The organism is Chitinophaga sp. 01L420 (genome assembly GCF_056399985.1).
The window spans coordinates 1-57,671 of the sequence record NZ_JBFTSK010000042.1; the positions used below are offsets into that span (position 1 = coordinate 1).

The following is a 57,671-nucleotide window of genomic DNA, read 5'->3' on the forward strand; positions in this document are numbered from 1 at the left end:
TATATACGCCGTTTACGTTTACCGGACGGGTGTGCTTGATACCCAAACTATCTACTACATCATCATCTACAATCTTATGCTGCGTTTCCTGCAGATTGAAAAAAGCGAACAGGTTTTTATTCCTGAAAGGATCTACCGACATAAAACTCAGCTGTGCGAGATGTGAAAACTCCTGTTTCAGATAGGGGTTACCTTCCCGGATATTGAGCGGATCCGTGATATCGGGAACGGGTTGCAATTGTGACATGGTAGGCTGGTTGGTAATCGCCGTATAGTTGATACTGAGGTTGCGGTAACGGGTAAAATTATATTGAAACCGCAGCGATGGTAGCAGGTTGTTGAACGTTTTTCGGGCAAGGGAATCTTTCGTGCCTGCCATAATCTTTCCCTCCAGGGCGGCCTGCTGCCAGTTGAGGCCTGCCGCTAAACTGAATTTTTGTTGCTTGGTACGTATCCGGAACCCTGCATTCGTATAGCCGTACGTGTTTTCGAAATCATTGGTAAGGTCAGTGTTCAGGTGATCGAACTGGCCCGTACTATGATTGTAATCATAGGTGACTTTATCTGCTGTGCTGTGGGTATTGCTTCTACCCAGACTGAATTCAAGCAGCGAGCGTTTAAATAACGGTTCCGTATACACGGCACGCACATTATAACTCTTCATGTCGCCTTTGATGGTATTGTGTTGAAAGATGGAATCAAATTCTGGTTTACGATTATAAAAGTGATTCACGGAAAGCAGGCTGCCATTGCTTTCTGTATTATTGAAGCTGGTTTGCAGTCCGAGCGAAAATGTTCTCCCTTTGCGTTGAAATCTTTTCCGGTACAATATATCACTGCTAACATTGCTGCCTTTGCCGGAAGATTGGTTGTTACTGAAGCCTTCATTCGCCAGCTGTTGATCTTCGGTAAGTGTTTTATAGTTGCTTTGACTGCTGTTGCGATTTTCCTGGTAGCCGGCAGAAGCTGTTATTTTAAGTGATTGCGAAGAATCTATCTGGATATCGGCACTCACATTAGCCCGATGTGTATTGTTCACATTATTGCTGTTGGTATGTTGCTGGTAGAAGTAGGAGGAGTCGGGCAGGAAATACTGTCGYTGTACATCACTTTCCTGTTGAGGGTTATAGTGGTTGTAGAAGTAGTTACTGGTAAAATCGATCTTTTTGCCAATGATGTTATTGTAGTTTAATCCACCACCACCTACGGTTTTAATGCCACTGCTGTTACCGCCGCCCATCACAGCGGAAACAGGATCGTCGRCATTGACAGTGAAGCTGGCATTGCCGCTTTGTTGCATGCGGTTTAGTTCCCCGTTAAAACTCATCATGTCCATAAAAGAGAAACCTTCTGCATTGGTGTTGTTTGCCATACCTATGGCAGATAGTTGCCGGGTGCCTTTAAAAGAGTTGAGATTGAATTTTCCATCATAGCGGTCGTTGGTACCACCGCCGGCTGTAGCTTTTCCAAACCAGCCTTTCTTTTTGTCCTGTTTTAGTTTCAGGTTGATGGTCTTTTCACTGTTGCCATCATCAAAACCGGTTAACTGTGCGGCATCACTCATTTTGTCATATACCTGTACTTTGTCTACCGCGTCTGCAGGCAGATTTTTGGTAGCAATCTTCGGGTCGGTACCAAAAAACTCTTTGCCATCCACCAGGATGCGTTTTACTTTCTGTCCCTGTGCTTTTACAGTCCCATCTTTGCCCACCTGTATCCCCGGCATTTTTTTGAGGAGTTGCTCCACGTTTGCATTAGGGATCGTTTTAAAAGAACCGGCGTTATACTGCACTGTATCACCAATGAGTGTAACGGGCGGAGATTCGGCATTCACCACTACTTCATCCAGTGTTCTGTTGAGGTCATGCAGGATGATGGTGGGAAGACGAATGTCTGACTCGCTGGCACTAATGCTAACAGCGCGGCTCACCGGGTGATATTTTACATGCGTCACCAGCAGGCGGTATTCCCCGGCGGCGATGCCCGTCAGCTCAAAGTTTCCTTTGTTGTTGGTCATGGTGAAGGTCACCAGGGAGGAGTCCTTTTTTTTCAACAATGTAATCGTGGCGGATGCCACGGGCTGTTGGGCAATGGTGTCCATGAGTGTTCCTTTGATGGACCCCGTTTTTTGTGCTTGCGCAACAAATGCAAAGCAGCAGGCAATCAGCAGTAAGTAATTTTGTTTCATAGTCAGCGTTTACTTCGTAAGTGATAACGAAAGTAGCTGCACTGCCGCCAAAAGGAGGTTAACAAGGGTTGCTTTAATGTTAAGGAAGGTTAAAGAAAAAGGGCAGTGCCGGGATTTATCCGGCACTGCCCTTTATTATTGAAAGATAGGACTCCACTACTTATCCAGTATGCCTTTGGAAAGGCTTTCCCTGTTATGATCGGCAGGCGCCACTTTTTCAGCTCTTTTTTCTGAGATGAAATCAGCATCATGTGCTACGCGGCCTTTGCCTTGCGGAATAAATACGCCTCCGCCATTGCTGTCGTCGATGTTAATAATGCCAATCTTAAAGTTCCTGAGCCCATTCGCTTCTTTCGTGGCCGTCATGATAATGGCTGCGATGGCAGAGTGACTGCCGGATACGGATTTTACTTTGCCATATACCGTAAAATTATTGCCACTGCCGGAAATGGCGGTAGTGATACTGGTATCTGAATCTGTGAGGAAATGTTCTCCAATCAGTTTTATACTGAAATCCTTATTGTTTTGTCCGGATAAACGGACTACACCATCGTGGAATCTGTAGCCACGGGGTTCATCCACGTCCAGGTTGCTGGTATCGAGAATATATGGCTGGATATCGTAGGTGCCTTCTACATTAGGCGGAGTTACCCCTTCATTGATATTAAACCCTAATACTTTCAACGTGTCGAGATACTTTTTAGGAATGATATCTTCAATTCTTTTATTCAGTATATCTTGATCAGTTGGGGCTTTGGTGGCGTCGTCCTTGCTACAGGAGTAAAGAAGTGTGGAGAGCGCAATCGAAAAAAGTAATGTATATTTCATGTTTTAAAGATGATGGTTTCCGAAATGAATAATAGGTGTGTTAACTTGTTACAAAATTATTAAAACCTTAACTTGTGGAAATACCCGGAAACTGGTATTTTCATTTCACGGGAAGTGGGTAGCTGCGGGTAGGAACCATATTTTCAGCACCTTTTGAATGTTTAAACCCAGACAATATGACCATACCGTTTGTTGAAATCATTGAATCTGTGCCCCCCGATCCGGACCTGCTGATGTGGAAGTTTCCAGATGAGGACAAAGAAATAAAAAATGGGGCAGTGCTAACGGTAAGGGAAAGCCAATCGGCGCTTTTCCTGAATGAAGGCCGCGTAGCAGATGTTTTTACTGCCGGGAAATATACGTTGGACACTGCGAATATTCCCATACTCACCCGTCTGAAAGGTTGGAAATATGGCTTTCAGAGTCCATACAAAGCAGATATTTATTTCTTCAATACGCATCAGTTTGTCAACCTTAAATGGGGAACACCTGCGCCGGTACTGATGCGTGACAGCAGCTTCGGACAGGTGCGTATCCGTGCTTTTGGTGCTTATAACATTCGTATTGTAGACGTAGTCAAATTTTTCCGGGAGTATGCCGGGACTTTCCCGCAACTTGRTATCCGGGAGCTGGAATGGCAGCTACGTGATTTCATCGCCCCTAAATTTGCGGAAGCATTGGCCCGCGCTAATATCTCTGTGGTAGATGTGGCAGGTAACCTTACTGCATTGAATGAAAAAATACAACCACTCATTCAACCTTACTTTTCTGATTTTGGACTGGAAGTAACCCGCTTTACTATCAGCAATGCTACGTTACCGGAAGAGGTGCTCAGGCATTTCGATAAAGTGAGTGGCATGAATATGGTTACGGATATGAATAAGTTCACACAGTTTAGCCTGGCGAATGCGATGGATAAAGATAACACCGCCATCGGAAACGCAGCACAGCAGGCAATGGCGATGGGCATCCTCCTGAACCAGGTGCAGTCAGTGCCGCCGCCTACGGAGCCTGGCCTGCCACCCGAAGATGTAACTACCCGGCTTCAGCAACTAAAGCATCTTTTTGAAGCAGGCCTGATTAACCAGGCAGAATACACCGCTAAAAAAGAAGCATTGCTGAAATTATTATAACACATTACCCATGAGTGAAGAAGAGAAAAAACGAACACTGACCTATCTGGAAAAACTGAAGCAAACTGCCTTACAGCAAAAAAATTATGGTGGGGAGGTAAAGAAAGAAGATGCCAGTATGGATGCGCGCGATTGCCCTAATTGTGGCGCGGGCAGAGCGTTCCGGCACGGACTTACTTCCTGTGCCTATTGTGGTTTTGTATTCATGGAGGTAAAACTCACCGATGGTATTCACATCAAAAAAGAGAATAATTCCTAGTTCATGTTTGGTTTTTTTGAGAAGAAATATGATAACCCGGCACTGATTGCCCATGTGAATGAAACGCAGACAAGATGGTTTGCTTTTCTTGATAAACTGGAAGCACGGATAGCAGAAATGTGTAGTGCAGCGATACCAGAGTTGAAGGCTGTTTTTGAGCAAGACACTGATCCTTATAAAAGAGCACATGGTCATATGCTCTTAGGCTTGCAGGGACAGCTATCGCAGATGCGTACTAAAGTTAACCAGGTAAGAGCCGAACAAATCGTTGGTACCATTGATGCAGGTGAGGCGGCTATTCCGTCTATCACTTCTAATGCCGGCCGTCAATACCACGACCTGTTGCATACCTTCAGGATGGCCTGTCTGAACAGGCATTATATTTTTGAAGAGAAACTAAATGCCGCTTTCTTTCGGTTAAAGGAAGCAGCAGGAGAGCAGGACCTGGAAGCGGCGTACCAGGAACAACTGGCGGCTTTTGAAAAGATAAAAGATGATTTCAACTGTCAGCAATGTGGCGGCAATATCAGCATTCCTCAAATGTTTTTTATTGCTACCTATGTCAGTTGCCCGTTTTGTCAAACCCAGAATACTTTTATGCCGTCTACCGAAGCGCAGATGGTATTGCATAACGCACGTGGTCTGGCAGAGCAGCGAACCGCTGATCTTCGTAAAGCAGCCGAAGGACAGCCTAAAAATCCGGAGTTACAGCGACAGTATTTACGCGCCATGTTTGATGAGTGGAATAAAATAGTACCGGATATGGCTGCAGAGAATGAAAAATTTTATGAACGTCTGTTGAAAGACATCGCTATTGGTCATTACTAAACATCAACTATATGTCAGAAAATCCATTATTAGCACCCATTCACGGTATTAGCTTAGAAGATTACAGCGCTGCCTGCGCAAAAATGGGAAGTGGCCTGAGTGAGCAGGACATCGCCAGTGCTTTGGGGGTGGAGTTACCCGTATGGCAGGAAGCTAACCTGCTTTGGCCTGAACGTATGAAGCAGGACGAAACCTTTCATATTGTAACCCTGTTTGGTCAATATTTTGGTCAGGCTGATCAGCATCCGAAGTTCAGCAACGTAAAGCCTAACCTTTCTCCCGCAGCCGCAGGGAATACAGAAAAGATTAAAACTGATAAAGACTTTTATGATGAGCTGGAAGTAGCACGGCAGGTTGCCTACGACTATGGCTTAGACGGTGCACAGTGGATCGTGGACCAGTACGGCATTTCCCTGGGCGACTTTCAGATTGCCGCCAGTAACTGGAACGAACAACTTCATCGTGAAATAGCGGCAGATTTTGATGGCTACAATAGAAAGCAGGCTGCTTACAGAGCGAAGTATGAAAAACTTTTTTCTGAAGCACAGGGCGGAAATGTAGCAGACGATATCGAGTTCTAAAAAAACAGCTTACTGTAAAAGGGGCCGTCTCATCAGTGAGGCGGCCCCTTTTTGCGAAGTACTAGATAATTTTACTGAATATCAACGTATCTACCGTACGCCATTGAATGCTGTCCTGGCTCATTTCAAAAGCCATCTTAAATGTAGCAGGAGATAATTTTTCGTAGATAAAATGTTGATAGGCTTTTCTGCCAGCCTGGTTCACCTCTGTATTAGTTAGCACCAATCTGTCTTTTCGTGTATAGTCGCCATGAAATTGCCGGTGTCCCTGGAAGCTATCAAATATAAAAGCAAGCAAAGAACCATCTTTTTCTGTACCCCATAAAGAAAGTGCCTTATATCGATTGGGTGGGATATCCTTATGTTCATATTGCAGCCAGCTGCTATCGAGCGACATGGTAAAGGTAGCTGTAGCAGCTATTGGCTTGCCGTTGGAAAAAGTGCCCTTTCCTTCCCATTTCCCTGCAAAGTATTGAATTAAGTCTGTTGGTAGTCTGGAAGATGATTGTTGTGCGGCGCTAGGGAAAGCTATACCCAAACAAAAGGAAAATAGGATTGATACCTGCTTCATTTTAATTTTCAGTTCTAAAGATGATAGGCATGAATGTACTTAATTTATTTTTGAGACATCATCATTGTATGTGTATACTATTTTGCGGCGAACTTCGCGTCCAGTTCCTGGATGGCATTATTAATCACCGTCAGTTTCTCTTTCACCTGCCGGGTATGGGGATAGTACTGCAACAGTTCTTTCAGCAGCTGATAGCCTTCTTCCAGTTTGTCCGACTGTAAAGCGCTGGCTGCCCGCTGAAATAACTGCACGGCAGATTCCTGATCGGGGTCTTTCTTCGGAAAATATTTGTATTCAAATGTTTCCCAGAAATCATTACTCCATGGCCAGTTTTGCTGCACCACTGCACTATTCATCGCCTTCAGCACATTAGGGAACTGCTTGCCGTTAAACGCCGGCTCCAGTTGTTTTAACACCTGGCATATGCCGAGATAGATATGAGCTGCAGCATCCGCGAGCATGACTGGTACCGGTTTGCCGTTCAACAATTGTACATAGTCATTCCACTTCTTCCAGAAAACAAACAGCATCCGATCACCCAGCGCATTGTTGGCAGATAGTTGTCTGTAGCCATTATACAGCCATGTGAGGAATTGCTCAAAGCGCTCCTCGTCTTTATACAGATACTTAGCCCAGATACCGTTCGAATTCCGGAACAGGTGTTCCAGCACAAGGTAAGGCAGGGTGGCTGCAGGTTCCAGGCTGCTGTCGGGTAGTTCGTTGAATACTTTTGCAGGAAGGTCGCCGGGTTCTATTGCAAAGATGAGCGCTGCCACCGGCCACTGGGTATATGGACAAATCCATCCGCTGTATTCCCATTCGTTGAGTGTGGTATAACGTTTTTTGGAATTGATTTCCGGTGCATTAAACTGCATGTATCGCTGGTAGTGCGCTTGCGTAAAAATGCTGACCAGCCTTTGACGGTATTCCAGGTCAATGAATCCGACCTGCTCCAGGTATTTTCTCACCTGGTAAACGCCGTCTTTGTCCTGCGATACTAAAATATAGTCAAGACTCAGCGTTACCAGCTCCGGTGTGACCAGTTTACCCTGTTGCATGATGCTGAGGAGCTGTTGCAACAGTCCGTCCGATTTAGGTGTACGCAGCAGCATTTTATACAGCTCTACTACTTCATTCTTTTTGATGGTTCTGTTATTCCATGCTTCGGTAAGTAGTCGCTGGGCTTCCATGTAGGTTTGCATACCGTTTCTTTTCAGCATCGTTTGCTGAAAAGCGGGGAGGAATGCGCCTGTTTGATCGGCTTTGTCTGCGCCTTTCAGCAGCCAGTTCGCTTTGGTGAGAGAAACGAAATAAGGCAGTTCTGCCCGTATCTCCGCATGTTGGTCTGCCAGTTTACCTAACAGCTGCACCCATTCATCCAGCGGTTGCTGCGGATACCAGGCAATATGCCGGTACAAAGCACGGAGCAGAGAAGGGGCTAGCTGACTGAAATCTGTTTCCAGCGTTTTTAGTAAACGATAGATGCGATCCAGCTCATAAATATCTTTTGCCTGTTCGAGGAGTAAGCCCATACTTTTTTTAAGGTCCGGATCATCACTATAGGCGAACGTCTGCAACCGGTTAATCACTTGTTGTTTCAGGGTGGGCGGGTACCAGGCGCCTTCCATGATGCCGGCAAACAGCTGCAGTAATGATGGTCTGTTTTCGTTTGTGATGGTGATTTCACAAACGGCGGTGGCCAGTTTTATTTTCAGGGCATGATCTGTTTCCGCTACAGCCAGCGTTACCAGCAGGGCTTCTGTTTGTGGCGACTTGCGTCCTGTTTGCAGGATGACATCCAGCAGGGAGCTGCGTAAGCCCGTAAGTGGCTCTGACTGTATAGCTTTTGCCAGTGCAGGTTCCAGCTGTTCCTGTTGTTTCGGGAACTGAAGTATCAGCAGTGGCAGTACCGCTTCGCGGACGTAAGGGTTTTTATCCTGGAGTCCACTGATAATCAGGTGCGGCAGATCATGTTGTTGTAAAAGTGTCAACAACCGGATCTTCAAACCGGCTGATGTTGTTTGTGCAAACAGTTGATTAAAATCTTCCTGCAGGTGGGGATTGGCTACCAGTCGGCCGGTGACCAGTGTCAGCAACTCCGGCTGATCAGGCATCCGCTGCAGTGCCGCAAACATATCCGCAAAGAGCGAAGGATCTACGGTTCTCATGGCTGATAGCAACTGAATGATGGCATTCCGCACATACAAAGATGTTTCGCCGGATAGCTTTGCGGTCAGATGGGCCAGTATTGGCGCCGGCAGCAAAGGCATACCAGCAAGGAACTGTATGGCTGATTGCCGGATATGTTCCTGCTCTAATGGGTCCAGGAATAATAAGGCCAGTTCTGCTGCATGTGGAGACGGAAACTGTTGCACCAGGGCCAGCAGGGACTCCCGGCATTCCGGTGGCGCCACTGGAATATATGAGGCGACTTTAGTAATGGTGTCCGTTGTTTTCTCCACACTGTTACGAAGTCCTGTGATACAGATGAATTGAATGTTGGTATCCAGGTCATTCACCAGGGTATCTGTCAGTATTTCGGCAATCTCGGGTATATGCGCCACCAGTGTGGCCAGCCGCTCCAGGGCAAGGTATCTCAGGGGCCGCTCCGGATCAAGGCAGGCGATAATAGCCAGCGCATGTATGTATTGCGCACGTTCTGTGATGCGGGTAATATCAATGTGGCAAAGCAGGCTAAGCATGGCGTGCTTCACTTCGATACTGTTTTCTGCCTGGATGGCTTCCGTTAGTTTGTTGACACCTTCTCCTGTTTCCAGGAAAGGGCGTAGTCCGCGAAGTGCCTCCAAACGATCGGTGGTACTACGTTCTGCTGATAAAAGTATATCGAATAAAGCTAGTTCTTCTGCCATATCCATGTTTAATAGAGATGATTAAATTTTTTGTCTCCTTACCGGTACATACTATTTTTCACTCAGTCGGCGAAGCCGGGGCCATCATCGTCTGTACTTGTTGCTGCCGGAGTAGCGGTACGGAGTAATGTTTCCATATCCCAGCCACCATTGCGACAGGCGGTTTTAAGTATGTCCTGAAAATCGTGTTCGGAGGAGTTGCCTGTTATTTGAAGTGCTGCTTTCAATAAATCAAATGCTGGCTCCCAGGTGTTGTTGGCTGCCAGGTATGCCATATAGGGCAGTACACCGGCCACGGTGGTTTGCCGCAATAGCCGTTGCCTGAATGCTGCTTCCAGGTCTGCGCCCCATATCATCCGCATCAATTCGTCCAGTTGAATAAGCGGAATATACCGGCTTCTTTTTTCCAGTAACATCCACAAACCGTCTTTCAGTTCCGGGGTGGTTGGATTGCTTTTCAGCACCAGCAGGTAGTGTTTGAATTTGGATTCATTGCCTAAATCGGTATGTAGCAACTGGTGTAGTATATATCTGCTCAACTGGTCATCGAGGCCTGCATTTGCCGCCAGGAAACGCAGTATTTCCACATCAGACAGGCTTTCCTGGTACAGGCTGCCGCTGCTGTTGGGGTCCAGTGCTGCTACGAGAATGCGGTTGGCCATTTGCGGGTTGTCGTTATAAAACAGCCAGAGATGGGGGAAGATGCCACTGAGATTATGTTCAACGCTGACTTTATGCAGCCATTGTTCCCAGTTGATATTTTCACCACCTGACTGTGCAATAGCTTGTTCCTGTACCTGTGTGCAGATATGCCTGATCTGATCATTGGTTTCATGATCTGCGAGGCGAAGAAAGATCTGTACTGTTGCCGCCGGCAACTTCGGAATGCAGCTGATCTTTTTGGCGAGCAGCGCACGCAGTTGGGTATTTAACTCCTGGTGTAATAACACGGGGGCGGCCGCAGCCACTACAGCGGTGTTTTCTGCCGTGAGTGGTATTAACAAAAAGCCACGGATGGCCCATTCCTTAATAGCTGTAGAAGGGGCTTCCAGCGCTTTGGCGTAGAAGGCATTCAGCTCATCTCCAAACGTGACGGCGGTGGTAATAGATTTTAATATGGCTGCTTTACAATCATCCCGTTGTTCTTTTTCATATGCCGAGATGAATTTTTCGAATAAAGGGTAACGTACAGGTACCTGTCTCCCTAAAATATCATATAGCTGCACGGCCAGCGTAGCTTGAATTTCCTGATCCAGTAAACCCAGGAGGGCATTGGTCAACGACTCATTCCGCTCTGTATAAGGCGCCAGCAGTTGTAACAGCTGTCCTGCCGCGGCCATATCTTTTTCGGTTAATAAACAGGCACAGAGGTAATCAATATTAGCCGGTGTGAGTGATATACTGTATTCAAATATGTTCAGCGCCGCTTGTCGCACTGCGGGATCAGGATCCAGTTTCAGCGTATGTAAGATAGTATCTGTTACGCTGGTCTCCCGGATACCATTTACGGCCAGCAATTGAATACTCCATTTTCTGAGCAGGGGGCTTTTATCTGCGCGGATCAGTTTGCATAGGGCTGCTTCAAAAACAATGGAGCGATCCACGCAATAGCGCAGCACCATTTCCTTGATGGCAGCCGGTTCTTCGGGTTGCAGTAATTTTTCTATGCTGTCTGTTGCCAGTCTGTCCTGTAATAATAAGCGGTTAACGAGTACCAGTTTATCCGTTTCGTCTACCTTGTCGATAAGCGCTGTATAAAAGGCGATGTCTGCTTCATCAGCATCCACGCGTATCAACAGCCAGGAAAGGATTTGCCGGGAAGTATCCGCATTCGTTTGTTGCGTATAAAAGGAGCGCAATTTTTCCCTGGCGTAGGTATCGGTGATAGAAAATCTGCCCAGCAGTGGGAGGATGATATCCCGTGATTCATCCTGTTGCAACATGCCGGCCAGTAATTCAATAAAATAGTTTTTGTTGGGGATGGCCTGTAACCCGCCGGCAGCCAGGCGATACAGCATATCTGCTTTCAGCCGGGTATCTGTTTCACCTGCCAGGAGGTTCATCCATTTTTCCATGATGGCAGGGTCCTGCAGATAGTGGCCTGCGGAGGCCAGCAAAGAATATTTGGTATCTGTATCAGAAAGCGATACCATGTCCAGCATCATCAGTGATTGCTCCGTGTTGGCCGTTCTTCTTGTTTTAATTTCATCCAGTAAGCTACTCATCAGGAAGTTTTTAGAGTACCAGGTTTCATGCCGGATAAAGCATCCGCCAGCATTTCCTGTTGTTGTTCGTTCAAGGAAAGTTTGATCAGCGCATCCAGTGCTTTCTGCCGTGAGCTGGTGTCTATCACTTCATTTTTCACTACGGCGAGCAGGATGTCGAATTTCTTTTCTATTGCAGGGCGCAGGTAGCCGTCCAGGCTCAGTCGTACCAGTTCGCGGTCGTTGTCGTATAACAGCACCTCTTCCAGCGCGGGCACAATCTGTGGGTACGACTCTGCCGCATTGGCGAGTATACCGGCGCAGGTAACCCTGAAAGGAGATCCGGGTTCCACCAGTTCTTCACAAAAGGCATCCACCAGTTCCGGGTGTCTGGTAACAGACAAGGCTTTTACCTGGTTAAATAAGATGTCGCGCAGTTCTTCATTGCGTTCCCGCTGAAATAATTGCAGCACGGGTGCCAGTACTTTTTCTATACTTACCTTACCCAGTACCAGCTGCAGTACTTTCTTACGCTGCGCTGTGTTGGGGAGGTCTTTAATACTATTCATTAATAAGGTGCTGATTTGTTCATCACGTCCGGCATAAGGCGCCAGCATATCGGTGAGCAGGTTAAATTCATCGGCGTCATATACACCTGGATTTCCGGAGAAGGCGGTGGCAACTGCCTGCCGGATCTCCGGAATGCGCATCACGGGTTTTAGCAACTGTAGCAGTGTTGTCCGTACGCCGGCGGAATGGTCGGATGACAGGAGCCCTGCTAATTTTATCAGTTGTTCGTTGTTGAGTTCCGGTAATTCGTTCTGCAACTTTAAGGCAGCACTGCGTATCGTGGCTTCTCCATCCTGTGTAGCCGACCAGAATAGTTGCAGTATGATTTCCTCTGTCCATGGTTTAATCCTGGTGAGGGCGATCAGCGCTTTTTCGCGGGCATATACATCATTGTCTGTTTGTAAAACAGGGATGATCACCTTGGCATAGCTGACATCCAGCAGGCGGGCATCTGCCAGTCTGGACAAAATGCGGAAGCGTATTTCCCTGTCATTTTTTACATCAAGATAAGGTTGTAAGCCGGCCACCATGGTATTGTCCCACACGGGGCATCGTTCTGCCAGTTCGATGGCCTGCTGTTGTAATAACGTAGGTGCGTGTACGTTTTTCAGCAACGCCGCCAGTGCAGTAGCTGCTGATATAGATGGGAGGGAAGCGATGGCTTCCTGTACGGCCAGCAGTTCCGGTTCACTCAGGTTTTCTTCTCCGCTCAGCTCAATGAAAAATCCGGCCAGCCGGGGATCCTGATGTATACTTTCCTGTAACCGGTACAATAAGGAGGTTCTTATCTCCCTGTCTTTTTCCTGTTTGAAAAAATCCAGCAATGCAGCAAATAAAGGGGCTGTATCCGGGAAGCGGGAAGTATTTAATCCGGACAGGAACTGTACCAGCCGGTCACGGGTTTCTTTGTCTTTTGTGAGTGGCAGCACTTCCAGTAATGCAGTGGTGACTTCCGGTACATGCAGGTTTTGCGATGCCAGTTGTATGATCTGCGCTTTTATGACCTGCTCGGAATGTGGGCTGCCTAATACTTTACGGATAAGTCCCGGTAAAGCATTATCTGGTTTTTGCGTTGTCTGGTCCATGCTGTAAAATTCAATAAAGAAAAATATAGGTTCCTGTTAAATACTTTGTATGGCTTCAATTTTATGCAGCGCTATTACGCAGCGTTTGCCACTATCGTCCCTGATTTCTGCAAATTCAGGATAAACGTTAGTGACAATGCCGCTGAGTACCGCCTGCGTTAAAAATATGTTGATGGGAAGTTGCTCTGATTGACTGTTCTCGAGCATGACAATAAACAAATTCGATGCTGACATATGGTTAACGTTTTTTATTTTATTTCGGGCAGCGGTAAATATAAGCAATTCAATGAAACCAGATCACTTTTCCGCCGCAGTTTTTAAGGCTGCCAGCCAGGAGGTTAAGGAATTGTCAAGCGCCGTTTGGAAAGTACCTTTTAATAGCCACACCAGCCATCCTTCCATGCTTTCATCTACGGCTACTTCCGTAGTATTTCCTTTTGCCGTAAATGTCCAGTTATGAATGGCAAATGATCCAAAGGCCGTACCGGACCAGCCTATTTTATGTAAGGAGTCCACCGTGTGAAGAGTAGAATGAATCGTCAGCCCTTTATTTTTCCAGTCGAATGTAGTACCTGTCTGCAATGGGCCATTGAGCTTAATGGAAGGGATTTCCTTTTGCCAGGCAGGCCAGCGGTCGATATCACCGAAAACGCTCCATACTTTTTCTACTGGTGCATTAATCAGGATGGTGCGATGCGTTATAACCGGCGCTTCGGTATGGATAGACGTAGAAGGCTTATAAGTGCTGAACAGTTCTAAAGCGCCAATGGTAATGCCAGCCAACAGTATCAGGTAAATGAAGTATTTCAGAAGCTTTTTCATGATGATGAAGTTTTTAGATGTAGTAATGTTTAACACTTCAAAAGTACGATGGCGGATAGGCGGGGCATTGTAAGAAAACGAAACCGGGGTTATGGATTTTTGCCGCAACTGCGTCTCTAATGAAATATAATAAATATTTCACTGCATATTAGCATGGACCAATGCTGACAGGGAATACTTATGCTACTATCATCCTAAAAAATAAAGATATGCCCAGAATTAAAATGGCCCGTAAAAGCACGCTGGTGGATATGACAGCCATGACGGACGTTGCTTTTCTACTGTTGACCTTTTTCATGCTCGCCACTAAATTTACACCCAGTGAACCGGTATCGGTTGTTACTCCCTCTTCTATTACTACTACTATGTTACCGGAGTCCAACGTGATATTACTGACAGTAGATAAGAAAGGACGAATCTTTTTTGACTTACCCGGACAGGGATATCGGCAGCAATTGATCACAGATATTGATAAGAATTTTCACCTTGGATTATCACCGGCGGAAATGCGCAATTTCGTGCTGGGTGCCAGCGTAGGAACTGATATCAAGAACCTGAAAAGTTATCTGGCATTGAAGTCGGAAGCCAGGAAGAATGCGGCCATAGAAACCGGTATATCTACCGATTCTGCAAACAATGAACTGGCTATCTGGCTGGATTACGCTATGGCCACACAAGGGAAAGAACTAAATAAGTTGAAGTATTGCATTAAGGCGGATAACGAGACACCTTACCCTAAAATAAAGGCGGTGCTGGATGTTTTCAAAAAGAAGAACATACAGAAATTGAACCTGGTGACAGACCTGGAAGTAGTGCCGGAAGGGTAGCTTTAAAGAAATAGTTTAGCCAGCAGGCTTAGCCCGATGCCGGAAATAAGGCAACGTTCTACTGAATATCTGTGGGTCAGTCAAATAGTTCATCGCCATGTGTAATGGTTGTATCTTCTCTGAAACCGATCAGGGTTCCTTTGCGTGTTTTCACTTTGCCTGGTATATCGGTAGTGTTGCCGGACAGCAGGTTGATAACCTTTACGCCTAAACGCCATTTATCACCCTCTGCAAAATAAGTATCGTAAATAACATACCTGAAATTATCATAGGTGAAGTAAACATAGTTTAAGTCGATGCCTGCATTGGCAACTCCACCACCACGCAGCCAATAGGAATAGGTGAACGCTGCCTGGCTGTTTTTTGATTTGCCGGGGAATTCAAATTCCGTTTTGCTTTTGGTGCCAAACCTGTAAATAAGATACTTGCCTTTTTTTTCTTTGGATAATGTGACCGTTTTTCCATTCTGCGTGTCAAATGAGAAGATCACTTTTTCATTTGGCAAAGTTTGTCCAAAGATGGTGAGGGTAAAGGTGACGAGGAGGATAAGTGTACCTGCAGTTATTTTAAATTTCATATAGGACGAAAGTTAGCCTGATTTTATGCATTACCGCAACAATTTCAGTAATAGACCAAAGATAGGGGATATCGTTTATCCACCGGGCAAGGTAGTTAACAAAAGAATGCAGCAACAGCACTTTTGGCGGCATAAACTTTTATCTTTGACGCATGTATACACGCTTGTTGAATCATATAGCCCGGTACATTACCCTTGACGAAACCGATCTGCAAATATTTTGTAACGCACTGGAGTTAAAGAAGCTGCGGAAGCATCAGTACCTGCTACAGGAAGGGGATATCTGCAAACGTGATTACTTCGTGATAAAGGGAGGGATGCGTCAATACGAAGTAGATACCGAAGGGAGGGAGCGCATTGTTCATTTTGGGTTTGAAGACTGGTGGATCACTGACAGGTATAGTCTGCTTACCCAAACGCCTTCCGTTTATAACATAGAGGCGTTGGAAGCAACAGAGGTGCTGCAGATAAACGCGGATGCCCTGGAAGCATTGTATAGCGAGATTCCTGTGTTAGAGCGGTATTTTCATAAAGTATTGCAACAAGCTTTCGCGATCGGACAAAAAAGGGTGCTGTTGTTACAGAAATCTGCAGAAGAGCGGTATCATGCGTTCCTGGAGGATTACGGTGCTATTGAGCAGCGTCTTTCCCAGCAACATATTGCGGCTTATCTGGGCATTACCCGGGAAACCCTGAGCCGTATCCGAAGCCAGGCGGCCAGGAAAATGTGATATTGTTGGCGATTATTTTTTGATAAATGTCACAGGATAACAGGTGCCTGTTAACCCACCTTTGTATCAAATAAAATGTACAAAGAAATGATGTATCAACTTTTAGCAACGGATAACAGCTGGACTTCCCTGGTATTAAGACTGACCGTAGGTATTGTATTGTTCCCACATGCCGTGCAGAAAATGTTCGGATGGTTTAATGGGCCGGGATTATCCGGCGAAATGAAGTATATGACGGGCGTAGCCGGATTGCCCGCATACATAGCAGCGCTGGCCATCATCATTGAATGCGGAGGGATGCTCATGCTGCTCACAGGTACCGGCACCCGGGTGGCAGCCATTGGCATTTTTGGATTGTTTATCGGCATGATCACCTGCATCCATGCGAAGAACGGGTTTTTTATGAACTGGTTCGGGAAATTACCTGCCGGGCAGGAAGGCTTCGAGTATCATCTGCTGGTACTGGGAATTTGTATCGTGCTATTTATAGCTGGTGGTGGCAGGTATTCTGTAGACCGGTGGTTAACGGTATGATAAATGATGGTGGAGAGGGAACATTTTGTAGGAATGTATGTTAACTTGTTATTCTCATCTCCACAATTATGACAACCGTATCGCTCCGGAGTGCCGAAGGCAAATGGATTATGGTGACCACCATCTTAGCCTCTGCCATGGCTTTTATAGATGGTACCGCATTGAATGTGGTGTTACCCTCTCTGCAAAAGAATTTGAAAGCCTCCGGAGCGGACCTCTTCTGGGTCTTAAATGCTTACCTGTTGATGCTGGCTTCCCTGATATTGATAGGAGGTACGCTGGGCGACAGGCTGGGGCGTAAGAAAGTATTTATGACCGGGATCTTTATTTTTATCCTCGGCTCTGCGGCCTGTGGCCTGGCGGGTAGCGCCACCCTGCTGATCATTTTCCGGATGATACAGGGCATCGGTGGTGCGCTGATGATACCTGGAAGTCTGTCTCTCATTTCCTCGGGTATCAATGAAAACGAAAGAGGAAAAGCCATTGGCACCTGGTCAGCCATCACTACGCTGGTGACCATGGGCGGACCGGTATTAGGTGGTGCCTTGGCGGATGCGGGCTTATGGCGTTACATCTTTTTTATCAACGTGCCCATAGGTGTGATGGCATTATTGTTTTTAGGATGGAAGGTGTCTGAAAGTAAAGAGATAGATACACAAAAGGGACTTGATTTTCCGGGAGCTATACTCATTGCCTTTGGACTAGCCTTGCTCACCTTTGGTTTCCTGCGTATGCCGGCAGAGGGTTTGGGAGATGTAAAAGTATACGGATCTATTATTGCCGGGATCATATTGCTCGTTGCCTTTATAGTGGTGGAGCATAAAAGCAGTGATCCGATGCTGCCTTTGCCTTTGTTCGCCAATCTGACCTTTAGCGGGGCTAACCTGCTCACTTTCTTTCTGTATGCCGGTCTGGGAGTAGGTATGTTGTTCCTGTCGCTGAACATGGTGCAGGTGCAGGGGTACAGCCAGCTGGAGTCGGGACTTACTTTTCTGCCATTCACCGTGTTAATGATCGGCATTGCCCGCTTTGCAGGGAGCCTTGCTGACCGGCATGGCCCCAGACTATTCCTGATTATAGGGCCTTGTTTGGCAGGTGCCGGTTTATTGCTGCTGTCTTTCGTCGGGCAAACAAAGGGTCCTGGCGATTATTGGACCACTTTCTTCCCGGGTATCGTGGTATTGGGGTTGGGGATGTCTTTTACGGTAGCTCCTCTTACTGCTACTGTGATGGGGGCGGTAAGTAATCATTTATCGGGTACGGCATCGGGCATCAATAATGCGATCACCCGTATTGCCGGTGTTTTTGCCAATGCTGTTTTCGGTTCACTGGCGGTATTGTTTTTCTCTACCGCGGTGCAAAAGGATATGAATGCCTTTCCGTTGGAGCAGCAGCAAAAGGAAACGGTAGTAGCGCAGGCGGTAAATCTGGGGAACGCCCAGCCACCGAAGGAGCTGGATCCCGCACAACAGGCGGCTGTTCTTAAAGTGTATCATGCCGGCTTCGTGGACGCCTATGGGAAAATTATGCGTCTCTCTGCTGCGCTGGGTTTCCTGGGCGGTTTGATGGCGCTGCTGTTTATCAGGTCATCCAAAACAGCTGTAAAAGATGCTGCTTAGCCTTGTTCAATGCTGGTTGAGTGGGATGGAGCGGCTTATTTATCTGCCATTAAAGCAATGGCCATTGCGCGGCGATAGAAATCCCCGAACTGCTCCGGTGTATATTTCGCCCACATGGCATTTAAAACATCCAGCAGGTCTAATGACACCCATTCCCAAAGGATGGTATCAAAGTTATACTTCAGCATCTGCATTTTTACTTCCTGTCTTAATGTATAGATGAATTCGGCGCTGAGCCCCAATTCTTCCAGTTTACGGGTCAGTAATTGATCCGTTGCTGCCGAATACGGTGTGTCCAGAAAAGGTTCCAGTATCCAGCTCCAGATGTTAATCCGGCGTACGATAGGAATCTGATGTGTATTGGCAAACGCTTTCAGTTCTTTCACAGGAATAGTGGGCGCAAAAATTAATTCATTCCCGATCTGTATGGTGGGGGGAGAAGATGTCAGATCTATGCTGCGTATATCTTTCGCGGCAAAAGTAGTTTGTTGATAAGCAATGGAAGGCTGGAAAAGATAATGGTTGACAGTGATGGTATCAGATGTGATCATCACTTCTCCTAATTGTGCCGCAAATAGTGCCATTTCTTCTCTGGAGGTAGTAAATGGGGTGAATCCACTGGTCCAGATATCTTCGTTTTCATTACTGTCGGGTGTTTCCATGCATCATTACATTTTAAAATCTCAGGGCTTTTTTTATCGTTGGCACTTCTGCAAACGTTTCTTTTATTGTTTGAAAGATATCGATCGCTTCATAATCAATCTTAAATTGTTCCACCCTGAAATCTTTTTGCCGGATCAGCTCCAGCCACAGGGGCGGAATCGCAAAGTCATTCTGTTGGATATAATCTGAAAGAAAGTTGTTGAAGATGATTTCTCCGTCTGTATAATAGGAGAAGTCAAAAGTGAAAGTGCCCTGATAGGGGCGGATTCTCCTGATACTGGTAGCTACCAGCGGGTAGCAGTTAGCGACATAATCGATCAGTTGCGCTCTTAGCGCTGGAGGATATACATTTTCCTGCTGAAATGTTTTGATAGAGGGCAGTGGATATTGGGCTAAATCATTTTCCATTCTTTCCTCGATGAAAAAAGGCACACAACGATAATTCCAGGTTAAGTACGACATATAGCAATGGTTCAAGTTGTTAGATGGCAGGGGCCTTGCGGCATAGATATTGTCCTATATACTGTCAAACGCTAATATATGAATGTAAAAAGACTTTTCGGGACCATTCTGACCGTTTTGGGGATAATAGGCCTCATATATGCTGGTTTTGGTTTCATTAAGCACAGCATGCAGTGGCGTGAATTACTCGTAGCTGCCATAATAGGCATTATCTTCTTCGTATCGGGCATTGGCCTGGTAAGGAATACGAAAGACGAAGCATAACCGTTTATTTTGCGTTTAATGAATCACTTTTTCTAAATAATTTCCTTTCCCGGAAATTATTATTATCTTTAACCCGGATAACAATTCTACTTGTTATCTGTACGCTATGTACTGCTGTATCTACGCAGCTTCCCGCCTTTATCCATTCCATAGGTTTTTATGAATGTTATTTTTTACTGTTCAACTTATAAAGTAACCAACATCGAATTGCTATGAAAAAAAAGGGATTTCTTATCGACATGGATGGTGTAATCTACAAGGGAAGTGAACCAATTCCCGGCGCTGTAGAATTTATTAATGGTCTCCGGGATAAAGGGCTTCCTTTTCTGTTTCTGACGAACAACAGCCAAAGAACCAGCAGGGATGTTTGCTACAAGCTTAATAAGATGGGCTTTAAGGTAAATGACGAAGATATCTTTACCTGCGCCATGGCCACCGCCAGGTACCTGGCATCCAAAAAAGAAAACGGAACCGCCTATGTAATCGGCGAAGGAGGCTTGCTTACAGAACTGCACAATGCCGGCTATTCTATCGTAGATGACCAACCTGATTATGTGATTATTGGTGAAGGCAGAACGATCATGCTCGAATCTGTTGATAAAGCCATCAATATGATTATGAAAGGCGCCAAATTAATCGCTACTAACCTGGATCCCAATTGCCCCATAGGTGATGGCAAATACAGAGCAGGATGCGGTGCACTCGTAGCGATGCTGGAATCTGCCAGCGGTATCAAAGCCTTTAGTGTGGGTAAACCCAGTCCCGTAATGATGCGCATGGCCAGGAAAACACTGGGATTGACTACCGACGAAACCGTGATGATAGGGGATACAATGGGTACTGATATCCTTGGTGCCGGCTCCATGGGCTTCACTACTATCCTGACGCTGTCAGGGGTAACACATGAAAATGACCTCGCACACTTTGGTTATTCTCCCGACTTTATTATTAAATCTATCAAGGACTTACTGAATGAACAACTGTTTATGAAAGTAATGGGAGAATCATTGCTGATGGACGCAACTTACTAATATAAACTCCACTGGAAAAACGAAAACCTCACGTTTAACGTGGGGTTTTTTGTTTCATTGGATGAGGGATAGGATACGAATTTTAGATATCTTTCCGCTCAAATTATTACGATGAATCATATCCGCCAATTGTTCGAAAAATGGGCGTTGCCGCAGGAAGACCTGGAGGCATTGATAGACTATGAATGGCGGGACGCTTTTCGACTAATGCCCTTAGCAGCATTTGAAGAACTGATACAATACAGAGACGAGTTTGGACTACCGGAAACGGTTGCACCGCTGATTGATTGCGGTGGCTCCAATTATGTAGGCATTCATATATCCGGTACTTTGAAAAATAAAATTTGCTTCCTGGATCATGAGGAGATGGATGTAACGCCTGTTTTTGAAAATGTGCAGCAGCTATTAGCGGCCATCACTGCTGCACCGGAATGTTATGATTACCGCGATATACCGGTCAGCTGACCGGGAATATGAACAAAATACTGGCCGCCAGCATTGCTTTTATTGAACGGCTTTCTACCAATAATCCTTGTGGCGCTAAACACTAGTTCATACGCCTTAAAATCGCTGACAATTGCTGATAATCGTGATCACTCAACGGTTGCAACGGACTTCTCAGGTAGCCACTTTCAATGCCCTGTATTTTTAATCCTGCCTGTATGGCGGCTGGCAAGCCTTTGCTGACAATGAACTGCAGCAGTTCAAACTGCTGATAAAAAATATCCCTTGCAGTATCCAGCCGATGCTGACTGATGGCTTCGTACAATTGCCGGTTAAGCGCCGGTATTAAATTAAAGGCAGCGGTACACCAGCCACTGGCGCCCGCGGCGAACGCACCCAGCGCCAGCGGATTGGATCCGTTATAAAAGGCCACAGCTTCTCCCAATTCTTTGCGCAGGATATGCATACGCTGGATATCTCCGCTGCTTTCTTTGATCATGGTCACGTTAGGAATTTGCAACAGTCTTTTAAGCAGTGCGGGCGACATGTCAATACCACCGGTAGCCGGATTGTTGTAAGCCATAATAGGAATAGACAACTGAGCAGCCACTTGTTCATAGTGACGGAAAATTTCATCATCCGTTAGCTTCCAATAGCTCATAGGGATGATCATTACGGCGGTGGCGCCGGCTTTTTCCGCGAACCGTGCATGATAAATAGTGCGTTCTGTGGTCAGATTGGATACGCCTATCAGTACCGGTACCCGACCATTTACCTGTTGCAGTGCTGCTTCTGTGATAGCTTCCTTCTCTTCATCACTGAGATAGGGGAGCACGCCGGTACTGCCCAAAGGAGCAATGCCATGGGCGCCGGATTGTACCAGGCGCTCCGTCAGCGATTTAAATAAAGGCAGGTCTACTTTTTCTCCGGCATCAAAAGGGGTGATGGGGTAGGCAATGATGCCTTTGAATGTTGCGGTGTCGTTCATGTTCTTTTTCATTTAGTGAGATGATAATAAAGTGGCAGATGCTTTGACTCATGCGGGATCGCGGCCTTCTTCTTCCCGCAATGCCACGCCCAGGTTTTGTAGCTGTGGTGCATTTTCGCAGGCAATATATCTTGCCGGCTCACTGTCACTTAAGTTCTGATGACGATGCCATGCCCAGCTGGGAATGTATACGGCATCGCCGGCCTGCCATTCTACTTTTTCGTCTTCTACTTCGGTATATCCTTTTCCTTCCAGAACAAACAACACGGTTTCGTAGGTATGCCGGTGTCTGTTGGTGAGTTGTCCCGGGAGCAGGCCACCAATGGTCATGCTCACGTTTTGGGTGGGCAGGTCTACAAAGAAAACCGGGTGTTTACGTTCGGTAGAAAACTGGGTATGTGCACCCGCCTGTTCTACATTTTTGTGGATCAGCTTTTCCTGCTTTACATATACGGGGCGGGCAAATGTTTGATGAAAGTCTTTCGAAGAGAAAGCGGCGGGTGTTGCTGCGGTATTTTTTTCCATGGGTAAAAAGTTTTTAGTTAAAAATGTTTTTCCGTCAATTCGATTTGACCCTACAAAATTTGTCTATTTTTGGATGACCTTAATCATCCAGTTTTCACTTAAATAGATGGTCCAGATGCTTAGACCCTGGAATACGATACTTCCGATTGATGTAGACAAACAGTTGTCGGTGTACCAGCAGATAGCTGATGGTATAATAGCTGAAATCCGCAAGGGACGCTTAAAGCCGGGGACTCCGCTGCCGGGCAGCCGCGTGCTGGCAGCAGATATTGGTGTAAACAGGAAGACCGTCGTGCTGGCCTATGAGTCCCTGATAGCAGAGGGTTGGCTGGAAACTGCTGACAAGAAAGGGACCTTCGTATCTCATGAACTGCCGCAGCAAAAAAAGCAGGCAACCAGGAAGGGGAATACTTTTGCATTCAATCATACTACTGGTATGCTGTCGGAGCAGCCTGCTGCCACTTCCGGGCTGATCACTTTCAATGATGGATTACCGGATGTCCGGCTGGCGCCTATGGATGAACTGGCGAAAGCCTATAAGCGCATCTTCCAGCAAAAAGCGCGCTGGCGCATGTTAGGCTACGGACATCTTCAGGGAGAAGAAAGACTACGGGTGGCACTGGCCGATATGTTATCGTTCAAGAGAGGTATGAATGCAGGCAAGGATAATATCTGCATAACGAGGGGTAGCCAGATGGCATTGTACCTGACTGCGCATACACTGCTTCAACCTGGTGATACCGTGGCCATGGAATGTCCCGGTTACCTGCCGGCCTGGCAAACATTTGCAGGAGCAGGCGCCAGTATGGTCAATATAGCTGTCGATGATAAAGGATTAGTGGTGGATGAGCTGGAACAGCTGTGCCGTATAAAGCCGGTGAAAGCCGTGTATGTGACACCGCATCACCAGTTTCCCACTGCGGTGAGTATGAAAATGGAACGCCGGCTCCGGCTCATTGAATTATCTAACCGTTACGGTTTTGCTATTATAGAGGATGATTACGATCATGAGTTTCATTTTGATGCTAAAAGCCTGTTGCCACTGGCCAGCAACCAGGATGCGGCCAATGTAATTTATATCAGCTCTCTCAGCAAGCTGGTTGCGCCTGCTGTAAGAATCGGTTACGTAACGGGACCCGCTGCATTTATTGCCTCGCTGGCGCAGCTGCGGGGACTTGTAGACCGGCATGGTGATCCAATGATGGAACAGGCTATCGCGGAACTGATGGAAGCAGGCGCCGTGAATCGCCATGCAAAAAGAGCATTTAATATTTACAAGGAAAGAAGAGATCACATGGAAGCACACCTGTTAACCTATCTTGGTAAAAAGATTACGTTCCGGAAGCCGGAAGGAGGACTGGCCTTTTGGGTGAAATTTAACCGCACAATTAATACAGAAGAGTTGTCTGTAAAGCTCCTGAAAAAAGGAGTATCCGTGATGCCTACAGAGCGCTTTTCCTTTTCCGGTAAGCCTTTGAACGCATTGCGCCTGGGCTATGCTTCGCTTACTCCGGCAGAACTGGAAGAAGGCATCCGCATCATTGCAACTGCGATCCGCTAAGGAACGATATACTGGCATTTACATTTAATTTACAGTTGCTAAGTAAAATAGAGATATCTTTCAGAAACATTCCCGGGGGATAAAATTAGTCACACCCAAAGCAAGTATATACCATGGAAAAAAGGTATATTAATAAAATTGATTCGACCCAAAGAAAGGAGATTTTGTTACCGGAATATTACATACTATCTCAAAATAACTTAAGGTGCCGCACCTTGATCAGCATCTGAAAACCTACACGACATGCGCTATTTGAATCTACATCTTAACAAAACCGGCAGTGTTGGAAAAAAAATCAGCAATTTCATCTCCGCTATCTGGAATATAGGTACCACCGGTGTAACCGATCCTGAAAGTATAAAAAGGATCCGCTTAACCAATTCCATTGGTACCTGTGTGGCGTTAATGGTATTTTTGATTGCTCCTGTTTATTTTGTATTTACACATAATAAGGTCATGTTGGCCGCCGCCAGCGTGGATGCGCTGGTTGCCTTATCTGTACTTCCCTTTAATTATTATAAAAAGCATTTAACCGCCAGTCTCGTGATCTACTTCCTGCAATGTTTTGCAGTGCTGGCATTCGGGATCATTTTAGGCGGCGTACTGCAATTACAATTCATGATTGTATTCCTGATCTCTATTCTTTACCTGATGTTTAAGGAAAGACGATTGAGGACATTCTGCCTGGTCTCCGCTATTTTAACACTCGCCGTTTTACAATCCATTTATTACTTTAATTCTGTAGAGTTACAACCCATCGGATTAGGTACCGGTTACATTATTCAGTCGCTGGCCCTGGCAGGTGTATTGTTTCTGATCCTGGTAATCAGCAAGCCCTATGTGCACAGCAATGATTACTATCCGGAACTGGAAAGAGCCAACCGCTTCAAAAAGATTTTTATATACCAGGTTTCACACGAGCTGAGAAATTCACTGAACCAGGTTTACCTGGCTTCCAATTTACTGAAACAGGAGGCATTGCTTGATGAAAACCTGAAAAAGAATGAGTACCTGATTGATGTACTCCGATACTCCGCCATAGAGGCAAAGAATATTGTGAACAATGTACTGAGTATGTCAAGGATTGAATCCGGCCTGGTGGAACCTACCGTGTTGGCTACCTTTTATGCTACGCCGTTTTTTGAAAAATGTGTAGCGGTATACCGGCTCATGGCCCGGTCAAGAGGACTTACCCTGAAACTGATGATCGATGCCAACATGCCTGCCGTCATGGCGGGTGATCCTTTGAAATTAAATGAAGTGATCAATAACCTGTTGGGTAATGCCATTAAGTACGCACATAAAAACAGTATCATCTATTTAAGAATAGGGGTGAGCGGAAAAACCTACTGCATAGAAGTCACTAATAAAGGGGAAACCATTCCAATGGAAAAAATGACCGCCATTTTTGATCCCTTTGTGACCAATAAAAGTAACCGCAACATTGAAGGAACCGGTATCGGGCTTTCACTGGTGAAACGGGTGGTGACGGCTATGGGTGGTAAAGTAGCTGCTACCACGCCTATGCCTGAACATACCATGTTCACCGTGATATTGCCGCTGCTGGCAGGTAAGGTAGAAGATATTCCCGAAGAAGAGGATGAAATGGATGTTTTCGATTTTTCTTTGAAGATAGTGCTGGCGGAAGACAATGAAATGAATAGCATGCTCCTGTCTAAACTGCTGCAGAAACTGGGCTGTAAAGTGGTGACCACGGCCAACGGACAGGAAGCATTGGAAGCCATTGAAAAGTATGCGCCGGATTTAGTGATCCTGGACAGCGAAATGCCGGTATTAGACGGCGAACAAACACTACTCAAATTAAAATCCCAGTCCAATACCAGTCACATACCTGTAATAATCGCCACAGCAGACGCTTTTGCAGAGAATCAGGGTCGCTTTACCGTAGCCGGTGCAGCTGCTATTCTGTCCAAACCTATTGAACCGAAAGAACTGGCAAAAGTGCTGAATCAACATTTTAAACGCCACTGTGACGATTTATTACTACAACAGTAAGAGGGGCTGAGGCTTATACGGCTTTCGCTATCGGATCAGGTAATTGTGTTTCGAGCCAGATCGAAGCAGGGCGTTTGTACCGTTTGGTATACACCTGCCACAACCAACTCGCCTGTACACATTTGTCGATACCTTTCAAATGCCTGTTCAGCCTGGCTGTTTTATCCGCATCGGCCGCACTGGCTTTGCTTAACTGCCCGTTGATTTTATCTATTAACTCAAGCAATTCAATTAATATATCCTGCACAATTTTGGCGGCGCTGCTAATCACTTCGTTGAACGTATACGCCGGATGATTCAGGGCAACGGCCATTAAAAGATTGGCATCGGTACTATTGTCAATGACCTCCTTTTCAAACGAAAAAAGATCATTCGACAAGCAGCCAAATGCTGCTGTTAAGAAATTGACCCTCCGAAGGTAGTTGTCAATACCCGCAGCCGCACACCATTCTTTGCTCAGGAAGTTACCTTCCGCATATTCAATGAGTAGTACAATGTGATGCATGCCGGAAGTATGGCAGCGCAGGTCAATGTACTCCTCCACTGTAGGAATGTGGCCAAGCGCATCTGAATTACCATCTCTGTGTGTTACATCGATATGATAACAATACAACTGCATGAACTCCTCAAACCAAACGGCCGGCGACGTTTCTTTCATGAATTGCAGAATTTCCACATTGGCTTTTTCTACCGGCGTGGCGTCAGCAGGCAGCAATAAACGATGATCTACGCTGGCCATTCTCTTCATTAAATTCCTCGCTTCCAATTGTTCGGTTGCTTTCAGATGGCCGAAAAGATCGCGCCCAACTACATCATTTAAGTAGTAGTCGATCGCATTGTTTTCTACCATCGCCAGCATGCGGTCAAACTGCGCATCCGGATACAGGTACAGCTCGCAGGTGATGTAATGTTTGGCATTATCGCACCAGATGCCATGCGCTTCACAGTATTGCTGCGCAATCCGGATGATCTCCTCGCTTCGAGGATGTGGATACAGCTGTTTACAATATTCATCTAACCGGAAATTGCCAAAGTTGAGAAAATCAGCAATTGAAAAAACAGTTCCCTCCAGTAGTTGGTGGGAATACTGTTGCTGAATCTGCGCCATTCTAAGGGCAGTCAGGGACATTGTTTCATTCATAAATGTTGTTTTTTTTAATGTGTGTGAAAATAGAAATCCATTCTATTTGCGTATAGCCGAACAGTTGGCCGCAGCCTGGGTAAGCATTGATGTAGGTAGACAGTAGGTGGCAGACGAAATAGGAAATTGACCGAAATAGACATAGGAACCATATCGGCGTTTTTACTATTGTTGAATGGTTACAGTAGCCTTGCTGTATTTGATAAGTGTATGTGCTTACAAGATAGCTAAAATGGACAAACCAATTGATGGGAAAAATAACGGTAGGTACGAATACTAAAGCGGAATACAGCCGATTATCACAAAATACACTGCAGCTTTAAAGCAGTGATGGGAGCCGTTTACAGACTAATGAAAAGATTATCAGGTAGAACTGTGCTAGAAGGAAAGCATCCGGGCAACCCGCTTTTTTATTGACGTAGATCAAAGATTAACAAAAATAGATCAGGCAATTTTGTGGTATGAATCACAATGATATGAACCAAGCTGAACATACAGCGGTAATACAGCAGGCGAAGGTGCTTTCCGTTCTGCAGATAGCCGCACATGCCTGGCACCTGAAGATACAGGGCAGCGACTTTAAACGAATGCAGTACCTCCCCGGATTTACCCTGGATATGTATATCGGCAACCCTTTTGAAGTACCGGAAACGGTGGGCCGGAAATATTCCTTCTGGCGTTATGATCCGGTATCGGGCATCGCAGATATCGCCATCTGCACGTTCTCTAACGGGAAAGGAGCCCGCTGGATAAAGACATTGAGGGCAAATGATACCGTCTATTTTAAGCCACCCCGGGGTAAACTGCTGGTGGACGAAAACGCCGATCGTTATTTGCTGATAGGAAATATTACGGCGCTATCACATCTCTATGAAATTAACCGGCATTTGCCGGCAGGTAAACCTGTACACTCACTTATTTATGCAAAGCAAAAAGAGGATATCTTTCCGGACATAGACTTGCGTTATCCTTTTAAGTACCGGGTAACTGCTCCGGAAGAAATCAGGGCGGCCATATTGCAGCAGCTTCCGGAGCACCTGGATAACACCATCGCCTATATTTTAGGAGATCCTGATACTTGTGTATGGCTGCACCATTATCTGAAAGAAGAAAGGAATGTGCCGGTAAGTCATCTTAAGACAAAACCCTTCTGGAAAAATGCGCCGATTACTCATCCGTCGATTCCAGCATAAACAACTGCTCTACCGTTGTATGGAGAATCTTTGCAATTTTTAAAGCCAGTAATGTAGAGGGAACAAATTTGCCAAGTTCAATGGCGTTAATGGTTTGCCTGGATACCTTCGCTTTTTCAGCCAGGGTTCCCTGCGTCATATTTTGTTTGGCCCGCTCTACTTTAAGGGTGTTTTTCATGAAGACTTACTATAAGCAGTAGCGAAAAGTTTGGTGTAGAAAATAATAAAGTGCTTTTACCTCTCTAAAAGTAAAGTAAACTTTACAAAAAGACAAAGTAATTAACACTTTATGGAATCTGTTCCAGCATTTTCCGGGCAATCGCTTCTACCGGCAGGTGCTGATTTACGGCTACCGCCACAAACGCTTTCGTAGCCRTATCATAGAGCACAATGGCGCGATAGGTTTCTGTGCCACCACTGTGTCCGATCCAGCTATCCGTTGTGTTATTAATCTCCTTAAAATCAAATAGCATGATCCCTTTACCATAATACGTCCCTTTGTCGTACATAGGGTACAAATTGCGGAGACGGTCGTACGTTGATGGGAGTGTGTTAAGCTTGCCGGTGAGTAATGCATACAGCAGCGCCACCATATCTTTTGCGTTAGCAACAATGTTGCCGGCGCCCAGCGGAATGGAATAGTCGGTGGCCACGATACGGCCGTTTTCATGCGCCAGCGCCAGGTTAGCTGGTAACTCCTGCGGCGACAATGCCCGGAGGGAATTGAGTTGTAAAGGTAATGCCAATCTTTGCTGCACTATTTCCGCATAGGTTTTTCCTTCGATTTTTTCTGCGATCATAGCCAGTAACAGATAGCCGGTATTGCTGTACGACCAATACTGCCCGGGTGGAAACAGATTCTTTTTGGAGATGGCGAGGTCAATTAATTCCTGCGGTGCGTAATAGCGGTGGCTGAAATGAAAAGCACTATCGGCATTAAAACTGTAGATACCGCCGGTATGATCCAGTAGCGCATCTATCGTTATCTTATCTGCATCGGGTATCTGCGGGAACCATTGGGATAGCTGGCTGTTACCATCCAATTTCTTTTCCAGGATCAATGCGGTAATGATGGTAGCCGTTATCAGTTTACCTACACTCGCCCAGTAAAACACCGTATGTGCGTCTACTTTATGTTGATCAGGCAGTGAGATAAAGCCGGTATCTATTTGCCAGAGCCCTTTGCCGGGTACCAGCATTGCTGCTGTGATGCCAGGCATGCCGGTACGCGTAAACATCTCCTGCATTTTTTTATGCAAACTGTCATTGAGCACACCGGAAACAGGTAGGTGAATATCATATTGACTGGCATCTGGTAAGATATCCTCCCGCAGCGGTGCATGTTTAGCACCGCCCTTGTAGCGTGCCTGTGCGGCTGCGTTTTGCAGGTTATAGCCGGAGAGCAGTAGGATTAGTATTATCAGGCAGTAGTTTTTCATGGACTACATCTCCCTTTTAAATGTTACTCTAATAATTACCGGATTACCTTTCCTGTTTCTGGCATCCTTGAAGTAGGTGGCGAGGGCAGGAGGATACACCGGTTTTTTTTCGGCGGTGGCCTCTTTTTGCTGGAACAATACTAAAGAAGAATAGGACGTGTAAAAAGAAGTACTGTCTGTTGCTAAAAAATTATGATTAATAAAATCCACGCCGCCCGTACGGCTATCTGTTACAAAAAGAAAATGCGTGCTTTCATCCGCGGTGATTTTATCGAGGGCGATTAAATGCTTTGTTGCCAGGTTGTAAACATACCCATCATTGCGGCCGGAATAGCTGCAAGGACGGAAAAACAGGTTGTTCCCCATTTTAAAGATGCCATCCAGGTTATAATAAAAGGTTTTATTCTTTTCCACGTAGGCAATCCGCTTGCCGTTCAAGGAAGAATCTGTAAGGAAATCACGTGGCAGCGTATTTGCCATTGGGAACACAAACCGATATACGGGGTAAAAGTTATGGGCGCTGAGATAATATATATTGAAATCATAAGGACGAACAAAATAAGCAGCCGTATCATCAGTGGCATAAAAGGTACTGTGGTTGGCGGACAATATATCCCTGCTTTCGAGGAGCGCGTATTTGTAATTATAAGGCAGCTGTTTTTGCGATATTCCCTGTTCGTCGATGACCACGATCTGGTAGGCAATGGAATCTTTATTCATTCTATCGGCATCGTAAGAATGACCAGCCGTTTTCCCTTGAGCAATATTCAGCATGTCGTAGCCATAGCCGTATGTCTTTATTTTCTTAATGAATTTTCCATCGGTATTAAAACCGACAGCCTCCTGGTCGCCAGCTACCTGGATCAGCTGATTAAATTTATCATAGCAAAAGGAACTCATGTAATAGTTGTTTCTATTGCTTACTGCGCGTGCTTTTATTTTTGCATGGTACTTTCCTGATTTATCAAAAATCAGGATGGCATTGGTGGATCTATCCAGGATAATATAATATGCCGGTGTTACTGCCAGCTGTTCAATGCTCCCGAAAACACTTTCGGGTGTGGATTCCAGGATGGTGAAGGAAACATTTTCTATCAGCTGTGAGGCACTACCTCCTATAGCGGTAGTCGGATCAATACGAAGGGTAGTTATTTCCTGGGCATAGGTGATGGTAGTAAAAAAGAAGGTGATTACGAATAAGAAAGAAGAACGGCGCATAGCGAACGGGAAAATTTATTGCTTTAAGATATGCAAATAAATGCTGGGTTTATTCATGATAAGCTGAAACGACTGGCTATTCCGGGTGAATGCCGATATGATTTTCTTTTTTATCAATATTTTTTTCGCAACTCGCTCTTTTTCCGCTGTGAATGTGGACATTATCTTTATATTTCAAGTACAGAGCAAGTCATATGCCCGGTCAGCACGCCATGATGGGTAGCTCAATGCCACGTATTTTTCATGAATAATATTAGCTGTATGTCAAGGGGAGTGCAKCTGCTCAGTGATGAGGAACTGATATCTCTGATGGCGGAAGATAATGAAGCAGCATTTACCGCTTTATATCACCGTTATTGGGAGATGTTGCTGGCCATGGCTTTTAACCGTTTAAAAGATCTGCCGGCAGCGGAGGATATTGTACATGATGTATTTGCCAGCATCTGGCGCAACAGGAATAAACTGGTGGCGGACTCTTTAAGCCACTACCTCGCTGCTGCCGTAAAATATATGACCATCGCTCATTTCCGGAAGAAGGAGTATGGCAACAAATACCAGGAAACGGTCGTAGACCCCGACCTTTGTGATGGCAACATGGAAAACAGGTTGCATTACCGGCATATTCTGCAAATGGTAAATGAAGAAGTAAATAATCTCCCTGAAAAATGTCGCGTGGTATTCCGTTATAGCCGCCAAAATGGGATGAGTTCCCGGGAAATAGCCCAGGTGATGGGCATCAGCCCCAAAACGGTAGATAACCAGCTGAATAAAGCCATTACGCACCTTCGCCATAAGATGAAGCACCTGATCCATTCCTGCTTCACTTTTCTTTTTTGATTTTTTTTGAAACTGCATAGGTATTTTTTCCTGCCCGACTCACTTATATAGTATAACGGGCATTATGCAGGATTTACAACAAGCCATAGAAAATTACCTGGCAGGTAAAGCTAGTCTGGAAGAACAGCAGTTAGTCAACAACTGGTACTATTCCTTTAATGATGAAGGAATAGATATTCCGACTAATGACAGCGCGCTGCGCGAAAAAATCCGTGACCGTATTCAACAGCGCCTGCAACAAACATTGCAGGAAAGCATGTCGTTTCCCGGACGCCCCGCTTTTTTCTACATCAAAAGGATGGCCGCGGCCATCCTGTTACTGATCGGTTTGGCCGGTACCACCTGGCTTTTTCTCTTCTCCCGAAAACATACTACGCCAGATAAAATGGTGGCAGTCACTCCTCATCCCGGCAGCATTGTACCTGGCGGCAACAAGGCCGTGCTGATGCTGGCTAACGGCGATAGTATCCTGCTGGACAGCGCCGGCAATGGCATGCTCAGTCAGCAGGGAGGCACGCGCATCATTAAACTGAACAACGGTATGCTGGCTTATAAAGCCACTAATGCCGCCGGAGAAGCGGTGGCCTATAATACCATCCGTACCCCCCGTGGTGGCCAATACCAGGTGACCCTGCCCGATGGCACCGAAGTATGGCTCAACGCTGCTTCGGCCCTGCGATTCCCTACCGTTTTTACCGGCAGTAGCCGCGAAGTAAGTCTTAATGGCGAAGGATATTTTGAAGTGAAACCATTCATTGATAGCAAAGGACAAAAAATCCCTTTCATTGTAAAAGTCCTTTCCGGCAAAGACGAGATGAAAGTAAAAGTGTTAGGCACCAAATTTAATATCATGGCTTATGAAGATGAAGCCACCGTAAGCACTGCCCTGCTGGAAGGTTCCGTAGCGGCCACCAGCACCCGGGACAGTGTGATGATCAAACCCGGTCAACGCGCCAGCCTGGCCCATGGACAAAACACCTTTAAAATGGGTACGGCCGACTTTAAAGAAATATTAGCCTGGAAAAATGGAGAATTCCGCTTCCGCGAAGCAGGCATCAAAGACATTATGCGGCAGCTGTGCCGCTGGTATGATGTGGAAGTGGAATACCGCGAGGTCGCAGATAATGTAAAATTGTCCGGCATTATTCCCAAAACAGAAGATATCTCCCTGCTGCTGGACGCGCTGCAGGCCACCGGAAAAGTACATTTCGAAGTCAACAACCGGAAAATTATCGTACAACCATTATAGGGTTGCTTTACCCTTACCACTTAAAATATCAACCACATATGAAAACATAATCTTTTACCTGGCCGCCACATAAAAAACCGGAAGTGCTTCCAACACTCCCGGCAAAATATCTGGACCGCCAGTTTCGCAGCCACACATTGACTAACTGAAATTCAGCACATCCAAACTATACAAAAATATGGAACCACACTCCATTATCAAAATTCGGTTGTCCGCCAATAGGCGACCCAGACAAATATTCCTGGTTATGAAACTGACTGCAAGTCTTCTTTTATTAACGCTGCTACAGGTAAGTGCCAAAACATTCTCCCAGTCGGTGACCCTGAAAGGGCAACAGCTGCCGGTGGAACAAATTTTTGACCGCATTAAAGACCAGACGGGATACGCTTTTGTGTATGATGCCGCCCTGGTAAAAAAAGCGCACCTGGTAGCGCTGGATATTAAAAATATGCCGCTGGCAGACGCCCTGCACCTCATCGTCAAAGATCAACCCTTTACCTGCGAAATCAGGCATAAGATCATTGTGGTGAAAGAAAACAGCACCCCTAAACTGGTCGCCATCAGCTCCACCATCGCTCAAACGATCAGCGGTAAAGTGCTGGACGAAAAGGGTAACCCGGTAGAAAATGCCACCGTGACATTACTTCCCGGCGCCAAAGGTGCACTCTCCGATGCCAAAGGCGGCTTCACCATTACCGGCGTAGCTCCCGGCAGCTATACTCTGCGCGTGAGTTTTATTGGCTTTACTACGTATGAACAGAAGGTAACCATCGACAAAGATCTCAGCAACCTGCAGATCGTTTTAAAGGCATCTTCCAGCTCATTAAATGATATCGTGATCGTTGGATATGGCGCAGCTAAAAAGTCGGACATTACCGGCGCTATTTCCTCTGTTACGTCAGACGAAATTACCCAGGTGAATGCGGTATCGAATGTATCCCAGGCATTACAGGGCCATGTAGCCGGCGTACAGGTAAACCAGGCCTCCGGACAACCGGGTGAGTTTATGCGCATCAAAGTACGTGGTACCACCTCTATCGGCGCCAGCAGCAACCCCTTATATGTGGTAGATGGATTACCGCTCGATGGCCTCACCTCCCAGCTGAATCCTGATGATATAGAAAGACTGGAAGTGCTGAAAGATGCTTCTGCCACCGCTATCTACGGTTCCCGCGGCGCCAACGGCGTTATCCTCATCACCACCAAAAGAGGAAAAACCGGTAAAGCGAGGGTATCGTACAACGGCTATTACGGTGTACAGCAACTCCGTAAAAAAATGGACCTGATTAATGCCCATGATTTTGCCACACTGCAAAATGAAGTGGCACAAAACGACGGCACCCCGCTACCATGGACGGCCGCACAAATCGACTCTCTCAGCAGTAAAGGCACCGACTGGCAAAACCTGGTATACCGCAAAGCACCTGTACAGGACCATAATATCTCTATATCAGGTGGCAACGAAACCACGAAATACTTTACGTCCTTCGGTTACTTCAAACAGGATGGTATCATCGAAAACTCTTCTTTCAGAAGATTTTCGTTCAGAACAAACCTGGACCAGGTCATCAACGATCATTTTAACGTCACGTCCAACTTGTCCCTGCAGCAGTCTAAGTACGTGCAGGCACAGTACCAGGGCGCAGAAGGTGGCGGTGGTGTACCCTGGACCACCATGGTAATACCGGCTACGCAACTGGTATATAATGCAGATGGATCCTACACCCGCTTTACCGGTGTACCCTGGGGCGAAACCAATCCGGTAGGTATTTCCAAAGAATTATACCAGCCTTCCAACGCCACCCGCATCATTGGCAACGTGGCACTCAATTATAAAATTATTCCGGGTCTGCTGTTGAAACTCTCTGCAGGCATCGATAAGAATGATATCAAAGAAGATTATTACGCGCCTGGTACCATCACCATCGGCCGTGGTACTGATAAAGACGGTAACCCGATTTCCGGTGTAGCCAGAAGGAACTACGCGAACAACCTGACCTTTATCAATGAAAATACACTGAGCTATAACAAAACTTTTGGTCATCATACCATCGATGCAGTAGGTGGTATCACGTACCAGCAAACCAGTGCGGATGGTCTGAAAACCAATGATGCCACCGGTTTTATTTCCGATCTCTATAAAAACAATAATTTAGGTGCTGCCGTAGTACCCGCGCAGCCCTCTACCAGCTATAGTGATTATAAACTCGTTTCTTACCTGGGCAGGATCAACTATAATTACAAGGGTAAATACTATGCTACCGTTACCGGCAGGTATGATGGCTCTTCCAAATTTGGTAACGACAATAAGTTCGCATTCTTTCCTTCCGCCGCTATCAGTTGGAATGTGTCACAGGAAGACTTCCTGAAAAACAGTCCGGATGTTACCAACCTGAAACTGCGCCTCAGTTATGGTGCCGCCGGTAATCAGGCTATCAACCCGTATCAGACCCTGGCTTCCATGAGTGCTGCTACGGTGGTATTTAATAACACCCAATACAATGGGTTTACGCCTTCTTCTTTACAGAACGCAGGCCTGAAATGGGAAACTACCCGGCAGTTTGATGCAGGATTCGATCTCGGTCTGTTTAAAGACCGCGTGATGATCACCGCAGATTATTATAACAAACGCACCAGCGACCTGCTGTTGTCGGTGAACCTGCCTTCCTCCAGTGGCTACAATGATGTAATACAAAATGTAGGGGTCATAGAAAACAAAGGCTTTGAATTCCAGGTGAACACACAAAACCTGACAGGCGCCTTCAAATGGGGATCAGACATCACCTTCACCAGCAACCGCACTAAAGTACTGGATCTGGGCAAAGACGCGCAGGGCAAGGAAATTACTTACAAGGAAATTGGCGCCGGCGGTAACTGGTTCCCTACCATTGTAGGACAATCCATGATGCAGTTATATGGCTACACCGTTACCGGTGTATACCAAACGGATAAAGAGGCCGTCGACAACGGCGAACCAGCTAAACATGCCGGTGATTATAAATTTAAAAACTGGGACGGAAAAGGTACCGTTAACGATGCGGATGATCGTACCGTGATCTCTCACCTGGAACCGAAGTTTACGTTTGGCTTCAACAATAATTTTTCTTACAGAAACTTCGACCTGTCTATCCTGTTCGTAGGTTCCTATGGTAATGATATCGTGAATGAGTTCCGTAAATACAATGTTGCCATGAACGGAAAATGGACACCTACACAAGCCGCTTTTGATAACAGGTGGAGAGGGGAAGGTACCAGCAATACCATTGATAAACCTTCTGCCAGCAGTGGCAACTCCATTCGTGATTATGCTAACACGTTATGGGTGGAAGATGGTTCTTACCTGCGCGTGCGTGATATTACCCTGGGATATACTTTCAATGCAAAGCAATTGTCTTTCGCGAAACTATCCACTATCCGCGTGTATGTAAGTGCACAAAACTGGTTAACGCTGACCAACTACTCCGGTTATGATCCGGAAGTATCCTGGGCTGTTCCTACCGTGAATGGATGGGACAGGGGAAACTATCCTTCTACCAAATCAATTACGGTAGGTGCTAAAGTTAATTTTTAACATTGTAAATGTTGAGAGATGAAAAACTGCTTGTTATTACTTGTCTGCATATGCCCGGCTATCTTCCTGTTGCCGGCCTGTTCTAAATTACTGGAAGAAAGTCCGCGTTCTTCTATCAGCCCGGATACTTATTTTAAAAATCCGGAAAGCTATGAGTCCGCCGTTATCGGTGTGTACGACGGGCTGCCGCTGAACATCACAGAGCTGAATGAAATGTTCTCCGACATCTATGGTACGCCGCAGCCGGGAGAGCAGGTATTGCCTATTTATCAGAATCAGCCTTCCGCTAATTTCTATACTTCCCGCGATGCGTGGGGCATACCTTTTAAGATCATCAAGAATGCCAATTTTATACTTGAGAAATTACCGCTGGCACCGTTGGCAGATGCAAAGAAAACACAGCTGACAGCAGAAGCCAGGTTCCTGAGAGGCTACGCTTTTTTTTACCTGGTGCAGATGTTCGGTGATGTGCCGATGCCATTAAAAGCTGCCAGCAACTACCAGGATGTACAGTTGCCCCGTACACCACAGGCGGAGGTATACACACAGGTGCTCAATGACCTGGCGTATGCGGAAGCCAATTTGCCGGAAGCAGCTCCTCAGCAGGGCAGGGCATATAAACTGGTGGCAACTGCGGTGTTGGCAAAAATATATCTTACAATGGCCGGTAACCCGCTCAATAAAACAGAATACTATGTAAAAGCAAGAGATAAAGCGCTGGCGGTAATTGCTTCCAATAAGTTTACTTTAAAAGATAACTACGCCGACGTGTTTCATAACGTCGCTTACACCAGCGAATCTATCTGGGAAAAACAATACATCCCTGGTCGACTGGGCAACCCTATGCAGGGGCAAACCTGTCCGGCGCCTGGTTATGTACCTATCCTGTTGCCAGCTACCTGGTTTATCAACAGCTTTGCTGCCGGCGATCAGCGCAAAGCCTGGGGGATCAAAACCAATTACCCTTTACCAACAGGAGGTACGTTGCCGTCATTTTTTGCGAAATTTGTAGATCTGACCACTATTGATCATAACATCGGGCCTTCAACTGCTTTGGTACCTTATTCTTTTCCGATATTGCGGCTGGCAGAAATGTACCTGATTGCAGCGGAAGCAGAGAATGAAGCGAATGGGCCGGCGTTGGCCTACCAATATGTGAACAAGATCCGTTGGCGCGCAAGGATAGATAAGAGCAGCACCACAGCAGTACCGGATCTGAAAAACCTGAGCAAGGATCAGTTCCGTGATGCGGTGCTGATGGAACGTAAATGGGAGTTGTCGAACGAAGGGACGGCATGGTTTGACCTGAAACGTACCAATACTTTCCAGCGTATACAGACGGTGCGTGGTGCATCGCTGAGCGTACCTATTGGCGTGTATAACCAAACCTGGCTGATACCAACACAGGAAATTACCAATAATAATATTAAACAGAATCCGCAGTATCAATAGTATGAAACAGATCTTCTTCTTTTGTTGTATCATGCTCACCGTTCAACTGGCCGGTGCGCAAACCGTTTTGCATGTCTCTGGAAATGGCAATGACCGCCAGGCCGGCACCGCGGCAAAGCCTTTGAAAACAGTTAACAGGGCAGTAGAACTGGCCATGAAACGGAAAGGAGAACAGGTAAAGGTGTTGCTGCATGGCGGCACCTATTACCTGGAAAAGGAAATCAACTTACAGGCTGCTAGCATGACCTGCAGCAGTCTTGAGATCAGTGCCTATCAACAGGAGAAAGTCTTCATCAGTGCCGGCAGGTTATTATCGCTGCAATGGAAGCCCTGGAAAAATGGTATCTATGTGGCAGCAGTGCCGGCAGGCGTTACCTTTGAACGCCTGTATGTAAATGGTCGTCTGCAGGTGCTGGCGCGCTATCCCAATTATGATTCCACCGCAAAAGTATTTCACGGCACGGCCAAAGATGCCCTGGACCATGCGCGCAAATGGCAGCATCCGGAAAATGGTTATGTGCATGCACTGCATGCATCCGACTGGGGTGGTTTTCATTATCGCATCACCGGTAAAAAAGATACCACCCTTACCCTGGAAGGTGGCTGGCAAAATAACCGCCCCAATGGCATGCATCCGGAATATCGTTTTGTAGAAAATAACCTCGAAGAACTGGATGTTGCCGGTGAATGGTACCTGGATAATAATGCCCGTCAATTGTATTATTACCCTTCGGGAGATGTGCAACTGCCGCAGGCCCGCGTAGAAGTAGCCCGTTTGAAAAACAGCATCGTATTACGCGGATCTGCTGCTGCCCCGATAAAAAATGTGACCCTGCGCGGACTACATTTCTTACACAATGAACGCACGTTTATGGATACCCGGGAGCCGCTGCTGCGCAGCGACTGGACCATCTATCGCGGAGGTGTGGTATTGTTCGATGGTACAGAAAACTGCCACATCACCGATTGCGAGTTTAGTGAAGTGGGCGGCAATGCGATTATGCTGAGCAACTATAATTATCATGATACGATCAGTGGTTGTTATATTCATCACCTGGGCGCCAGCGCGGTTTGTTTTGTGGGAGATGTGAAAGCAGTGCGGTCGCCCAGTTTCAGGTATGAAGACTTCACACCTTATGCGCAATTGGATAAAACACCCGGCCCGGCCAGCAATAATTATCCGAGGGAATGTATAGTCACCAACAATCTTATTCACCATGCCGGCGAAATAGAAAAGCAGGCCACTGGTGTGGAGATAGAAATATCTTCCGCCATCACGGTGAGTCATAACAGCATTTATAATACCCCACGTGCCGGTATCAATATTGGTGACGGCTGTTTTGGCGGTCACCTGCTGGCATACAACGATGTATTTAATACGGTGATGGAAACCGGTGATCATGGCGCTTTTAATTCGTGGGGGCGTGACCGTTACTGGGCACCCGACCGCGCCTACATGGATAGTCTCACTGCGGTACACCCGGAATTGATTCTGCTGGATGCGCAGCAAACCAACACTATCCGGAACAACCGTTTCCGCTGTGACCACGGCTGGGATATAGACCTGGACGATGGTTCCTCCAATTATCATATTTACAACAACGTATGCCTGAATGGCGGACTAAAACTGAGAGAAGGATTTCAGCGGGTAGTAGAGAATAATATTATGGTCAACAACTCTTTTCATCCGCATGTTTGGTTTAAACAAAGCGGTGATGTGTTTACACATAATATTGTGACCCGGAAATATTTCCCGATCCAGATCAGTGACTGGGGCAAACAGGTAGACTATAACCTGTTCCCGGATGCAGCCTCCTTGCAGGAAGCACAACAAAATGGCACCGATTCACATAGCATAGCAGGGGATCCGCAGTTTATCGATGCGGCCCGGGGCAATTACCGCGTAGCGGATAACTCACCGGCTTTGCGTATTGGTTTTCATAATATCGCGATGGATAGTTTTGGTGTGATGCAGCCGGCACTGCGGAAAATAGCACTGCAACCGGAAATACCGGTATTCTTGAATCAGAGTAGCACTGCTACTGCTGGTGCAGAAGGACTTGCGTTGCTGGGTGGAAAAGTAAAATCAATTGTGGGACTAGGGGAGCGGTCTGCTTATGGCCTGGCAGATGAATCCGGCGCTTTGGTACTTAGCACCAGTGAAAACAGTTTGTTGTCATCTTCCGGAATAAAAGTGAAAGATGTTATCATTACCGCAGACGGGAAGAAGGTAAAAACAGCCAGCGACCTGCTGGATATTGTAAAAGCCGCTGCCTGGAAAGATAAAATTCCGGTGATGGTGATGCGTAATCAGCAGCCCCGGGAAATCATACTCCGGCTGAAATAAATGAATAACGGTAGTACCGTTCAGCTATCTGCAAAAAAAACGTGATACCATTGGGGTGGTATCACGTTTTTTTTGTCAGGCAAGAAACCGGATGATTTCGTTGGCGACGGTTTCCGGTGCTTCTTTATTTTCCGGTGAGAGATGGCTCAGGCCGGGAAGTGTCTGGCATTGTGTATTGGCGATCGTATTGGCCAATAGTTGATTGGTAGTATGTACAAATTCGGGGCTTTTCTCTCCGGCCATCAATAATATGTTGCTATTAATCTCTTTGTAATGGGAATAGGTACCGCTTAGCTTTTTAATTTCTTTATGCTCATTCAGGTTGGTCACCAGCATTTCATCTATTTCCTGCCAGTGATCGCCTCTTATCATCATACGAAGTATGAAGCCGGCGAACCATTTGGGCATCTTGCTCAGCGGTGTATGGCCGGCACCCTGTACAAAGCTGGTGAAGGCTTGTCTGGGTTTTCCTTTTTTCAGGGCTTGTTCATAGGTGTTGATCCATTCCCAGGTGGCAGGGTTATCCTGAACAGAAACGCCGGGTTCGTACAAAACGATGCCCTTGAAGCCGGGATACCTGGTGGCTGTTTCCAGGGTTACCAGTCCGCCAAAGCTATGGCCAAATATATAAGAGGCGCCGGTAGCGTCCTGCAGGGCTTTTACATCTTCACATTCTTTGCTCATGCCGTAGGAACCGCCTTGTGCGCCGCTGGCGCCGCGTCCGCGGCGGTCTATGATATATACAGTAAAAGCTTTGGCCAGTATGGTGGCAATCCTGGTGTAATCGGCTGATGTGCTAAGTGTACCTGGTACAATGATGAGACCGGGGCCGTTGCCGCCTTGCTGATAACTAATGGTGGTGCCGTCTGTGGATTGAATGCTGGAATATGTAAACAAGTTCGTAGTCATCGTGATTGTTTTATGATTGAATAATGTTTCAATGATAAAACAAAAGTGATTTTATTTTTCGAATAAAAAAAATTATTATTGAAAAATATTTCAATAATAAAGAACAGATGCCAAAGCAAAAGGAGCAATTTGAGGAAATGAGACAGCTGACCATCGCCCGGTTAAAAAAATCGGGGCTGGAGCTTTTTTCCAGGAAAGGCCTGGCAGCCACCAATATCAAAGAGATTGCGGGGCATACGGGAATCAGCCTGGGGTTAATGTATCATTACTTTTCGTCCAAAGAGGAACTGTACCTGCTGCTGGCTAATGAGGCCATGGATAAATCCCAGGCATTATTTGACCAGCTGCAGGCACAGGATATCTCTGTAAAAGAAAGGATCACACAGTTTCTTGCAGCATTTATGCAGGGCGTACATAAAGAATCCGGCATTTATTATTTTATCCTGATATCGCAGTTATTTGAAACGGGCAATAAAACGGAAGACCGGAAGCTGATGAGCCGAAAGATGCAATCCATCAGGAACCTTGCTGCCATTGTAAGTGAAGGACAACAAACCGGTGAATGTGTACCGGGAGATCCGTTTGATCTGGCGGTCACCTTTATTTCTGCCACCCAGGGTTTGGCCGGTTTTAAGCTGATGTTCAAAGATAAATTTCACATGCCGGATGCGGCGGTACTCACCCGTATATTGCTGAAAGGATGATGGGGCTACCGCCTTGGCTGGTATTGCAACAATACCGTTCCGCTTTTGAATGTTTTGGCCTGGATCAGCTCCAGGTCCAGCTGTGTGGTTAATCCTTTGAAAATGGAGCTGCCACTGCCCAGTGCCACAGGGTCTATCATAAACTCATACGCATCAAATAAACCCGCAGCAGCAAACTGCGTGAGGATGCTGCCACTGCCCAGCAGGGTCATATCGTGTCCAGGCGTTTGTTTCATTTTCCGGACCGCGTCCACGATATCACTTTTTATCAGCCGCGTATTTTTCCAGTCGGCTTTATCCATGGTCCGGGAAAAGACGATCTTATCCGCGTTATTCATGCCGGCAGCCAGTTCCGGGGTATGCGCTAATGCCATGGGAGTAGGCCAGTAACCGGCCATATGCTCATAGGTGATACGTCCGAATAACAAGGTATTGCCGGATTGGAGCATATCGGTGGCAAAATTGCTTTCTTCTTCGCCGTGCCGGTGCCAGCTGAGATCTCCTTTGGCGGGCCCTTCAAAATAACCATCCAGGGTCATGAAGTTGAATACTGTTAACTTTCTCATGAAATTAGCTTTAGTTACTATTATAACAAATGAACCGGCGGGAATAGGACCGCAACCCCAAAAACATTACCTTCGTGCACATTTTTTTACAACAAGGGATATTATGAAGCTGAACGAACTATTACTGCAAAGGAGTGACAATAAGTGTGAACTATGCCAGGCCACTGATACATTGAATGTTTATGAAGTGCCTCCTCAATCTTCCAGCGATCAGGATAATTGTATTATGATCTGTGAACAATGTCAATCACAGGTTGAAAAGAAAGCGGAGCTGAATAGTGAACACTGGCGTTTTTTATCCGATTCTATGTGGAGCGAAATACCGGGTGTGCAAATCGTTTCCTGGCGCATGCTCAACCGCTTAAAGCATGAAAGCTGGGCGATGGACAACCTCGATATGATATACCTGAATGATGAAGCATTGGCCTGGGCAAAAGCTACCGGCGATCATGATAATGATGCCGCTGTAGAACTGCACCGGGACTGCAATAATGCCGTGCTGCAAAATGGTGATTCCGTAGTGCTGATCAAATCCCTCGATGTAAAAGGTTCTACCCTGAATGCAAAAATGGGTACTGTAGTAAAGAATATTCGTTTAGTAGAGGATAACACCGAACAAATTGAAGGTAAAATAGAAGGACAGTTGATAGTTATTCTTACGAAGTATGTAAGAAAACAAAGCTAGTTAGGAATTAGGAATTAGGAATTACGAATTAGGAATTACGAATTACGGATTTGTGGGGAGATAGCAGCAAATGGTCTCCCCACAAATCCGTAATTCGTAATTCCTAATTCGTAATTCTTCTCTACGCTGCCTTAAGATGTTTTTCCACGATCACCACTTTGCTTGTTTGTGCTACAAAGAATGGTTCCAGCACAATTTTCATCCATACAATGGAACAGAAAACTGCTTTTACGGCATAAGGCTCCACATATGTTCTGGCAATCCAGTACGGCGTAATCAGATCAGTAGAAGAAAAAGAAGTAAATACCAGTGTAAGCACTGCCAGCGTGGTATTTAACCGGGTAGGCGGTTGTGTGAAATACCAGATAGCTACCCCGGTCAACGCAATAATATAAGTAGGCGACTCACCTTTGTGATTAAAAATAACTACCCATATCAGTACAGACGCCAGCATATTCAAATTAAACTTCGTTTCCCTGCTGTATAATATTTTTATAAATGGCAGGATAAAGATGGCTGCTGCAGTGAGCATGAATGCCTGTTTGGAGATATCCATATTAAACCAGGTATGCCACCAGCCCATCACAGATACACCATAAGATGCGGAGTAATCATTGGCCAGCAAATGTGCCCAGCTCTTGTAAAGGAAGGTTAGTTGCTCCGGAGAAATGACCAGCAACGGCATCACGGCAAGCACCAGCGTCCAGAAAGCCGTGTATAAAGCTGCTTTCCAGCGTTGCGGATACAGCAGGAACAACGACAAGGCCACGATGCCAAATATTTTGATATAGATGGTGATCACCAGCAATAAAGCGGCCAGCCAAATTTTCTTGTTCTCCATGCAATGCCATGCGAGGATGAAAAAGCCGGTGATCAGCACGTTGATTTGTGAACTGGTCAGCGCAATCATCATCTCTATGGCGAGGAACAGCAACAGGATAGATTGTTGTTCTTTTTTCACCGGCAGCTTCCTGATCGCAATCAGAAATACCACCACATTCATAATGTTCCAGCAAATCAGCGCCGGCACATCCGGCATCCACGCAAAGGCACTCATCCACATGGCGAAAGTAGGACTGTATTTATACAGATCATAATACTCCGCCGGATATAATACATAGAGGTCCTGATTGTGTACCAGGTGCGACCACGCATCTTTGAAGATCAGAAAGTTATTGTAACGGGTCCATTTCTCCATATCCTGAGAAGAATACCAGGCGTGAAATGATATGCCAACGGCCATCAATAAGAACAGTGTATACAGGTACTTCGGAGGAATGTTGCTAACTGCGCGACAGATAGCATCCCAGCGGCCTTTCATGGCTATGCGTTGCATGTTACTCTTTTAAAGTTGTGACAGTTTCAGTTGTAGTTACAATTCTTCGTATTAGGTTGTTAAGCGCAAAACTATATAATTTTTTCTTTATTTGTGAATTATGAAATTGTTTTAAGAAATTAATAGCAAATCGCGGCAGGGCACGCCAGTTGCCCATTTTGCCATTGGTCGACAGGATTTCCCGGTTCAACCGGGAAATCCGTGTATTCATTGCTGTTGTTGCTGCTGTTGTTGCATAATATCTTCCAGATGGCGCTGATAACTATTTTTTTGAGGTTGATGTGACACCGGAATAGGTTTCGCTGCCTGTTTGAGTGGTGTAAGATTGTCGGCCTCAAAATGATCATCATCCGCATAACCAACAGATACGGTCACTTCCAGTGTATGTCCGGAGCCGCCGCTGTACACGCCCTTTACCGGGGAGCAATCGCTGAAATTTCTGCCTACCGCCAGTCGTACGTGATTTTCATTGGCAATGCAGTTATTGGTAGGATCAATACCCAGCCAGCCATATTCAGGAATATATACCTCTGCCCACGCATGAGTGGCGCCTTCTCCCCGCATTCCGTTTTTATTCGGACAAATATATCCGCTTACATACCGCGCCGGAATTTTTATAAACCGCAGCATAGCAGTGAGCACATGCGCAAAATCCTGGCATACACCCGCTTTCAGCTCCAGGATTTCTTCCAGTGTACTATCTACAGTAGTAACGCCCTTGATATATTCAAAATGAGTATACACGTAATCACAGCATCGTACCGCTGTTTGGTAAGGCGTATCGTTTGTTTGTTTTAATTCGAGAGAAGTATCCCGCAGCAGTGCTGCATGATCAAACATTTCCTGCTTGAGGTAATCGATGTAGGCCACATCGTATTGGATGTCGTCCAGGAGCTGCCACTGTGTAGCAGGCGGGAGCTCATCTTTGGGCAATGGCCTGGCGGTGGTTTCCACGCAACTTCCTGAGAAAATTTTTAATTCATGATGTGGTTCATGCTGCGTAAAAATACCCACCTCATTGCCATAATAATCTTTAAATACTTCCACTTCCGGATGATGGGAGATGTTGAGTTCGTGCCGGATAACCTTCTGGTACTCATCTTTTATGGGATACAGGACAATTTGGTTGGCACTGTCGCGTACCGGTGCTTCATAGGTGTAATGTGTGAGGTGTTTTATTTTAAAAACGGGCATATACGATAAAAGTTAAGCGTTCGCGAAATAGTATTCATTTAAAAGATTGCCGATGCCATATAATTCACTGCGGATTTTAACAAGATAATTATGGAGGCCTTCTGCTTTCATACTGTTGACGGAACTATACGTGATGGTGCTGTTCAGCCGGCCGATGTTAAAAGACAACTGGTTATAATGATCTATATTTTTATCACTTTTCAGCCGTTCAAAATAGCGGTGAATATTATGCACGGCGTACTTGGCGGATCTGGGAAAGTCGTTGTTCAGCATCACGAGTTCCAGCACATTTTCTGCTTCGAAACCTTTGCGGTAAGTTTTCAGATATAGTTCGTAACCACCAAGAGATAAGAGCAGATGTTGCCAGTAGGAAGTATCCGTGAGCAGATCGGGGTTGTTGGAGATAGAAATGAATTTGATATCGAGGATATCGATCGACTGTATACTTCTTTCGAGGTATTTGCCGATGCTCATAAAGCTCCTGCTTTCGCCGCGTTCCATGATGCTGCCGGCGGTGCCGTAATAAAGCATGACCTGTTTGATGAGGATGTCGAGTGCGGTAACAGGATCATCTTTTTGTACATACCAGAGCAATTTGGGATCTTTTACGGTATGATAATATTCATTCAGGCATTGCCACAGATCTTTGGCTATATGCTCCTGTACGCTGCGGGCGTTTTCCCGCGCCAGCGTAATCATGTTGATGATAGAGTTGGGATTGTCGCGGTTAAAAAGAAGATATTCCACTACTGAGCGGCTATCGTTTTTAATAGCCGATGTTTCGGCTGTTTCACCGCCGGAAGAAATCCGGATCACCGGCGTCCAGGTAAACTCCTGGATGGTGTCCTGGGAGGACGCGTAGTTAATTTTCAGCATTCTCAGGATGCCGTCACTGCGTTCTACGTACCTGCTTAACCAATATAAACTGGATGCTACTCTGCTTAACATAGGCGATAGATATAAATTTAAGATGCTAAAACCCAGGTGTCTTTACTGCCACCACCTTGTGAACTGTTTACTACGAGCGAACCTTCTTTCAGCGCCACCCTGGTAAGACCGCCGGGCACAATAGAGATACCATCGGGGCCTACGAGCGCATAAGGCCTTAAGTCTACCCGCCGCGGTTGCAACATACCATCCATATAACAAGGGGCGGTAGACAGGCTGATTGTGGGCTGTGCGATGAAGTTGCGGGGATCTTTGAGTATTTCTTTTTTATAATTTTCGATATCGGTTTCACTGGCCGCATGGCCCATTAACATGCCATAGCCGCCGCTTTCATTGGTTTTCTTGATCACCATTTTGTGCATGTTATTGAAAACGTATTCCTTGTGTTCGGGGTTACCTAAACTGTAGGTAGGTACATTTTTCAGCAGGGGATCTTCATTGAGATAATAGCGGATCATGTCCGGCACATAGCTGTATACGGCTTTGTCATCGGCTACGCCGTTGCCGGTAGCATTAATGATCGCCACATTGCCTTTGCGGTAAGCACTCATTAAACCGGCTACGCCCAGTATACTTTTAGGATTGAATACGAGGGGATCAATAAATTCATCATCTACTCTTTTATAAATCACATCTACCTGTTGCAGGCCGGTGGTGGTTTTCATGTACACCTTCTGATCCCTGACTACCAGGTCGCGTCCTTCCACCAGTTCTACCCCCATGAGGCGGGCCAGCGTAGTGTGTTCGTAATAAGCGGAGTTGTACATACCCGGACTTAATAACACAATGGTAGGATTGGCTACTGGTCGGGGTGACAGCGCAAGCAGGTTTTTATACAGGATTGCCGGATATTCTGTTACGCTGCGCACCTTGCATTGGGGGAGCAGATCAGGAAAAAGCCGTTTGGTGATTTCCCGGTTCTCCAGCATATAACTGACGCCGGAAGGGGTTCTGAGATTATCTTCCAGCACATAAAAAGTACCGTCATAATCCCTGATCAGATCTATGCCGGCGATGTGGATGTAAATGTCATAGGGTACGTTCAGCTGATGCATTTCCCGTAAGAAGTGAGGGCAGGAGTAGATTAATGAGGCCGGGATCACCTGATCTTTGATGATAAACTGGTTGTTGTATACATCTTTCAAAAAAAGATTTAAAGCCTTTAAACGCTGCTTAATGCCCTTTTCTATAAAAGACCATTCTGCGCTGGTGATGATCCGGGGAATGATATCAAAAGGAAAAATCTTTTCTATTCCTTCTCCGCTGTCGTATACCGTAAAGGTGATACCCTGACTCATGAATAATCGTTTGGCCAGTTCCTCCTTTTTATTCAGATCATTGGCAGATTCATTTTCCAGGTAGCCAATGATTTTATGATACTGTTCCCGGAGGTGATTATCAGAAATGTACATTTCATCCCAGGTGTTGGAGACATGCTGATAGCGGTTGAGGTTTATAGTATTCATATTTGTAATATTTTATCTATTCCATGACGAAGGGTCGTTTTTTCAATAATATACACAGAATAAATTAAAAACTACAGAGATGATACGTTTATTTTTGGCATTATGCCGATAAATAAATATATTATTATATTTAATAATAATAGTAAAAGATGAAAATAATGAGATTAACATCTTCCAAAAGTTAGGGCTGTTTAATCCCCGATAATTATGTATATTTTGATGCTTTTTGTTTAACGCCCGGACCTGTTTCAGCGACGAATTATATCATCAACCGATTTTCATAGCCTTACCCCTGCCGCAGTACTCAATTAACCAATAAAGAATAATTTTCAACATCACTATGTTAAAACTAATCGTCAAACATTTGTTGCCAGCCACGGCCATGTTCACTATTTGTATGCAGCTGTCCGCACAGCAGGGATATAAAATGCAGCCCATCGCCATTCAGTCGAGGTGGGCGAAAGAAGTAACTCCCGAAAATGCGCTGACAGCATATCCCCGCCCTCAGCTGGAACGTAAAGACTGGCAAAACCTCAACGGCCTCTGGGAATATGCCATCACCACTGCGGAAGCAAAAGAACCTGCCAGGTTCGATGGACAAATACTGGTGCCCTTTCCCCTGGAATCGGCCCTGTCCGGCGTAAAGAGAAGTTTACAACCGGAACAACGCCTCTGGTATCGCCGGAAGATCAGCATCACTCCGGTCGGCGGAGAAAGAACCCTGTTGCATTTCGGTGCGGTAGACTGGCAAACCAAAGTATATCTTAATGGCAAAGAAGTAGGTACTCACACCGGCGGCTATACGAACTTTACCATTGATATTACGGCTGCTGCAAAAACAGGAGAAAATACGCTGGTGCTCAAAGTGTACGATCCCTCCGATCGGGGCATTGGCCCTCACGGTAAACAGGTATTGAATCCGGCTGATATTTATTATACCCCCAGCTCCGGCATCTGGCAAAGCGTATGGCTGGAAAAAGTCCCCACAGATTATATCTCCGGTCTTCATATCACACCGGATATCGATAACGGAATATTGAATGTAACGGTGAATGCACCCGCAGGTTATACCGTAGAAGCAGTGGCCTTAAAAGCAGGAACCGAAGTTGGCAGGATTAAAGGCAACAGCGGCGTAAAGCTGCCGCTGAAAGTGCCGGATGCCGCATTATGGTCACCCGCCAGCCCTTTCCTGTACGACTTATCCGTGACTTTGCGGAAGGGAAATAAAACGGTAGACCAGGTGAAAAGTTATTTCGGCATGCGGAAAATTTCCATTGGTAAAGATGCAAAAGGAGTGGATCGCATCCTGCTTAATAACAAACCTTACTTTAACCTGGGCACCCTGGATCAGGGCTTTTGGCCTGATGGTTTATACACTGCGCCCACCGACGAGGCGTTGTCGTTCGACATCAAAGTGATCAAAGCCATGGGCTTTAATACCATCCGTAAACATATTAAAGTAGAGCCGGCAAGATGGTACTACTGGGCAGATAAACTGGGCATACTGGTATGGCAGGACATGGTGAGTCCTAATCATAGTTTGCCGGAAGGCGCCAAAGCAGCCTTTGAGCAACAATGCAAAGAAACACTCGCACAATTACAAAACTACCCTAGCATTACTACCTGGGTATTGTTCAACGAAAAGTGGGGACAATTTGATCAGCAACGACTAACGGAGTGGATTAAACGTACAGATCCTTCCAGGCTGGTGAACGGACACTCCGGAGAATATCTCTACGTAAATGATAAACTGCGCAGTCCCAGTCCCAATGCATATATCAGTGCAGACCTGACCGATGTACATAGTTATCCCAACCCCATGAATGCGATCCGGATGCCTGGCAAAGCACAGGTGCTGGGCGAGTTTGGCGGCATCGGCGTATTTATTCCGGATCATCAGTGGAATGTGAGCAGTGCCTGGGGATACATCCTGGAAAAGCCCGGTGCACTCAAAGCGAAATATGCCATCATGAATCAGCACCTGCAACTCCTGCAGCGACAGGGCTTATCTGCCAGCATCTATACCCAGCCATTTGATGTGGAAGGAGAACAGAACGGATTACTTACCTACGATCGTCAGGTAGTGAAAATTCCTTTCGCGGAAATAAGGAAAATACATGCAGCGCTGAATCCGGATATCGGTCCTGTGCCTGAAGTTACTGCTGCAGATGCAGATATCACAGAACCCGCTGCCTTGTACAGCGCTGTACTACAGGAATATATAGATGGAAAAAGAGAACCGGAGTTTTTACGAAAGATGGCGATGATGGCCGTACAGGCCGGCGATAAGGAAGGTGCCGCCATGGCAGGTGCTGATTATTTTGCGATGATGAAGCAGCCATATTCTGAAGAAGATCTCCGTTACGTGATGCAGGTAACCGGCAGCACCAGGGATACCGGATTCACCATTATCCGCAATAATGTAGATGCTATCGATAAAGCCATGGGTACCCGGCAAGCCGCCGTGAAAATGATGAACCTGATTTACCAGGATCTCATTGCACCAGCGGTGCCGGATGGTGGCGCTAATCCAGACTGGTCATCCATCTATGCCAACGTAAAACCTTATGGTGCCCCCGGCGAAGAAATATTTCTACGGGCAAAAACTATTTACCTGTTGAATAAACAGGATAAAGCAGGGTTTATACCGGTGGCAAAAGAGTACCTGGATAAGTATGGTCAGTTTGTGAAATTGTCTGAAAAAAAGAAGATAGAAGCGTTTATGAACTGAAGATAAAGCGTAAGAACGGTGGACAATTGTCCACCGTTTTTTTCGTGGCTCGTTTTTCTCACTTTCTTTGTGGCGAAATCCGATTCTTTTGTAATTTGAAAAAGTTAATCCGGTTTTGCTGCAACCTGATCAGATGCTTTAAAACTTGTTCGAGTACCTATACCTTTTAATAGAATAAAAACATGAAAAGACTATTGATGCTGTTAGCTGTTCTGACAGCTGTAACTGTTAATGCCCAAAACACAAATCTCATTGGTCCTACGGGTAACATTGGTATTGGCACCACTAGCCCCACCAGCAAATTGCAGGTGTTTGATAATAATCGAAATTATTATGTGAACCGTCCGATTGTCGGGCAAACATTAGATTCACAGGGCCCCAATTATCTCCTGCTCCATGAAATTTATGCAGGCACCAATTTGGAAGACAGGCATGTGATGGGAAAAATCACCAGTATAAGAGGGTTGGCRGGATCCTCTAACAGGAAGTGGACTGTAGAGGTAAACACTTCAGCGGCATATAATATGAATTTAGGAAGCATGGTTACCTATAATGAAATGGCAAGACTAGTAACTGTTGCATACAATAGGGTAAATTATCTTGCGGTGGAAATAAATAATGGATCTACGCTTTATTATTTTTCGTTTACAGGCTACGCCAGTAATGCTACTCTTCAATTGGTTAAAAACACGGACGTAACAAATGTGTTGGCATTTGACAGTAATCCTATCGGCATTCCTGGTAGTCTCGCTATTGGTATCCCTGTAGGTGGGGCCAGTCTGGTGGTAGGCGGTGGCCCTATATGGACGAACAATAGCTGGACAAAATCAGTAAAGCTTTTTAACGGATCAGCCATCGAGTTAGCCGGAGATCAGCGATCATTTGGAATGGGAACCAGCGGTGGAAAATTTTATTTCTTTAATGCAAATGTGAATGGTTCCGGTTCTGCTAATTATTATATGATAGCTGATGGGACTACTGGTAATATGTCTATCGGAGGTACTAATCCCGACCCCAATTACAAACTGGTTGTGGAGGGCACATTGGGGGCCCGCCGCATTAAAGTGGCCCAAACCGGTTGGCCTGATTATGTATTCCATGGCGATTATAAACTTCCATCCCTGCAGGAAGTCGAAGACTTTGTTACCACCCGCCACCATTTACCCGGCATTCCTTCAGAGAAAGAAGTGACGGCAGATGGATTAGATCTGGGTGATTTTGATAAGCAATTACTGAAGAAAGTAGAAGAATTGACGTTATATATTATCCAGCTGAATAAAAATGTAGATAGCCTGAATAAAAAGGTGGCGGCACAGCAGGAAGTGATAGCGGAGCTTACAAAGAAATAAATGCACTTATATAGAAATAAAAAACGCCGGGATGAATGTATTCATCACCGGCGTTTTTTATTTCCGGGTACCCATCCACTGCAGGGCATCCAGGATTAACTTATCCTGCGTTTCATTCGCAAAGGTGAACGATAATTCCTTATTGGTGTGGTGTTCATAATCGATATCATTATGCCCCATATTCAGGTAAAGCATTTTATATTTTTTATTGGTCCATACCACAGGATAATATCCACTATGCCATATTTCGTATGGCTTAGGACCGGTGCCCAACGGGAAGCTGCTGGAATCTATCGACAGCAGTATGCGGATGTCCGGATTTTTGCGCAGGTCATTGCTCCAGCGGTACCATTCATTTGGTGCAGCCGAAAAGGTATCCGGTAAATTCCTGGTGGCCGGATGCTGATGATCTTCTACCCGCAATACGGCGGAAGTGGGCCGCCAGGTGTTGCTGCCATAGGAGCCGGAGCCGAGAAAGGTGTTGTGATACCAGTCCCAGTTTTGCGGAAAGTCAGAAGGGGTAAGGGCAAAGGCAGAGAAATGGAATCCTATCCAGCCACCGCCTTTTTCCATATATTCCTGGAATGCTTTCCGTTGTGCCGGATCATCCGGACGGGTATCCAGGAAAATTACTACCTGGTAATCAGACAGAAATGCCGGGTTGAGATTTTTCCAGTTGTTGGTGGAGTCGTAACTGAAATGATATTGTGCCGCCATTTTTGGAAACCATGCATTGGCTTCATGTACAAAACTGATATGTGCCTGGTCATTTTTAGCCGTATAGAAGGCAATTACTTTGAATTTGGGGGTATGCTCCTGGGCATAGCCTATGGCGCTGCCAATCAGGCTTAAAATAAGCAGGAGGAGGCCTTTGTGGAATCTTAGCTTCATAAAATGAGTAAATGAATAACAAAATAACTCATTTAGAGAGAATATTCTTTTTTTTCGTGCAAGGGTATTCGTTAGTGCATGTTCAGCAGGTCCCTGACTATTTTAACCCGGTTGCTGGCCGTTTTGGTAGGATCATAAGCCAGGTAAAGGGTATTGAGTGCCGGTACAACACCTTTCCAGACTTCCTTCAATTCCCCGTTTTTAATACTTTCTCTTGCCATATAATCGGCCGCGATGGCTACGCCTTTTCCATGACGGATAGCTTCGAGAATGATGCCGCTATCCGGTATGGTGAATTGTGGTTTTAAAGCGGGCCTTTTTCTGAAGTTTTCCCGCCAGAATCGTCGTATCACCGGCAGGTCGCTGCTGTAGGCAAACCACTGCTGTTCGAGGAGCCATGCTTCCGCAAGGGCCATTTCTTTTTTCTTCAGGAAGTTTTTGAACGGCCGTACATCCAGGTCGGGATGAGATATTACCAGGAAGTGTTCTGTAACAATGGGTTCGTAAGTAATATTTTTCTCTTCAATTAATTGTGTGGCAATTACGAAGTCGAGGTCATTTTTTTGCAGCCGGCTGATCAGGTCTTTAGTAAGACCAAATTCAACAATGAAGTTCGCCGGTGCGCTGCTGATACGTCTGGCTACTTCCGCCTGGAAGTATTCTTTTACGGTACCGATATGTATGTTGGGCAGTTGTTTGGTCATACAGAGGTGCCGGAATTCTGACTCTACATTTTCCAGTTTCTCTAATGGTTCTACTACCTGGGTGTAAAACTGTTTACCGTAATCGGTAGGTATTATTTTAGGTTTGCGCTCAAAGAGTTGTTTCCCGATATGCGCCTCCAATGCCGACAGGTGCTGGCTCACATTGGGCTGTGAAATAAACAGCAGTTTTGCCGCTGCTGTCAGCGATCCTGTTTGATAAACCGCTTTAAATGTCCTGTACCATTCCAGATTAACCATCCTGTAAGTTATAAATATTTTTATGAGCTTTCATAAATCATATTATTTTCTTTATATAATAAGGAGTGGCACATTTGCATAGAAAAGAAAGGCAGGCATTATCAACAAACGGTCAATGAAAAAAATAGCATACATAGGAAGTCTCGGACTTATCGGCATTATTACAACTGAATTTGGCGTCATCGGTATTCTACCGCAGGTGGCCGAATATTATCATATCAGCATAGAAAAAGCGGGGACCCTGCTCAGTGCATTTGCACTCGTCATCGCATTGGCGGGGCCGCTGATGACGCTATGGCTATCCGGCTATAACCGTAAAACGGTGATGGTGATCAGTATCGCGATGTTCCTGATCACGGGTGTGGTATCCTCTTTGTCGCCACCGTTCTGGCTACTGCTGCTGGTGCGGGTATTACCAGCATTTTTGCAGCCGGTATTTATTTCTACCGCCATTACTGCCGCTATAGCGGCAGCAGATAAAAAGGACGAGCATAAAATGATGGCCATTGTGATGGCGGGCATCGGCATGGCTACGGTGACGACTATCCCGTTAGCTACTTATATCGCGGGCGTCTTTGGTAAGTGGCAGTTGTCATTTGTGGTACAAACTGTGATCAGTGCGCTGGCGTTGATCGCCATGCTCACCGCATTACCTTCCATGCCGGTCACGGAAAAGAAATCTTACGGTGCACAATTGAAGATACTCACAAGACCGGCTTTTCTGGCCAGCGCTATCATGGTCTCCTGTATGATAGCGGCGATGTTTACCACCTACAGCTATTTTGCAGACTACCTCGGAAAAGTGAACAACATGTCGCCCGACATGATCAGCATCATGTTGTTGTTATTCGGTGCTGCCGGACTACCCGGTAACTATGTGGCCGGTAAACTGCTGGGACGCAGCGTTACGGGTGCTACGGGAATTTTCCTGGCAGGTATCACACTTATATCTGTTGGCATTTATTTTTCTCCACAGCTGGCGGTGCCATTGGTGATCGTATGGGGATTTTTACATACGCCCTGTTTTCTTACCGGTGGCGCCTATATGATTGCTGCAGCGCCGGAAGCGCCGGGATTTGCCAATAGTCTCGCTATTTCATTCGGCAACCTGGGCGTTTCCCTGGGCACCGCTATCAGCGGATGGGTCATTTCTTCCTATGGTATACACAGCGCTCCCTGGGCTATGCTGGTATTAGGAACCGCGGCTTTGGGAATGTTGCTGGTGAAGGAAGTGCTGGAAGCAAGAGAAAAACGGTATGCATTAAAGGCCGTTCCGGTGGAGGCGTAATCCCAAATCTATATTTGTCGCAAGTGCCCCTTTAGAATGTCGCTTTTGCACCTTAGATATGAGTAGAAGGGCAGGTATCTTTGTAAGGAAATAAAACCTTATTAAACTTAAAAGTACCGTTATGCAAAAGATCACACCGTCGCTATGGTTCAACAACAACGCCGAGGAAGCGATTAATTTTTATGCTGCCATTTTTAAGCAGTCAAAAGTGCTGAATAAATCCTACTACGGAGAAGGGGCTCCTATGCCCAAAGGGACTTTACTGGTCGCCACTTTTGAATTGGACGGACAACAATTTACGGCGATGAATGCAGGTCCTATGTTTCCTTTTACAGAAGCGATTTCCCTGACCGTATATTGTGATACCCAGGAGGAGATTGATTACTATTGGAGCAAACTCACCGCTGATGGTGGAAAGGAAAGTCAATGCGGTTGGCTGAAAGATAAATTCGGCTTGTCCTGGCAGATTACGCCTTCCATTCTCCCCAAACTGATATCCGATAATGACACCGCGAAAGCCGGCAGAGTGTTCGCAGAAGTGATGAAAATGGGTAAGCTGGATATTGCGATACTGGAAAAGGCAGCCAATAGCTAATCATCGCTATTGCCGGGAATTACCTTCAAAATTGATGAGCCAGTGATGACCAAACTGATCTGTCAGCGCACCAAATAATGCTCCCCAGAAGGTACTTTCCAATGGATGTGTGGCGACACCGTTTTTAGATAGCTTGTCATAAAACGTCCTCGCTTCGGCCTCACTGTTACAGTTCAGAAATAGAGAAACAGTATTACCGGCAGTAAGCCCCATTTCGGGCACCATATCGGAGCCGGTAAGTACCAGGGGGCCTTTGGTAAGACTGGAATGTAAAATGAACGGTTTCATAAACGCAGGGATACCAACAGACATAGGGGATTCTCCGATAGTTTGAAGGGTTAATTCTCCACCCAGGCATTCTTTATAAAAAGTCATTGCCTCCCGGCAGTTGCCGTTAAAAGTAAGGTAGGTATGGATGATTGTCATTGCAGCCGGTTTTGTGAGTGAAAAATATATTACAAAAATCGTAAGGTACCGGCACAATGAAGGGGGGAGATAGCGACAATTCGTAGGTTAATTGCGGCATAAATTACTTTATATTCAATGTTATGATACATATCTCCATACTGGTTCCGCTCGGGCATACCAGCGTTGTTAATATCGAAGGCAGCTATCAGATCTTCTCCGAACTGAACAGCTTCCTGGCCGAGAAGGGAAGGGCGCCCATATTCCAGGTGCAGCTGGTAGGACTCAGCCGGGTGGTTAATCAGCCCAACCGGTTATTTACCATCTCACCGGATGTATTGGTAAAAGATGTAAAGAAAACAGATCTTATCATCATACCCGCCATTCATGGAGATCAGGCGCAGGCTGCCAAAGAGAATAAAGCATTTATTCCCTGGATGATAACACAACACGCGAAAGGCGCAGCTATCGCCAGTCTTTGCCTGGGCGCATTTTTCCTGGCCGCCACGGGGCTGCTGGATGGCAAGGCCTGTGCTACACACTGGAAAATGGCCAAACAGTTCAGGGAAATGTTCCCGGCCGTGCACCTGATGGATGATAGAGTGATCACAGAAGAAGACGGCATCTACACCAGCGGTGGCGCCTATTCTTATCTCAACCTGATTGTGTACCTGGTGGAAAAATATGCCGGCAGAGACATTGCTATCATGGCCGCAAAGGGTTATGAAATCGACCTGGACCGGCAAAGCCAGTCTCCCTTTATCATCTTCGAAGGACAAAAGACCCATAACGATGAGCCCATCCTGAAAGCACAGGAATTTATTGAAGCCAGTTACCAGGATAAAATCACCGTGGAACAGTTATCTGATCTGACAGCCATCGGCAGAAGAACATTTGAAAGAAGATTCAAAAAATCGACCGGTAATACGGTGGTCGAATATATTCAGCGGATTAAAATTGAAGCAGCAAAAAGGGATTTTGAAACCAGCAACAAAAATATCAATGAAGTAATTT

52 protein-coding genes (1 of these 52 running past the window's edge) are annotated in these 57,671 nt (G+C 45.9%); 26 read left to right on the forward strand and 26 right to left on the reverse strand.

The window, feature by feature from the left end; genetic code table 11:
• Together AC1DP6_RS28645 and AC1DP6_RS28650 are read right to left on the reverse strand one after the other, a co-directional pair.
• A partial coding sequence (locus tag AC1DP6_RS28645; protein ID WP_477057940.1) for an outer membrane beta-barrel protein occupies positions 1 to 2,188 on the reverse strand: 2,188 nt, incomplete at its 3' end.
• Between the two features lie 156 nt (positions 2,189 to 2,344).
• Positions 2,345 to 3,016, reverse strand: a complete 672-nt coding sequence (locus AC1DP6_RS28650; protein ID WP_477057941.1) for a hypothetical protein — start codon at positions 3,014 to 3,016, stop codon at positions 2,345 to 2,347.
• Between the two features lie 176 nt (positions 3,017 to 3,192).
• On the opposite strand from AC1DP6_RS28650, the gene AC1DP6_RS28655 reads away from it, so the two are divergent.
• Genes AC1DP6_RS28655 through AC1DP6_RS28670 form a run of 4 tightly spaced genes read left to right on the forward strand, consistent with a single transcriptional unit; the run spans position 3,193 to position 5,817 of the window.
• Complete coding sequence (locus tag AC1DP6_RS28655; protein ID WP_477057942.1) at positions 3,193 to 4,149, forward strand: SPFH domain-containing protein; 957 nt, start codon at positions 3,193 to 3,195, stop codon at positions 4,147 to 4,149.
• Between the two features lie 10 nt (positions 4,150 to 4,159).
• Positions 4,160 to 4,408 (forward strand): hypothetical protein, encoded by a 249-nt coding sequence (locus AC1DP6_RS28660; protein WP_477057943.1) that lies wholly within the window; start codon positions 4,160 to 4,162, stop codon positions 4,406 to 4,408.
• A 3-nt stretch (positions 4,409 to 4,411) separates the two neighbouring features.
• Positions 4,412 to 5,236, forward strand: coding sequence for a hypothetical protein (locus AC1DP6_RS28665; protein WP_477057944.1), 825 nt, complete (start codon positions 4,412 to 4,414; stop codon positions 5,234 to 5,236).
• 11 nt (positions 5,237 to 5,247) lie between these two features.
• Complete coding sequence (locus AC1DP6_RS28670; RefSeq protein ID WP_477057945.1) at positions 5,248 to 5,817, forward strand: DUF6620 family protein; 570 nt, start codon at positions 5,248 to 5,250, stop codon at positions 5,815 to 5,817.
• A gap of 61 nt (positions 5,818 to 5,878) precedes the next feature.
• On the opposite strand, the gene AC1DP6_RS28675 is transcribed toward AC1DP6_RS28670, so the two are convergent.
• The 6 genes from AC1DP6_RS28675 to AC1DP6_RS28700 form a co-directional block, all read right to left on the reverse strand.
• Positions 5,879 to 6,388, reverse strand: coding sequence for a hypothetical protein (locus AC1DP6_RS28675; RefSeq protein ID WP_477057946.1), 510 nt, complete (start codon positions 6,386 to 6,388; stop codon positions 5,879 to 5,881).
• 77 nt (positions 6,389 to 6,465) lie between these two features.
• On the reverse strand, positions 6,466 to 9,258 hold the full coding sequence (locus tag AC1DP6_RS28680) for a hypothetical protein (protein ID WP_477057947.1): 2,793 nt from the start codon (positions 9,256 to 9,258) through the stop codon (positions 6,466 to 6,468).
• Positions 9,259 to 9,320: 62 nt separating this feature from the next.
• Positions 9,321 to 11,483: a HEAT repeat domain-containing protein gene (locus tag AC1DP6_RS28685; protein WP_477057948.1), complete on the reverse strand. Its 2,163-nt coding sequence runs from the start codon at positions 11,481 to 11,483 to the stop codon at positions 9,321 to 9,323.
• Positions 11,483 to 13,117: a hypothetical protein gene (locus tag AC1DP6_RS28690; protein WP_477057949.1), complete on the reverse strand. Its 1,635-nt coding sequence runs from the start codon at positions 13,115 to 13,117 to the stop codon at positions 11,483 to 11,485. The genes AC1DP6_RS28685 and AC1DP6_RS28690 overlap by 1 nt, the downstream gene beginning before the upstream one ends.
• A gap of 36 nt (positions 13,118 to 13,153) precedes the next feature.
• Positions 13,154 to 13,351, reverse strand: a complete 198-nt coding sequence (locus tag AC1DP6_RS28695) for a hypothetical protein (RefSeq protein WP_477057950.1) — start codon at positions 13,349 to 13,351, stop codon at positions 13,154 to 13,156.
• Between the two features lie 63 nt (positions 13,352 to 13,414).
• Positions 13,415 to 13,939, reverse strand: coding sequence for an SRPBCC family protein (locus AC1DP6_RS28700; RefSeq protein WP_477057951.1), 525 nt, complete (start codon positions 13,937 to 13,939; stop codon positions 13,415 to 13,417).
• Positions 13,940 to 14,148: 209 nt separating this feature from the next.
• On the opposite strand from AC1DP6_RS28700, the gene AC1DP6_RS28705 reads away from it, so the two are divergent.
• A complete protein-coding gene (locus tag AC1DP6_RS28705; protein ID WP_477057952.1) occupies positions 14,149 to 14,766 on the forward strand; it encodes an ExbD/TolR family protein in 618 nt (205 codons plus the stop codon).
• 76 nt (positions 14,767 to 14,842) lie between these two features.
• Here AC1DP6_RS28705 and AC1DP6_RS28710 read toward each other — a convergent pair whose 3' ends face one another.
• A complete protein-coding gene (locus AC1DP6_RS28710; RefSeq protein ID WP_477057953.1) occupies positions 14,843 to 15,343 on the reverse strand; it encodes a hypothetical protein in 501 nt (166 codons plus the stop codon).
• Positions 15,344 to 15,495: 152 nt separating this feature from the next.
• Between AC1DP6_RS28710 and AC1DP6_RS28715 the strand changes: the two genes are divergently transcribed.
• The 3 genes from AC1DP6_RS28715 to AC1DP6_RS28725 all read left to right on the forward strand — a co-directional run bounded on the left by AC1DP6_RS28715 (position 15,496) and on the right by AC1DP6_RS28725 (position 18,227).
• Positions 15,496 to 16,074 (forward strand): Crp/Fnr family transcriptional regulator, encoded by a 579-nt coding sequence (locus AC1DP6_RS28715; protein WP_477057954.1) that lies wholly within the window; start codon positions 15,496 to 15,498, stop codon positions 16,072 to 16,074.
• An 87-nt stretch (positions 16,075 to 16,161) separates the two neighbouring features.
• Positions 16,162 to 16,608, forward strand: coding sequence for a DoxX family protein (locus AC1DP6_RS28720; RefSeq protein WP_477057955.1), 447 nt, complete (start codon positions 16,162 to 16,164; stop codon positions 16,606 to 16,608).
• Between the two features lie 68 nt (positions 16,609 to 16,676).
• The gene (locus tag AC1DP6_RS28725) at positions 16,677 to 18,227 is read left to right on the forward strand and encodes an MFS transporter (protein WP_477057956.1); all 1,551 of its coding nucleotides are present in this window, start codon (positions 16,677 to 16,679) and stop codon (positions 18,225 to 18,227) included.
• 35 nt (positions 18,228 to 18,262) lie between these two features.
• Here AC1DP6_RS28725 and AC1DP6_RS28730 read toward each other — a convergent pair whose 3' ends face one another.
• The gene (locus AC1DP6_RS28730; protein ID WP_477057957.1) at positions 18,263 to 18,889 is read right to left on the reverse strand and encodes a hypothetical protein; all 627 of its coding nucleotides are present in this window, start codon (positions 18,887 to 18,889) and stop codon (positions 18,263 to 18,265) included.
• A 13-nt stretch (positions 18,890 to 18,902) separates the two neighbouring features.
• Positions 18,903 to 19,352, reverse strand: coding sequence for a hypothetical protein (locus tag AC1DP6_RS28735; protein WP_477057958.1), 450 nt, complete (start codon positions 19,350 to 19,352; stop codon positions 18,903 to 18,905).
• Between the two features lie 78 nt (positions 19,353 to 19,430).
• Here AC1DP6_RS28735 and AC1DP6_RS28740 point away from each other — a divergent pair, with 78 nt between their 5' ends.
• The 3 genes from AC1DP6_RS28740 to AC1DP6_RS28750 all read left to right on the forward strand — a co-directional run bounded on the left by AC1DP6_RS28740 (position 19,431) and on the right by AC1DP6_RS28750 (position 21,112).
• The gene (locus tag AC1DP6_RS28740) at positions 19,431 to 19,616 is read left to right on the forward strand and encodes a hypothetical protein (RefSeq protein ID WP_477057959.1); all 186 of its coding nucleotides are present in this window, start codon (positions 19,431 to 19,433) and stop codon (positions 19,614 to 19,616) included.
• 212 nt (positions 19,617 to 19,828) lie between these two features.
• Entirely contained in the window at positions 19,829 to 20,647 is an 819-nt protein-coding gene (locus AC1DP6_RS28745) for an HAD-IIA family hydrolase (protein WP_133810714.1), read from the forward strand.
• Between the two features lie 111 nt (positions 20,648 to 20,758).
• Positions 20,759 to 21,112 (forward strand): hypothetical protein, encoded by a 354-nt coding sequence (locus tag AC1DP6_RS28750; RefSeq protein ID WP_477057960.1) that lies wholly within the window; start codon positions 20,759 to 20,761, stop codon positions 21,110 to 21,112.
• An 82-nt stretch (positions 21,113 to 21,194) separates the two neighbouring features.
• Here the strand turns inward: AC1DP6_RS28750 and AC1DP6_RS28755 are convergent, their stop codons facing one another.
• Entirely contained in the window at positions 21,195 to 22,079 is an 885-nt protein-coding gene (locus tag AC1DP6_RS28755) for a dihydrodipicolinate synthase family protein (RefSeq protein WP_477057961.1), read from the reverse strand.
• A 48-nt stretch (positions 22,080 to 22,127) separates the two neighbouring features.
• Positions 22,128 to 22,604 carry a cupin domain-containing protein gene (locus tag AC1DP6_RS28760; RefSeq protein ID WP_477057962.1) on the reverse strand — a complete coding sequence of 159 codons (477 nt, stop codon included), beginning with the start codon at positions 22,602 to 22,604 and terminating at the stop codon, positions 22,128 to 22,130.
• A 115-nt stretch (positions 22,605 to 22,719) separates the two neighbouring features.
• On the opposite strand from AC1DP6_RS28760, the gene pdxR reads away from it, so the two are divergent.
• Together pdxR and AC1DP6_RS28770 are read left to right on the forward strand one after the other, a co-directional pair.
• Positions 22,720 to 24,165, forward strand: coding sequence for a MocR-like pyridoxine biosynthesis transcription factor PdxR (gene pdxR / locus AC1DP6_RS28765; RefSeq protein ID WP_477057963.1), 1,446 nt, complete (start codon positions 22,720 to 22,722; stop codon positions 24,163 to 24,165).
• A gap of 243 nt (positions 24,166 to 24,408) precedes the next feature.
• Positions 24,409 to 26,181: an ATP-binding response regulator gene (locus tag AC1DP6_RS28770; protein WP_477057964.1), complete on the forward strand. Its 1,773-nt coding sequence runs from the start codon at positions 24,409 to 24,411 to the stop codon at positions 26,179 to 26,181.
• Positions 26,182 to 26,194: 13 nt separating this feature from the next.
• Here the strand turns inward: AC1DP6_RS28770 and AC1DP6_RS28775 are convergent, their stop codons facing one another.
• Complete coding sequence (locus AC1DP6_RS28775; protein ID WP_477057965.1) at positions 26,195 to 27,322, reverse strand: terpene synthase family protein; 1,128 nt, start codon at positions 27,320 to 27,322, stop codon at positions 26,195 to 26,197.
• 476 nt (positions 27,323 to 27,798) lie between these two features.
• Here AC1DP6_RS28775 and AC1DP6_RS28780 point away from each other — a divergent pair, with 476 nt between their 5' ends.
• Positions 27,799 to 28,515, forward strand: a complete 717-nt coding sequence (locus AC1DP6_RS28780) for a siderophore-interacting protein (protein WP_477057966.1) — start codon at positions 27,799 to 27,801, stop codon at positions 28,513 to 28,515.
• Here AC1DP6_RS28780 and AC1DP6_RS28785 read toward each other — a convergent pair.
• The 3 genes from AC1DP6_RS28785 to AC1DP6_RS28795 form a co-directional block, all read right to left on the reverse strand.
• On the reverse strand, positions 28,490 to 28,693 hold the full coding sequence (locus AC1DP6_RS28785) for a helix-turn-helix transcriptional regulator (RefSeq protein WP_477057967.1): 204 nt from the start codon (positions 28,691 to 28,693) through the stop codon (positions 28,490 to 28,492). The two genes, AC1DP6_RS28780 and AC1DP6_RS28785, sit on opposite strands and share 26 nt — an antisense overlap.
• A 109-nt stretch (positions 28,694 to 28,802) precedes the next feature.
• Positions 28,803 to 29,954: a serine hydrolase domain-containing protein gene (locus tag AC1DP6_RS28790; RefSeq protein WP_477057968.1), complete on the reverse strand. Its 1,152-nt coding sequence runs from the start codon at positions 29,952 to 29,954 to the stop codon at positions 28,803 to 28,805.
• A gap of 3 nt (positions 29,955 to 29,957) precedes the next feature.
• Positions 29,958 to 31,172 (reverse strand): 6-bladed beta-propeller, encoded by a 1,215-nt coding sequence (locus AC1DP6_RS28795; protein WP_477057969.1) that lies wholly within the window; start codon positions 31,170 to 31,172, stop codon positions 29,958 to 29,960.
• A 261-nt stretch (positions 31,173 to 31,433) separates the two neighbouring features.
• On the opposite strand from AC1DP6_RS28795, the gene AC1DP6_RS28800 reads away from it, so the two are divergent.
• The 5 genes from AC1DP6_RS28800 (at position 31,434) to AC1DP6_RS28820 (ending at position 40,628) form a co-directional block, all read left to right on the forward strand.
• Positions 31,434 to 32,009: an RNA polymerase sigma-70 factor gene (locus tag AC1DP6_RS28800; protein WP_477057970.1), complete on the forward strand. Its 576-nt coding sequence runs from the start codon at positions 31,434 to 31,436 to the stop codon at positions 32,007 to 32,009.
• A 64-nt stretch (positions 32,010 to 32,073) separates the two neighbouring features.
• Complete coding sequence (locus tag AC1DP6_RS28805; RefSeq protein ID WP_477057971.1) at positions 32,074 to 33,258, forward strand: FecR family protein; 1,185 nt, start codon at positions 32,074 to 32,076, stop codon at positions 33,256 to 33,258.
• A 247-nt stretch (positions 33,259 to 33,505) separates the two neighbouring features.
• Complete coding sequence (locus tag AC1DP6_RS28810; protein ID WP_477057972.1) at positions 33,506 to 36,829, forward strand: TonB-dependent receptor; 3,324 nt, start codon at positions 33,506 to 33,508, stop codon at positions 36,827 to 36,829.
• An 18-nt stretch (positions 36,830 to 36,847) separates the two neighbouring features.
• Positions 36,848 to 38,281, forward strand: coding sequence for a RagB/SusD family nutrient uptake outer membrane protein (locus AC1DP6_RS28815; RefSeq protein WP_477057973.1), 1,434 nt, complete (start codon positions 36,848 to 36,850; stop codon positions 38,279 to 38,281).
• Position 38,282: 1 nt separating this feature from the next.
• A complete protein-coding gene (locus AC1DP6_RS28820; RefSeq protein ID WP_477057974.1) occupies positions 38,283 to 40,628 on the forward strand; it encodes a right-handed parallel beta-helix repeat-containing protein in 2,346 nt (781 codons plus the stop codon).
• A gap of 75 nt (positions 40,629 to 40,703) precedes the next feature.
• Here the strand turns inward: AC1DP6_RS28820 and AC1DP6_RS28825 are convergent, their stop codons facing one another.
• A complete protein-coding gene (locus AC1DP6_RS28825) occupies positions 40,704 to 41,537 on the reverse strand; it encodes an alpha/beta fold hydrolase (RefSeq protein WP_477057975.1) in 834 nt (277 codons plus the stop codon).
• A 107-nt stretch (positions 41,538 to 41,644) separates the two neighbouring features.
• On the opposite strand from AC1DP6_RS28825, the gene AC1DP6_RS28830 reads away from it, so the two are divergent.
• On the forward strand, positions 41,645 to 42,241 hold the full coding sequence (locus tag AC1DP6_RS28830) for a TetR/AcrR family transcriptional regulator (protein WP_477024307.1): 597 nt from the start codon (positions 41,645 to 41,647) through the stop codon (positions 42,239 to 42,241).
• Between the two features lie 5 nt (positions 42,242 to 42,246).
• On the opposite strand, the gene AC1DP6_RS28835 is transcribed toward AC1DP6_RS28830, so the two are convergent.
• Positions 42,247 to 42,807 carry a dihydrofolate reductase family protein gene (locus tag AC1DP6_RS28835; RefSeq protein WP_477057976.1) on the reverse strand — a complete coding sequence of 187 codons (561 nt, stop codon included), beginning with the start codon at positions 42,805 to 42,807 and terminating at the stop codon, positions 42,247 to 42,249.
• Positions 42,808 to 42,910: 103 nt separating this feature from the next.
• Between AC1DP6_RS28835 and AC1DP6_RS28840 the strand changes: the two genes are divergently transcribed.
• The gene (locus tag AC1DP6_RS28840; protein WP_477057977.1) at positions 42,911 to 43,492 is read left to right on the forward strand and encodes a PhnA domain-containing protein; all 582 of its coding nucleotides are present in this window, start codon (positions 42,911 to 42,913) and stop codon (positions 43,490 to 43,492) included.
• Between the two features lie 121 nt (positions 43,493 to 43,613).
• On the opposite strand, the gene AC1DP6_RS28845 is transcribed toward AC1DP6_RS28840, so the two are convergent.
• The 4 genes from AC1DP6_RS28845 to AC1DP6_RS28860 form a co-directional block, all read right to left on the reverse strand.
• Positions 43,614 to 44,828, reverse strand: a complete 1,215-nt coding sequence (locus AC1DP6_RS28845) for a glycosyltransferase family 87 protein (protein WP_477057978.1) — start codon at positions 44,826 to 44,828, stop codon at positions 43,614 to 43,616.
• A gap of 207 nt (positions 44,829 to 45,035) precedes the next feature.
• Positions 45,036 to 46,022: a transglutaminase family protein gene (locus AC1DP6_RS28850; protein ID WP_477057979.1), complete on the reverse strand. Its 987-nt coding sequence runs from the start codon at positions 46,020 to 46,022 to the stop codon at positions 45,036 to 45,038.
• Between the two features lie 12 nt (positions 46,023 to 46,034).
• On the reverse strand, positions 46,035 to 46,970 hold the full coding sequence (locus AC1DP6_RS28855) for an alpha-E domain-containing protein (RefSeq protein ID WP_441576046.1): 936 nt from the start codon (positions 46,968 to 46,970) through the stop codon (positions 46,035 to 46,037).
• A 17-nt stretch (positions 46,971 to 46,987) separates the two neighbouring features.
• Positions 46,988 to 48,436 carry a circularly permuted type 2 ATP-grasp protein gene (locus AC1DP6_RS28860; RefSeq protein ID WP_477057980.1) on the reverse strand — a complete coding sequence of 483 codons (1,449 nt, stop codon included), beginning with the start codon at positions 48,434 to 48,436 and terminating at the stop codon, positions 46,988 to 46,990.
• Positions 48,437 to 48,776: 340 nt separating this feature from the next.
• Here AC1DP6_RS28860 and AC1DP6_RS28865 point away from each other — a divergent pair, with 340 nt between their 5' ends.
• Together AC1DP6_RS28865 and AC1DP6_RS28870 are read left to right on the forward strand one after the other, a co-directional pair.
• Positions 48,777 to 51,167, forward strand: coding sequence for a glycoside hydrolase family 2 protein (locus tag AC1DP6_RS28865; protein WP_477057981.1), 2,391 nt, complete (start codon positions 48,777 to 48,779; stop codon positions 51,165 to 51,167).
• Positions 51,168 to 51,349: 182 nt separating this feature from the next.
• Positions 51,350 to 52,516, forward strand: coding sequence for a hypothetical protein (locus AC1DP6_RS28870; protein ID WP_477057982.1), 1,167 nt, complete (start codon positions 51,350 to 51,352; stop codon positions 52,514 to 52,516).
• 57 nt (positions 52,517 to 52,573) lie between these two features.
• On the opposite strand, the gene AC1DP6_RS28875 is transcribed toward AC1DP6_RS28870, so the two are convergent.
• Positions 52,574 to 53,407: a ThuA domain-containing protein gene (locus AC1DP6_RS28875; protein WP_477057983.1), complete on the reverse strand. Its 834-nt coding sequence runs from the start codon at positions 53,405 to 53,407 to the stop codon at positions 52,574 to 52,576.
• A gap of 71 nt (positions 53,408 to 53,478) precedes the next feature.
• The gene (locus AC1DP6_RS28880) at positions 53,479 to 54,369 is read right to left on the reverse strand and encodes a LysR family transcriptional regulator (RefSeq protein WP_477057984.1); all 891 of its coding nucleotides are present in this window, start codon (positions 54,367 to 54,369) and stop codon (positions 53,479 to 53,481) included.
• Positions 54,370 to 54,484: 115 nt separating this feature from the next.
• On the opposite strand from AC1DP6_RS28880, the gene AC1DP6_RS28885 reads away from it, so the two are divergent.
• Together AC1DP6_RS28885 and AC1DP6_RS28890 are read left to right on the forward strand one after the other, a co-directional pair.
• Positions 54,485 to 55,657, forward strand: a complete 1,173-nt coding sequence (locus AC1DP6_RS28885) for an MFS transporter (protein ID WP_477057985.1) — start codon at positions 54,485 to 54,487, stop codon at positions 55,655 to 55,657.
• Between the two features lie 121 nt (positions 55,658 to 55,778).
• Positions 55,779 to 56,252 carry a VOC family protein gene (locus AC1DP6_RS28890; RefSeq protein ID WP_477057986.1) on the forward strand — a complete coding sequence of 158 codons (474 nt, stop codon included), beginning with the start codon at positions 55,779 to 55,781 and terminating at the stop codon, positions 56,250 to 56,252.
• A gap of 6 nt (positions 56,253 to 56,258) precedes the next feature.
• On the opposite strand, the gene AC1DP6_RS28895 is transcribed toward AC1DP6_RS28890, so the two are convergent.
• The gene (locus tag AC1DP6_RS28895) at positions 56,259 to 56,678 is read right to left on the reverse strand and encodes a VOC family protein (protein ID WP_477024295.1); all 420 of its coding nucleotides are present in this window, start codon (positions 56,676 to 56,678) and stop codon (positions 56,259 to 56,261) included.
• 122 nt (positions 56,679 to 56,800) lie between these two features.
• Here AC1DP6_RS28895 and AC1DP6_RS28900 point away from each other — a divergent pair, with 122 nt between their 5' ends.
• Positions 56,801 to 57,671, forward strand: the 5' portion of a protein-coding gene (locus tag AC1DP6_RS28900; RefSeq protein WP_477057987.1) for a GlxA family transcriptional regulator. It continues 122 nt past the right edge of the window; only the first 871 of its 993 coding nucleotides appear in the window; its start codon is at positions 56,801 to 56,803; the stop codon falls past the right edge of the window.

Bases quoted from the DNA above. Each gene is read 5' to 3' on its own strand.
- AC1DP6_RS28650 (WP_477057941.1), bottom strand. From the start codon at position 3,016: ATGAAATATACATTACTTTTTTCGATTGCGCTCTCCACACTTCTTTAC.
- AC1DP6_RS28660 (WP_477057943.1), top strand. From the start codon at position 4,160: ATGAGTGAAGAAGAGAAAAAACGAACACTGACCTATCTGGAAAAACTG.
- AC1DP6_RS28665 (WP_477057944.1), top strand. From the start codon at position 4,412: ATGTTTGGTTTTTTTGAGAAGAAATATGATAACCCGGCACTGATTGCC.
- AC1DP6_RS28670 (WP_477057945.1), top strand. From the start codon at position 5,248: ATGTCAGAAAATCCATTATTAGCACCCATTCACGGTATTAGCTTAGAA.
- AC1DP6_RS28675 (WP_477057946.1), bottom strand. From the start codon at position 6,388: ATGAAGCAGGTATCAATCCTATTTTCCTTTTGTTTGGGTATAGCTTTC.
- AC1DP6_RS28680 (WP_477057947.1), bottom strand. From the start codon at position 9,258: ATGGCAGAAGAACTAGCTTTATTCGATATACTTTTATCAGCAGAACGT.
- AC1DP6_RS28685 (WP_477057948.1), bottom strand. From the start codon at position 11,483: ATGAGTAGCTTACTGGATGAAATTAAAACAAGAAGAACGGCCAACACG.
- AC1DP6_RS28690 (WP_477057949.1), bottom strand. From the start codon at position 13,117: ATGGACCAGACAACGCAAAAACCAGATAATGCTTTACCGGGACTTATC.
- AC1DP6_RS28695 (WP_477057950.1), bottom strand. From the start codon at position 13,351: ATGTCAGCATCGAATTTGTTTATTGTCATGCTCGAGAACAGTCAATCA.
- AC1DP6_RS28700 (WP_477057951.1), bottom strand. From the start codon at position 13,939: ATGAAAAAGCTTCTGAAATACTTCATTTACCTGATACTGTTGGCTGGC.
- AC1DP6_RS28705 (WP_477057952.1), top strand. From the start codon at position 14,149: ATGCCCAGAATTAAAATGGCCCGTAAAAGCACGCTGGTGGATATGACA.
- AC1DP6_RS28710 (WP_477057953.1), bottom strand. From the start codon at position 15,343: ATGAAATTTAAAATAACTGCAGGTACACTTATCCTCCTCGTCACCTTT.
- AC1DP6_RS28715 (WP_477057954.1), top strand. From the start codon at position 15,496: ATGTATACACGCTTGTTGAATCATATAGCCCGGTACATTACCCTTGAC.
- AC1DP6_RS28720 (WP_477057955.1), top strand. From the start codon at position 16,162: ATGATGTATCAACTTTTAGCAACGGATAACAGCTGGACTTCCCTGGTA.
- AC1DP6_RS28725 (WP_477057956.1), top strand. From the start codon at position 16,677: ATGACAACCGTATCGCTCCGGAGTGCCGAAGGCAAATGGATTATGGTG.
- AC1DP6_RS28730 (WP_477057957.1), bottom strand. From the start codon at position 18,889: ATGGAAACACCCGACAGTAATGAAAACGAAGATATCTGGACCAGTGGA.
- AC1DP6_RS28735 (WP_477057958.1), bottom strand. From the start codon at position 19,352: ATGTCGTACTTAACCTGGAATTATCGTTGTGTGCCTTTTTTCATCGAG.
- AC1DP6_RS28740 (WP_477057959.1), top strand. From the start codon at position 19,431: ATGAATGTAAAAAGACTTTTCGGGACCATTCTGACCGTTTTGGGGATA.
- AC1DP6_RS28745 (WP_133810714.1), top strand. From the start codon at position 19,829: ATGAAAAAAAAGGGATTTCTTATCGACATGGATGGTGTAATCTACAAG.
- AC1DP6_RS28750 (WP_477057960.1), top strand. From the start codon at position 20,759: ATGAATCATATCCGCCAATTGTTCGAAAAATGGGCGTTGCCGCAGGAA.
- AC1DP6_RS28755 (WP_477057961.1), bottom strand. From the start codon at position 22,079: ATGAACGACACCGCAACATTCAAAGGCATCATTGCCTACCCCATCACC.
- AC1DP6_RS28760 (WP_477057962.1), bottom strand. From the start codon at position 22,604: ATGGAAAAAAATACCGCAGCAACACCCGCCGCTTTCTCTTCGAAAGAC.
- pdxR (WP_477057963.1), top strand. From the start codon at position 22,720: ATGCTTAGACCCTGGAATACGATACTTCCGATTGATGTAGACAAACAG.
- AC1DP6_RS28770 (WP_477057964.1), top strand. From the start codon at position 24,409: ATGCGCTATTTGAATCTACATCTTAACAAAACCGGCAGTGTTGGAAAA.
- AC1DP6_RS28775 (WP_477057965.1), bottom strand. From the start codon at position 27,322: ATGAATGAAACAATGTCCCTGACTGCCCTTAGAATGGCGCAGATTCAG.
- AC1DP6_RS28780 (WP_477057966.1), top strand. From the start codon at position 27,799: ATGAACCAAGCTGAACATACAGCGGTAATACAGCAGGCGAAGGTGCTT.
- AC1DP6_RS28785 (WP_477057967.1), bottom strand. From the start codon at position 28,693: ATGAAAAACACCCTTAAAGTAGAGCGGGCCAAACAAAATATGACGCAG.
- AC1DP6_RS28795 (WP_477057969.1), bottom strand. From the start codon at position 31,172: ATGCGCCGTTCTTCTTTCTTATTCGTAATCACCTTCTTTTTTACTACC.
- AC1DP6_RS28805 (WP_477057971.1), top strand. From the start codon at position 32,074: ATGCAGGATTTACAACAAGCCATAGAAAATTACCTGGCAGGTAAAGCT.
- AC1DP6_RS28810 (WP_477057972.1), top strand. From the start codon at position 33,506: ATGAAACTGACTGCAAGTCTTCTTTTATTAACGCTGCTACAGGTAAGT.
- AC1DP6_RS28815 (WP_477057973.1), top strand. From the start codon at position 36,848: ATGAAAAACTGCTTGTTATTACTTGTCTGCATATGCCCGGCTATCTTC.
- AC1DP6_RS28820 (WP_477057974.1), top strand. From the start codon at position 38,283: ATGAAACAGATCTTCTTCTTTTGTTGTATCATGCTCACCGTTCAACTG.
- AC1DP6_RS28825 (WP_477057975.1), bottom strand. From the start codon at position 41,537: ATGACTACGAACTTGTTTACATATTCCAGCATTCAATCCACAGACGGC.
- AC1DP6_RS28830 (WP_477024307.1), top strand. From the start codon at position 41,645: ATGCCAAAGCAAAAGGAGCAATTTGAGGAAATGAGACAGCTGACCATC.
- AC1DP6_RS28835 (WP_477057976.1), bottom strand. From the start codon at position 42,807: ATGAGAAAGTTAACAGTATTCAACTTCATGACCCTGGATGGTTATTTT.
- AC1DP6_RS28840 (WP_477057977.1), top strand. From the start codon at position 42,911: ATGAAGCTGAACGAACTATTACTGCAAAGGAGTGACAATAAGTGTGAA.
- AC1DP6_RS28845 (WP_477057978.1), bottom strand. From the start codon at position 44,828: ATGCAACGCATAGCCATGAAAGGCCGCTGGGATGCTATCTGTCGCGCA.
- AC1DP6_RS28850 (WP_477057979.1), bottom strand. From the start codon at position 46,022: ATGCCCGTTTTTAAAATAAAACACCTCACACATTACACCTATGAAGCA.
- AC1DP6_RS28855 (WP_441576046.1), bottom strand. From the start codon at position 46,970: ATGTTAAGCAGAGTAGCATCCAGTTTATATTGGTTAAGCAGGTACGTA.
- AC1DP6_RS28860 (WP_477057980.1), bottom strand. From the start codon at position 48,436: ATGAATACTATAAACCTCAACCGCTATCAGCATGTCTCCAACACCTGG.
- AC1DP6_RS28865 (WP_477057981.1), top strand. From the start codon at position 48,777: ATGTTAAAACTAATCGTCAAACATTTGTTGCCAGCCACGGCCATGTTC.
- AC1DP6_RS28875 (WP_477057983.1), bottom strand. From the start codon at position 53,407: ATGAAGCTAAGATTCCACAAAGGCCTCCTCCTGCTTATTTTAAGCCTG.
- AC1DP6_RS28880 (WP_477057984.1), bottom strand. From the start codon at position 54,369: ATGGTTAATCTGGAATGGTACAGGACATTTAAAGCGGTTTATCAAACA.
- AC1DP6_RS28885 (WP_477057985.1), top strand. From the start codon at position 54,485: ATGAAAAAAATAGCATACATAGGAAGTCTCGGACTTATCGGCATTATT.
- AC1DP6_RS28890 (WP_477057986.1), top strand. From the start codon at position 55,779: ATGCAAAAGATCACACCGTCGCTATGGTTCAACAACAACGCCGAGGAA.
- AC1DP6_RS28895 (WP_477024295.1), bottom strand. From the start codon at position 56,678: ATGACAATCATCCATACCTACCTTACTTTTAACGGCAACTGCCGGGAG.